Below are 56,593 nucleotides of genomic sequence, written 5' to 3'. Positions count from 1 at the left end.
TCTCGCCGCGGTTGTAGCCGGTCGAGCGGAACAGCGAGCCCAGGATCGGGATATCACCGGCGCCGGGCATCTTGGTGATCGTGTTCGAGGTGTTGTTGCTGAGCAGGCCCGCGATCATGAAGCTCTGGCCCGAGCCCAGTTCGACCGTGGTTTCGGTGCGCCGCGTGGTCAGCGAAGGGACCTCGAAGCCGTTGAGCGTGACCGAACCCTGGCTCGAGAGGTCCGAGACCTCGGGGCGCACGCGCAGCGAGATGCGCCCGTTGGCGAGCACGGTGGGCGTGTAGCTGAGGCTGACGCCGTAGTTCTTGTACTCGATCGAGGTGGCGCCCAGGCCCTGGCTGATCGGGATCGGGAATTCGCCGCCCGCGAGGAACTCGGCGGTCTCGCCCGAAAGCGCGGTCAGGTTGGGCTGCGCGAGGCTGGTGACGAGACCCACGGTCTCACCTGCGTCGAGCGCGCCCAGAATGTCGAGCCCGAACAGGCGTCCGGCCATGCCCAGCGTGGTGCCGGTGCCCAGCTGGTTGACGGCGGTGCCCGGAATCTGCGTGAGTTCGCCCGTGATCGGGTCGATCACGCTGTCGGTCGGGATGTTGCCGACCCCGAGGGTGCGGCCCGGCGCGAAGACGCCCTGGTTGTCGATCGGCGCGTTCTGGCCGATGCCGAACTTGAAGCCGCCGGTTGAATCCATCGTCGTCAGGCGCGAGCCGATGGTCTTGACCAGCGAGCGGCTGACTTCGGCGATGCGCACCTGCAGGTTGACCTGCAAGGGCGTGGCCGTGCGCAGGCGGCTGATGACGTTGGCCTCCTTGCCGACGTAGGCCTGGACCAGGCGTTCGGCCTCGGCGGCGTCCTCGGGCGACTTGATCGTGCCGGTGAGGAGGAAGGTGTTGGTGCCCATCGAGGAGACCGTGATCTTCGCCTCGGGCATGGCCAGGCGCAGCATCGAATCGACGCTGTCGAAATTCGAGCCGACGCGCACGTTGGCCGACCAGATGACCTGGCCTGCGCGGTTGCTGGCGTAGACCGTGGTCGTCCCGCCGCCCTTGCCGAAGACGTAGAGCTGGTTGGTCGACTTGACCTGGACGTCGGCGATCGCCTCGTTGGCGACGAAGACGTCGGCCATCGTGCCCGGAACGGTGACGAGCTGGCCGTTGCCGATCGAGAGGGCGATGTCCTGCGCGGGCGTCGAGATCGACTGGGCCGCGGCCGGGGCGAGCGGTGCGAGCGCGCCGAGGGTGGCCAGCGGGGCGACCAGGCAGGTGGCGCGGAGCAGGGAGGGGAAGAGGCGGCGCTTCATGGCTGTGCCCTTTGCGGTTGCCGGGTGGCCGGCGTCGGCGGGACGCGCGGACTTGCGGAATGTGCGTGCGGTCATGGTGCTTACTTCCCGGCCGGTTCGGCGGTGGTGACCTTGCCGCGGGTGACGCGCACCACGGGGCCGGAATAGCCCTGGGGCGCGGCGGCGGGCGAACCGCCGGCCATCTGCGGCGCGGACATCATCGGGCCCGAGCCCGAGCCCGAGCCGGACGGCGCGGGACGGCTCGTGCGCTGGAAGCGCGAGACGTCGCCGCCGGTGACGTAAGTGGTGTTGCCCTCGATCGGGCGGGTCATGGCCTGGCGCATGAGGGTTTCCTCCTGCTCCTTGGTGGCGCCCTCGGGCACCTCGACTTCGCCGCTCGCAAGGATGCGTTCGAATTCGCCCTGGTTGTCCGCGATCGAGCGCAGCGAGAGGCTGAGCGCGCCGATTTCCTCGGCCACCGAGATCTTCTCGGCGATGCGCGGGGTGACCTCGAGCGTGACCGTGCGGAAGGCGCGGACCACGGTCTTGCCGTCCTCGACCTCGTTGTTGGTGGTCTGGTCGGTGGCGAGCACGCGCAGGTTGCGCAGGATCGTCTCGGTGGTGTTGAGCGGTTCGCCTTCACCCTTGACCTGCTGGGTGAGCATCATGTCGACCCGGTCGCCCGGGAACACGAAGCCGCCCACGCCCGTCTTGGCCGAAACCGAGATGGTGACCGCGCGCATGCCCGGGCCGAGCGCGGCGGCGAGGAAGCCGCGGTCGCCCGGCGCGACGAGCGCACCCTGGGTGACCGGCTGCCCGGCGGTGATCGGGTAACGCACGACGGTGCCCAGGAGCTTGGCCATGTCCGCCTCGCCGTCGAGGAAGTAGACGTCCTTCACGAGTTCGGCGGGCCAGTCCTGGAAGGACATCGCATCGGCGGTGAGGATGGTCCCCACCGGAAGTGCCCGCTGGGCGACGAGGACCTTGGGCCCTGCGGGCTTGACCGCCACGGCCTCTGCCTGGGGAGCCGAGGCTCCGGCAAACATCGAGCGCGCTGCAAATGCGGTGCCGGCTGCGACGAAAAGCGCAACGACCAGCAGCAGCAGCTTCTTTCTATCCATGGCTGTTCAAGCCCCCTGAAAATCCGATCTTGGTGAGTTACCTTGTCGGGACAATTGGTTAAAATCGGGTCAATCGAGATTAGTTTACGGTGGATGACACCGCCGCACTGGCCAGGGCCTGCTGGGCGAGCACCCAGATGCCCGCAAGCGCGATGGCGACCCCGTAAGGCACGCGCATCCGCGCTTTCTGGCGCTGTACGAGGTGCACGAAGCCGAGCGCGAATCCGCCGAGCAGCGCCAGCACCACAAGCGCGATGATCCAGCCTGCGGGAAGCACGTCGCGAATCGATTGCAGCGCGGCGCTCGAAAGGAGCGGGCGTCCGGTGGCCAGCGCGATCAGAACCGCCAGCGCGCCGCCCACCCACAGCGCCGAAGCGCCCAGCGCCAGCGCGCTTCGCACGGATTCGCCGGGCCGCCGGTCGAGGTTCCAGGCCGCCATCGCAACCGAACCGGCTCCCCCCAGCAGGGCCATCAGCACGACCAGCTGCAGGAAGGGGGCGGGCGCGAACCAGAGCGCAAGCGCGGTTAAAAGTTTGACATCGCCGCCACCCATCTGGCGCACGACGAAGAGGGCGCAGGTCACCACGAAGGTGACGAGCGCGAGCGCGAGCTGAAAGCCCACGTCCCACCAGCCGAGGCCGGTCGCCAGCCACCACAGCGGGGCCGCCAGCGCGATGGCCAGATTAAGTGTGTTATCTATCTCGCGGCGTTTGATGTCGGTGACCGCGGCGACCAGCAGGGCAGTTGCCAAGGCCGCCATCAAAGCGTACGAAAATATGCCGCCTGGCATCGAAGTCCCCCCTGTGGAGGGTCCCGTCTAGCGGTCATCACTTACCAAAACGTAATTACCTGCCCGAGGTCCCCATTAGCCACTCGATTGACGCGACGGACGCAGCCGCACGGGTTCGGCGCGAAGTCCCGGCCGATGCGCGCGAATCGCGTTGGACGGCCGCGGATGGCTGGGAAATCCGCGTTCTCGAGGTTCCCGCGCGCGGCGCGTCCTGGCGCCGTCGCGGCGCGATCCTGTTCATGCCCGGACGGGGCGACTGCTACGAGAAGTGGCTCGAATCGCTCAATGATTGGGCCGATTCGGGCTGGTCGGTAGTCTCGGCGGACTGGCGCGGACAGGGCCTCAGCGGACGCCTGGGCGGCGATGCGACGACCGGCCATATCGACGACTTCGCGACCTGGCTTGCCGACTACGCCGGGATCTGGGACGCGTTCGTCGCGCCGCAGCCCGGCCCCCATGTCGCCGTCGGCCATTCGATGGGCGGCAACCTGGTCCTGCGCGCGGTCGCGGAAAAGCGCATTGCACCCGCCGCCGTGGTCCTTTCCGCGCCGATGCTGGGGCTCCATCCGACCTGGGCGCCCAATGCCCTGCTGGCCCCTGTCGCCAAGGCGATATGTGCGGTGCGCGGGCGAACGGCGCGGGCCTGGAGCGGGAGCGAGCGGCCCGAACTGGTCAAGCGCGCGCGCCAGCACCTCCTCACCCACGACGCGGCGCGCTACGCCGACGAGCAGTGGTGGTACCAGCAACGCCCCGGCCTCGTCATGGGCCCGGCGAGCTGGGGCTGGATTGGCGCGGCCATCGCCTCGATCCGCGCGCTGGAGCGGCGCGGCGTGCTCGAAAAGGTGCGCGTGCCTGTGCAGATCCTCGCCACGCGCCGCGACGGCCTGGTCTCCTGGCCCGCCATCCGCAGCGCAGCCGGGCGCCTGCCGGCGGGCGAGCTTGTCGCCTACGACGAGGGCTGCGCGCACGAGATCCTGCGCGAGGCCGATCCGGTGCGCGCACATGCACTTGCCGAAATCGAGGCTTTCCTGGACCGGGTCGCACCGGCTAGGGGCTGAGCCCTATGTCCCAGAAGTTTGATATTGCCGTCATCGGCGCGGGGATGGCCGGCGCCTCGCTGGCCGCCGCGCTCGCCGCCCGTGGGGGCGCCAGTGTCTGCCTCGTGGAGGGCGAGGATGCGCCCGGCTACCATGCCACCGGCCGCTCGGCCGCGTTCTGGGTGGAGAGCTATGGCGGGCCGGGCGTACAGCCGCTGACCGCCGCATCGGGCCCGGCGCTTCATGACCTGGGTGTTCTCACTGCGCGCCATGGCCTCACCATCGGCCGCGCCGATCAGGCGGGCGAGGTCGCCGCCTTCGCGCAGACCTTCCGCGCGATGGACGTCGAGGTGGAGGAGCTGGACCGCGCCGAGATCGCGCGCCGCATCCCGGGCCTCAGGCCCGCGTGGACGCACGGCGCGCTCGAGCCCACGACCTGCGACATCGACGTGGCGCGCCTGCACCAGCATTATCTGGCCGCCGCGCGCCAGGCGGGCACGCCGATCCGGTGCCGGGCGTCCTTGCGCGCCGCGCGCCGGGAGCAGGGAGGCTGGCGTCTGGATCTGGCCGACGGCGCTACGCTGGAGGCGGGCATCCTTGTCAACGCGGCGGGCGCCTGGGCGGACAGCGTGGCGCAGATGGCCGGGGCGCGAGCGCTCGGCATTACCCCGCTTCGCCGCACCATTGCCCAGCTCGTGCTGGACGCGCCCGTGCCCGAGGACCTGCCGCTTGTCCTCGACATTGCCGGCGGCTTCTACTTCAAGCCCGAGAACGGGCGCCTGTGGCTGAGCCCGCATGACGAGACGCCCAGCGCCCCGTGCGATGCCGCGCCCGAAGAGCTGGACATCGCGCTGGCCATCGACCGCTTCGAGAAGGTGGTGGACTGGCGCATCGCGCGCGTCGAGCACCGCTGGGCGGGCTTGCGCTCCTTCGCGCCCGACCGTCTGCCGGTCTACGGCTTCGATACGGAGGTGGAGGGCTTCTTCTGGTGCGCAGGGCAGGGCGGCTTTGGCATCCAGACCGCCCCTGCAGGCGCGGATCTCGCCGCGCGGCTGCTGCTGGGCGAGGCTGCGGGCGCGGTCGATCCGGCGCCCTACAGCCCCTTGCGTTTTAGCTGAGAGGTCAGGCTGCGGCGGCGGACGCCGTGGCCTTGGCCTTTTCGGCCGCCGCGCTGTGCAGGCGCTTGGCGATGAAGTGCCAGGACAGCAGCGCGGGCTCGAGCATGGCCATGCCCACAGCAATGCCGAGCAGGCGCTCCATCGCGACCCCGGCCTCGATCTGGCTGTAGCTGTCGGGGACGAGCGCGGTGAGGAGTGCAATCGAGAATTGCAGGCCCACGTACTGCGTCGCCTTGCCGCCCGTTTCCAGGTGACGGCCCAGGAACAGGCCGAAGCAGGTGCCCGCGATGATCACCGCGACATTGCCATGCGCAAGGACCAGGAGGCCGATGGCGAGGAGCCCGGCCGCGACGCAGCCGATGGCGCGGTGCAGGAGGCGGCGGCTGACGGGGACGAGCCCGCTCTGGCCAAGCCCGGCGACCGGCACGATCATCACCGCCATGATGGTGATCGCGGCCTGGGTCAGTTCGGGCACCTTCACGAAGTGGTAGAGGAGGGGCAGGGCGGCGAGCGCGATGCCGGTCTGCGCGGCGTGGCGCGCGGCGGTCGCGTTCCAGCGCATGCGCTCCGGGCGCGCCTTGCGGTTGGCGAGCCAGTCCTTGCCCGAGATGAGCGCGGCGCCCAGGCTGACCACGACGCAGGCCAGCGTGCCCGCGCCCACTTCGATGACGCGGGTGAAGGCGAGCTCGAAGGTGGCAAGGTCAGGATTGGCGAGCTTGTCGAGCAGGACGATCTCGAAGGTCAGGCCGAACAGGAACCAGGCGTAGGCGCGGCGACCCGTCAGCATGCCGTAAAGGCCCATGCCGCCGACGAGGCCAGCGCTCAGCACGGCGACCACCAGCGAGTGCAGGGCCAGCGGCGCCAGCATCAGCGCGAGCGCGCCGCCCGCCAGCGTGCCGACCATGCGCATCGCGCCGCGCAGCAGCGTTTCCAGGGTGTCGCTCTTCAGAAGCACCAGCGCGGACACCGCCGCCCAGTTGACCATGCGCGCATCGGCAAGCTGCGCGAGCACGATGGCCAGCATGACCGAGAGCACGCAGGCAATCTCGTCGGCCATGCGGGGGCCCGGACGGGTCAGTTCGCGCAGTTCGTTCTGCACATGCGATGTGATCAGCTTCACCATGCCGCTGATTATGGGCCGATCGGGGCGCCCTTAGAAGGTGGGTGCAGTTGCATAGAGCGCACGAGTGACTTGCAATTTCGCAAATGCAGCGAAAACCTTCGCACTTGCGGCATATCGGAGGCGGAGCGCGGGCCTCGCGTCTTCGAGAGAGGCCAAAGAAATTTCGTGTCGTGCGGGCAACAGGGCCCGAAAGCGGGGCGGGATACGCAAGGCCCCCGCGAATCCGGGGATCGCGGGGGCCGACTCTGTGCTTCGTTGCGTTTTGCGCAATCAAATTTCAGCGCGTGCAATCGCTCGCCGTGGCGACGTGGGAGGCCGCCTGTCCCGGGGGCGCTCAGGCCACCGATTTGGCCGCGTCGCTGGCGAGCTGGTCGACGCGTTCGTTTTCCGCATGTCCATTGTGCCCGCGCACCCACTGCCAGGTGATCTTGTGCGGCTTGGTCGCGGCGAGCATCTCGCGCCAGAGTTCGGCGTTGGCGACGGGCTGGCGCGAGGCGTTGACCCAGCCCTTCTTCTGCCAGCCATGGACCCACTTGGTGATCCCGTCGATGACGTACTTGCTGTCGGTGCACAGGACGATCTCGCAGGGCTGGTTGAGCACTTCGAGCGCCTTGATGACCGCGGTCATCTCCATGCGGTTGTTGGTCGTCTGGGCTTCCGAGCCCGACATTTCCTTCTCGTGCTCGCCCATGCGCAGGAGCGCGCCCCAGCCACCGGGGCCGGGATTGCCCTTGCAGGCGCCGTCGGTGAAGATCTCGATTTTCTTCATCGCCTCAGGCTTCCTTCGCGAAGAGGTCGCGGTTTTCCGCGCTCGCGTAGAAGTCGAGCCGCCGCGCGAAGGCGAGCGGGTCCTTGGGAGTGACGAGCGCGTCCTCGGGGGTGTTCATCCAGTCGTAGGCGCGCGTCGACAGGAAGCGCATCGCAGCGGCGCGGGCCAGCAGCGGGAGCGCGGCGCGTTCCTCGTCCGAGAGCGGACGCACACTTTCGTAACCTTCCAGGAGCGCGCGCGAGATCTCGGGATCGAAGCGCGTGCCGTCGTCGCTGAAGCACCAGGCCGCGTGGGTCACGGCGACGTCGTAGGCCAGGATGTCGGTGCAGGCGAAGTAGAAGTCGATGAGGCCGGTCACCTCCTCGCCCAGCATCAGCACGTTGTCCGGGAAGAGGTCGGCGTGGACCACGCCCTCGGGCAGGCCGAGCGGCCAGCCCAGGGTCAGGCTGGTCAGCTCGCGCTTGACGATGCGGGCCAGCTCGGGATGGATGAGGTTGAGGCCTTCCTCGCCGCAGTCGGTCAGAAGCTGGTTCCACCGGGCAAGGCCCATGGTGTTGGTGCGCCGCTGCGGGAAGCTGGCGGCGGCGAGGTGCACCTTGGCGAGCGCCGCGCCCACCGAACGGGCCTGGCCCGGGGTGGGTTCGCTCACCGAGACGCCGGGCAGGAACTCGATCAGGGCGAGCGCCTTGCCTTCGTGGAAACGGTGGCTGGCGCCCTCGCGGTCATGGATCGTGCGCGGCACCGGGCAATCGTTGGCGGCGAGGTGGTCGAGCAGGTCGAGGAAGAAGGGCAGGTCCTCGACGTCGGTGCGCTCCTCGTACATCGTAAGGATGTAGCGGCGCGGCTCGTCCTCGCCGCGCTGGGCCTCCAGCAGCCAGTTGCTGTTCGAAACGCCCTCGGCGATGCCCTTGGCGGAAAGCAGGGTGCCCACGTCGAAGGCATCGACGATCGCGGCCATGTCTTCCGCGCCGATTCGTGTGTAAACGGCCATGTCTTTATGCTCTTTGGCTTTTCAGGCGGATCAGGTGGTCAGCTGCTTGGGCAGCTTGAAGCTGATCGTCTCGGTGGCGGTGACGAATTCCTGCTGGCTGACATCGCGCAGTTCCTTGAGGCGCGCGATCACTTCGTTGACCAGCGATTCGGGCGCCGAGGCCCCGGCGGTCAGGCCCACCGTATCGACACCCTCCAGCCAGGCGGGGTCGATGTCGCTGGCGCGCTGGATGAGCTGCGCGCAGGCGCCCGACCGCTGGGCGACTTCGGCCAGGCGCAGCGAGTTCGAACTGTTGGGTGCGCCGATCACGAACATCAGCTGGCAGTCGGGTGCCACGCGCTTGACCGCGGCCTGCCGGTTCGAGGTCGCATAGCAGATGTCCTCGGCCTTGGGGGCTGCCACCTTCGGATAGCGCGCCTGGATCGCGGCGATGATCGCGGCGGTGTCATCCACCGAGAGGGTGGTCTGCGAGAGGTAGGCCAGCTCCGCGTCGGCCGGAAAGTCCAGCGCGGCGACGTCCTCGACCGTCTCGACGAGCGTCATGCCGCCCTCGGGGACCTGGCCGAAGGTGCCGATCACCTCGGGGTGGCCGGCGTGGCCGATGAACAGGATGTGGCGCCCGTCCGCGATCTGGCGCTCGGCCTGGCGGTGGACCTTGGAGACCAGCGGGCAGGTCGCATCAAGCCAGTCGAGGCCGCGCTCGGTGGCCGCTGCGGGCACCGACTTGGGCACGCCGTGCGCGGAGAAGATCACCGGAACCCCGTCGGGCACCTCGTCGAGTTCCTCCACGAAGATCGCGCCCTTGGCCTTCAGGCCATCGACCACGAAGCGGTTGTGGACGATCTCGTGGCGCACGTAGACGGGCGGGCCGTATTTCTCGATCGCCCGCTCGACGATCTCGATGGCACGGTCGACACCGGCGCAGAAGCCGCGCGGGGCGGCAATGAAGAGACGGAGCGGGGCCTTGGTCGACGCAGCTTCGCAAGAGGCGGGCGCGGACTCGGCCGGGGATGGAAAGGGCGCGTTCATACTGCGCCCTCTAGCGCTTTGCCGCTTGCATCGCTAGGGCAAGCGCACGCCACTCAAGGGATGTCATGATGAATGCACGCCGCCTGACCGCCACAGTCCTGTTCTCCGCCGCGGCCGCGACGGCCCTCAGCGGCTGCAAGTCGGAAGGTGAGATCGTTCTGAACTCGGGGGTCGGGATCACCGCCGTGCGCAGCGCCTGCCCGGCCGTCGGGATCCCCGATTACACGGGCGACATCACGCTTTTCGGGCCCGGAGGCGCCAAGACCGCCGACAACATCGACGTCACCGCGACGATGACGCAGGTGCGCGCGCAGTGCGGCGAGGGCACCGACAAGGTGACCAGCCAGGTCAACTTCGTCGTGCGCGCCCAGCGCAGCGACACGAACGGCGCACGCCGCGTGACGCTGCCGTACTTCGTCACCGTCCTGCAGGGTGGCAACTCGGTGGTGAGCAAGCGAATCGGCCAGGTCACGCTGGACTTTGCCGACGGCGAAGCGCGCGCCGAGGCCACCGCCAACGGTTCGGCCTTCATCGACCGCGGCGCGGCCACGCTGCCCGCCGAAGTCCGCCAGCGGATCACCGCCAAGCGCCGCCCGGGCGACCAGGACGCCGCGCTCGACCCGCTCGCCGATCCGACCGTGCGTGCGGCCGTGACCCGCGCGACCTTCGAGGTGCTCGTCGGCTTCCAGCTCAACGACGATCAGATCGCCTACAACGCCACGCGCTGAGCGCAGTCGGTTTTCGAAAAAGGGCGCGGCGACGAAGGTCGGCGGCGCCCTTTTTTGTGGAAGAAGAAGATAGTTATTCAAGGGGTTATTACCCCTTGACCCCGGAACCGTCCAAGGCAGTTCGTGCCTTGATCGGAGCGTATGAAGCGTGAGGGTGGCGGAGTAAATGGAGGGGCAAAGCCCCTCAATCCGCATTCCCCTATCACCCTCAAGCCACGCGGCCCGGCACGCCTGCGCTCGACAGTTTGGGGAGCCCGAGGGCGATGGCCCTCGGAAATCTCTTCTTCTTTACGCCAATTTCCCACTCACCGCCGCGATGCGCGCCCGCGCCGCCTGCGCGATGGTCTTGCGGCTGGTGCGTTCCTCGCGCGTCAGGGCGGGCAGGATGTGGACGGTCACCGGGATCGGGCGTGTGCGCGCGAGGATGCGCAGCGCGTTGCCCAGGCCCGGTTCGTCTCCCACCCAGGCGACCTTTTCGGGCTGCGGGCCGTAGTCGAGCCAGACCGGGTGGATCGCGACGTGGGCCAGGTCGCTTTCGAGCGGGGAGAGCAGTGAGGACTTGAACGGGAGCAGGCCGCGCCCGTCGCTCGTCGTGCCTTCGGGGAAGAGGGTGAGGCTGCCGGTTTCGGCAAGGGCGGTGCGCACCTGGTCGGCCTGCTGCGCGACCGAGCGGCGGTCGTGGCGGGCGATGAAGACGGTGTCGTTCATCTCGCACAGGCGCCGCAGGGGGGCAAAGACGGAGAGGCCGTCGTGGGCGACGAAGGCGCAGCCCGTAGTTCCGGCAAGAGCGGGAATATCCAGCCATGACATATGGTTGGAGAGGAAGATCGCGGTCTTGCCCCGGCCCGGCAAGGTGCCCTTCACGCGCAGGCGCAGGCCCGCGATGGCGCCCAGCGTGCGCAGGAAGAGGGGCGGCGCGGGATTGTGCCGCGTGAACAGCGCGAAGACATAATAGGCGGCCACCGCAAGGATCAGGCTGACGAGAAGCGCGCCGATACGCAGGGCGATCAGCGGCCAGCCCAGCAAGGGCGGACGGGGCCAGGGGGCGCCCGGCTCGGTGTCGTGTGCGGGGGAGGTCACGGGCTCAACGGCCCGGGCCGCGCGGCTGGCCGGGGTGACCGGCACGCGCGGGAAAAGGGGGCAAGGGCTGGGGTATCAGCCCTCGTCACGGTCGAGCTTGACGCCGAACAGTTCCATGCGGTGATCGACGAGGCGGAAGCCCAGCTTCTCGGCGATCTGCTTCTGGAGAGCTTCCAGTTCGGGGTCGACGAATTCGACCACGGCGCCGGTCTCGACGTCGATCATGTGATCGTGGTGGGCTTCGGGAGCGGCCTCGTAGCGGGCGCGTCCGTCACCAAAGTCGTGGCGGTCGAGAATGCCGGCTTCCTCGAACAGGCGCACGGTGCGGTAGACCGTGGCGATCGAGATGCCCGGATCGATCGCGGTGGCGCGTTCGTGCAGCTTCTCGACGTCGGGGTGGTCGGTGCTCTCGGACAGAACCTTGGCGATCACGCGCCGCTGTTCGGTAATCCGCAGGCCACGCTCGGCGCAAAGGGCTTCAATGTCGATGGGCTGGCTCACGTCTGACCTGTCTTATGCAAAAGGAAACACCGGCCACAGAGGGCCGGTGTCGTCCCGATACCAAAAGAATCGGGAAAGGGGAAAGGGGGACGGCGAACGTTTGCACTGTTCTCGCCCGGTAAGGTCGGGCCGGGCGAGGTGGGGGGAGCAAGGTTCAGGCGTACCCTCTTTTCCGGTGCGGGCGCCTATCAGGCAGCCACCGCCTTGGGCTTGCGGCCACGGCGGGCGTTGGGCTTGCGGCCCAGGCCGATCTTCTTCGCGAGTTCGCGACGCTTTTCGGCGTAGTTGGGGGCGACCATCGGGTAGTCGGCGGGCAGGTTCCAGCGCGCGCGGTACTCTTCCGGGGTCATGTTGTAGTGCGTCATCAGGTGGCGCTTGAGCATCTTGAGCTTCTTGCCGTCTTCAAGGCAGACGATGTAGTCGGGCTTGATCGAGGCGCGAACCGAAACGGCGGGCTCGGGCTTTTCTTCTTCCACGGCCGTGGTGCCGCCGAGACCGGCAAGTGCGCCGTAAACATTGTTGATCAGCGAGGGGAGATCATCGACCGTAACGCTGTTGTTGCTGACGTGCGCGGCAACAATGTCGGAAGTGAGGGTGATGAGCGTTTCGCTCATGTCGGGCTGAACAGTTTCCATTATATTTTCCTCTATAGCGACCTTGAGGCATTCATTCGTTGGCCGACACATCTGTGACTTGCCGAGAGATGCAATGGCTCAAACGAGCCAATGTTTCAAGTAGTATCGTAAGTTGTTTTGGACTTCGCGCTGCCAAAATGGATGGAAACCTTGAATCTGCCCAATTTAAACTCAGAGATCGCGCGCAAATGTAATCGCGTTGACGCGCTCTCCCGACAATAAGCGGTAGTAGTCGGGGCGTTCGCCGATCTGGTAGAATCCGAATGCGCTGTAAAGGGATTCGGCAGGGTTTCCCTTTCGCATTTCCAGCAACAGCCGTTGCGCACCGCGGTGTTTAGCGGAATTACTAAGTAATTCGAGAAGAGTCTTGCCGAGACCTTTCCCGCGTTCCTGCGGAATTACGGCCAGGAGGAGAAGTTCTTCTTCGTCGAAGCCGTGGCGCGAGAGCGTGAAACCGACCGCGGGGGTCTCTGCCTCGGGGGGATTCCCACAGGCATCGACAAGGCTGTAGTACGTATGTCCAAAAAGTAACGCGTCTTCGACTTGGCGCCGGGTCCAGGCTTCCCCGTATAGAGGGTCGAAGGCCGCGGTCATGACTTCCATCAACTTGTCGAGGTCTTCGGTCATGGGATCCTGCTGGCGGGGACTACTTGTGTTCAAGAGTGCGCAGACTAGCCGGGCAACGTGCCGCCGGGCAAGCGCGCATCGGGCGCGCGGCCATACAGCGGGCTGATGTCGGGCGTGAGGTGGGCCGTGGGAAGCGCGGCGAAAGCGCGGGCATCGGGGAGCAGGGGCTGGGCCGTGCCGTGGCCGCGCGCGGCGACGAGCGCTTCGGCCTCGTTGCCAGTGACGCGCTGGGCGGTGAGGGCCTGCGCGGCGGCGTCCGGTTTGAGCGAGGCGAGCGGCGCCGTGCTGGCGCCCGCCGCATCGAAGCTCTCGACGAACCATTCGCCGTGTCCGCCGGTCATGGCGACATCCACCTGGCCTTCACCGAAGGCCTCGCGCGCCATCGCCGCGACCAGCGCAAGGGTGGGATAGCCCACGATCTCGGCCCCCCAGGCGAGCGCCAGGGCGCGCGCGGCGGCAAGGCCCACGCGCACGCCGGTAAAGCTGCCCGGGCCCAGCGCCACCGCGATGCGGTCGGCCTTGCCGCGTTCGGGCAGCTGCGCGATCATCGGCACCAGCGCCTCGGCGTGGCCGCGCCCGAGCACGCGAAACGTCCCGCCGATCAGCGTATTGCCCTCCAGAAGGGCCACCGAACAGGCCGCCGTGGCGCTGTCGATGACGAGGGTTCGGGCCGGAGGGACGGCGGGGGACGGTGAGGGCGAGGGCGACACGCGGGCGGGCTGACTTTGCTGTTGTCGGGGAGAGGTCGTGAAAAGGGGCGGCCGATCAGGCCGCGCGCACCTCGCTGACTTCGGGCACGTAGTGCTTGAGCAGGCTTTCGATGCCGTGCTTGAGCGTCGCGCTCGAGGAAGGGCAGCCCGAGCAGGCGCCCTGCATCGAGAGGTAGACCACGCCTTCGCGGAAGCCCCGGTAGACGATGTCGCCGCCGTCGTTGGCCACCGCCGGGCGCACGCGGGTCTCGATCAGGTCCTTGATCTGCGCGATGATGTCCGCATCGGCCGGATCGTCGCCCAGGTCCGCGTCCTCGCTCTCGGGCGGGACGGCGATGCCGTTGCCGCTCTGGCGGAACAGCGGGGCCTCGGAAACGAAGTGGTCGAGCAGGATCGAGACGACCTGCGGCTTGAGGCCGGGCCACTCGACGCCGGGCGCCGCGGTGACCGAAATGAAGCCGTGGCCGAAGAAGACGCCGGTGACGTCGCCCAGGTCAAACAGCGCTTCGGCGAGCGGCGAGGCGGCCGCGTCCTCGGGCGAGGTAAACTCGCGCGTGCCGTCGGCCATGACTTCCCGACCAGGCAGGAACTTGAGCGTGGCGGGGTTGGGAGTCGTTTCGGTTTCAATAAACATGATGCCCGCGATTTAGGCTTTTGGGGCTTTTAATCAAGTCATGGGGCGGGTGCGGGACGTTTTGTCCGGGGCTGACAGCGGCGCAGATTGCGGCCGATCTCAACCAAGTTGCCGGTTATAAAGGTTAAAGGTGATATTTGTGCATGAGCGAAGCAGGTGTGCGCGGCGCTCTATTCACTGGCCCTTAATCCGCCCGCATCCTATAGCCTTGGCAATGACCACTATTTCGCGCGCCGCCAGTTCGCTCGCCTGTCTTGCCTTCCTTCTGCAGGTCCCGGTCCCGTCCGCCGCTGCGCAGGACGCATCGCCCCCGTCCACGGACGCCCCCGCGCCGGCCGAGGCCGCTCCTCCCGCGCCGGTGCTGCAGACGAACGAGGAGGACCCCTGGCTCTACCGCGGCAGCAACATCCCGCACGACAAGGCCTGGCACTTCGGCGAGATGGACAACGGCCTGCGCTATGCGGTGCGCAAGAACGGCGTGCCGCCGGGGCAGGTCTCGATCCGCGTGCGGGTGGATGCCGGCTCGCTCTATGAGACCGACGCCGAGCGCGGCTATGCGCACCTTCTCGAACACATGCTGTTCCGCCAGTCGAAGTACATCCCTTCGGGCCAGGCCATCGCCGCCTTCCAGCGGCTGGGCGCGACCTTCGGGACCGACACCAACGCGGTGACCTCGGCGACGCAGACCGTGTTCAAGCTCGACCTGCCCAACGCGACGCCCACCTCGCTCGACGAGACCTTCAAGCTGATGTCGGGCATGGTCACCGCGCCCACGCTTTCGGCCGACAACCTCAAGCAGGACCGCCCGATCGTGCTGGCCGAGATGCGCGAGCGCGGCGGCGCGGCCCTGCGCGTCCAGAACGCGATGCAGGAGACGCTCTACCAGGGCCAGCCGCTCGCCGAACGCCAGCCCATCGGCACGCTCGAGACGCTCAACGCCGCGACGCAGGAGAGCGTGCGCGCCTTCTACAAGCGCTGGTACCGGCCCGATAACGTGACCGTGATCGTCGCGGGCGATGCCGACCCGGCGATGCTGGAAAGCTACGTGCGCAAATGGTTCGGCGACTGGCAGGCCAAGGGTGCGAAGGCCACGCCTCCCAGCTTTGGCGAACCCGCCGCGCCCAAGGGCTTTGCGGGCAACAACCGCGAACTCGCGCCCGTGGGCGAGACCCGCGTGCTGGTCGAGCCCGACCTGCCGCCCTCGCTGCTTGTCGCAACGCTGCGGCCCTGGAACCAGGTCGTCGACAACATCCCCTACAACCAGGGGCTGATGACCGACGCGATTGCCCAGGCGATCATCAACCGGCGCCTCGAGACCCGCGCGCGCGCCGGGGGCAGCTTCCTTTCGGCCTCGGTCAACACCGACAAGATCTCGCGCAGCGCCGACGTCACCTTCATGTCGGTCACGCCGCTGGGCGATGACTGGAAGGAGGCGCTGGAGGACGTGCGCGGCGTGATTGCCGATGCCATGACCCGCGCGCCCACGCAGGCCGAGATCGACCGCGAGGTGGCCGAGCTTGACGTCGCCTTCCAGGTCCCGGTCGAGCAGGAGCGTATCCTGCCCGGCTCCCAGCTGGCCGATGATCTGGTCAACGCGCTCGACATCCGCGAGACGGTCGCCTCGCCCAAGGACGTGCTGCGCATCTTCCGCGAATCGCGCGCATTGTTCACCCCGCAGGCCGTGCTCGACCACACCCGTGGCCTCTTCGCGGGCACCGTGACGCGCGCGCTCTTCACCACGCAGGAGGAGGGCAAGGTCACCGCCACGGCGCTGCGCGACGCGCTGATCGCGCCGGTCGAGCCCGACGCCACCGCGCGCCGGGTCACCAACGCCGAGCCGGTCTCGTTCGACACGCTGCCCGCCATCGGCACGCCGGCGGCCCCTATCGCCGACCAGCCCACTGGCCTTCTCGACATCGAGGAGCTGACCTTTGCCAATGGCGTGAAGGCGCTGCTCTGGCCGGTCGCCGAGGAGCCGGGCCGCGTGGTCGCCAAGGTGCGCTTCGGGGGCGGCACGCGCTCGATCGCGCCGGAAGACGCGCCCTACCTGACGCTGGGCGAATACGCGCTGGTGGGATCGGGGCTGGCAACGCTGGGGCTCGACGATCTCGACGTGATCTCGACGGGCCGCAAGATGGGCTTCGAGTTCACGGTCGATGACGCCGCCTTCCAGCTCAAGGCCGAGACGCGCCCGCAGGATCTGGAAGACCAGCTCTATCTCTTCGCGGCCAAGCTCGACCTGCCGCGCTGGGACGAGAACCCGCTGCGCCGCGCCAAGGCTGCGGCCAAGATCCAGTACGACACCTTCGCCACCTCGCCGCAGGGCATCCTCAGCCGTGATCTGGACTACTACCAGCACGGCAAGGACGCGCGCTTTGCCACGCCCACGCCCGCCGAGATCGACAAGGCGACCCCCGAGGGCTTCAAGCGCGTGTGGTCCAAGGCGCTCGCCGAAGGGCCGGTGGAAGTGCAGATCTACGGGGACTTCGACAAGGCGGCCGCGATTGCCGCGCTGGAGAAGACCTTTGGCGCTCTCAAGCCGCGCGAGGACGCGCGCAGCACCGCGAGTGCGCCCGATATCGCGGCCGCGCAGCCCAGCACGAAGCCGGTTGTCCTGCACCACCATGGCGATCCCGACCAGGCCGCCGCCGTGCTCTCCTGGCCGACCGGCGGGGGCACCCTGGAAATCCGCGAATCGCGCCAGCTGGAAATCCTCACCCAGCTCTTCACCAACCGCCTGATCGATGCGGTGCGCGAGAAGCTGGGCGTGGCCTATTCGCCCTATGTCTATTCGACCTGGCCGGTCGATCTCCAGGCGGGCGGGGCGATCACGGCGGTGGCGCAGGTCGATCCCAAGTCGGTCGACGTGTTCTACCAGACCGCCGAGGAGATCGCGCAGGACCTCATCGCCAACCCGCCGACCGCCGACGAACTGGCCCGCGTCACCGAACCGCTGCGCCAGCAGGTGACGCGCGCGGCGTCGAGCACCTCGTTCTTCATGAACCAGCTGGAAGGCGCGAGCCGCGATCCTTCGCGCTTCGGCTCGGTGCGCTCGGTGCTGATCGACTTTACCCGGACCACCCCGGCCGAGATGCAGGCGCTTGCCGCCAAGTATCTGGGCGAAGGCAATTCCTGGCGGCTTGAGGTGATCCCCGAAGAGGGCAGCGGGAGCAAGGTCGCGGCAAAGTAACGCGCGATGTCCACGCGGCAGGGCTTTCTCAAAAACCCCTGCCGCGCAACCGATTAGCGGTTTTGGGCAAAGCTTCTTTGCAAAAATTGCGGGCAGAGGCTATGGGGCCCGCCTTGCCGAGGCTTCGTGCAAGGTATCCGGGCGCCCGTGGCGACCCGGCAGGAGCGGCCCGGGAGAGGGCCGCATTTCAGGAGTGAACGACGTGGCAAGCAATTGGACCCCGGATGGCTGGAAGGCGCAGGAAGCGCGCCACCTTCCGGTATATGGCGATGAGACCAAGCTGAACGAGGTCGAGGCGACCCTGGCAAAGTTTCCGCCGCTGGTCTTTGCAGGCGAAGCGCGCGAACTGAAGAAGGACCTCGCCGAAGTGGCCGAGGGCCGCGGTTTCCTGCTTCAGGGCGGAGACTGCGCGGAGAGCTTCGCCGAGTTCCACCCCGACAACATCCGCGACACCTTCCGCGTCCTGCTGCAGATGGCCGTCGTGCTCACCTTCGCCAGCAAGCAGCCAGTGGTGAAGGTCGGGCGCATGGCCGGGCAGTTCGCCAAGCCGCGCTCCTCGCCGACCGAGATGGTCGATGGCGTCGAGATGCCCAGCTACTTCGGCGACATCATCAACGGCATCGAGGGCAATGCGCAGGCGCGCCGCAACGATCCCGAACGCATGGTCCAGGCCTATGGCCAGTCGGCCGCGACGCTGAACCTGCTGCGCGCCTTTGCGACCGGCGGCTATGCCAACCTCAGCCAGGTCCACAAGTGGACGATGGAGCACATCGACCGCAGCCCCTGGGGTGAGAAGTTCGCGCAGATGGCCGACCGCATCGGCGAGGCGCTCGACTTCATGTCGGCCTGCGGCGTCGATCCCACGACCGTCCCGCAGCTGCAGGGCACCCAGTTCTACACCAGCCACGAAGCGCTGCTGCTCCCCTACGAGCAGGCCCTGACCCGCCGCGATTCGCTGACCGGCGGCTGGTACGACTGCTCCGCGCACATGCTGTGGATCGGGGACCGCACCCGCTTTGAAGGCTCGGCCCACGTCGAGTTCCTGCGCGGTGTCGAAAACCCCATCGGCATGAAGTGTGGTCCGAGCCTGGAGCCCGACGCGCTCCTCAAGATGCTCGACACGCTCAACCCCAACCGCGAGCCGGGCCGCATGACCCTCATCAGCCGTTTCGGCCATGAGAAGGTCGAGGCAGGGCTCCCCAAGCTGGTGCGCGCGGTGAAGGCCGAAGGGCACCCGGTGGTGTGGTCGTGCGATCCCATGCACGGCAACGTCATCAAGACCGATTCGGGCCTCAAGACCCGCCCCTACGACCGCATCCTCTCCGAAGTGCGCGGCTTCTTCGCGGTGCACCGCGCCGAAGGCACGCACGCGGGCGGCATCCATGTCGAGATGACCGGCCAGGACGTGACCGAGTGCACGGGCGGCGCCATCGCCATCACCGACGAGCGGCTGGGCGATCGCTACCACACGCACTGCGATCCCCGCCTCAACGGCGCGCAGTCGATCGAACTGGCCTTCGAGATGGCGGACCTGCTCAACCTCGAAGCCAACGCGCAGCACCAGGCCGCCGCCTGATCCGCACGCCAGTCCGCTGAAGACACCAAAGGGCAGGGACCGCCGATGTGCGGTTCCTGCCCTTCGTGTGTGCGGGATCGGGGCAGGGAAGGACGCGTTTCAGGGCCCGTGATCCTGACACTTGAGGGCAAAAGAGTATCCTCCGAGGGTCCTCGCCCTCGGGCTCCCCGAACTGTCAGGCTCACCTCCCGCGCGCACCATGGCGTGCGAAAGGCGAGGTCGCCGATTCCGGGGTCCAAGGGGCGATGGCCCCTTGAATCCTCTTCTCCCTACTGCCCCACGCGCAGCGTGGCCCTGTCGAGCGCGGCGAGGCGTTCGGGGTTGCCGCGTGCGGCCATGCGCATGTCCATCAGCGCGTCGCGGTCGGCGTGGGCGCGGGCGAGCGACGTCACGCGGCAGTCGCGCATTTGCGCCATCTCCTGCAATTCGCGCAGGTCCGGCGCGCCGCACACGCTCTTCACCGCGCGCACGAGGCGCAGGTCGAGCGCGTCGCGCCCGCTGGCGCTGTCGAGGTCAAGGTCGCTGTAACGCACGGCAACCGTCGGTAGGTCCTCCCAGACGTGCTTTTGCACGACCACTTCGTTGGACGCCGAGGCGGCGCTTCCCAGCAGCACGCAGCCGAGCGTGCAGGCGGCAATGGTAAGCCTGTTCATGGTACTTCTCCTCTACGGTGCGCAGCCCATGGGGAGCCGCGCGGGACGCAGGTAGAGGCATGTGCGGACAAGGGTGTTCGCACCGGGCAATCGGCCCGTTTCGCGTTCGAATTTCAGGCGTGGGGGACGGGCTGCGTCACTGGGCAGCAAGCTCTCACGAAAGGCGTTGCGTTTCGGTGCGTGCCTGGTCGTCAATCAGGCACCGAGTCGGTGATCGGGATGTCTGGCGGGTCGCCAGGGCATCGGGAAGTTCATCGAGTTTATCGCAACTTATGATTGCGGCGACCTCTCCCTGCGGTAATTTTGGATTATACGCCCCTCTTGCTGTGAAACAAAGTGTTTCATTGGGCGCTGGTGCAGACTGCCCTCAGGACGCGACGAAACGCGGCCAAGGCCCTGCTTTTACGTAGATTTACGGGGGCTGGGCGAACAGGGCGCCGCCGCTGAAGCCACGTATGTGAACAAACCGGAGAAGCAGAAGAATACGTCCGAGGGCCATTGCCCCCGGGCTCCCCAAACTGTCGAGCTCTCGTCCCGCGCGCCACGTGGCGCTAGGAAGGTGAGGCCGCCCGTTTTGGGGTCAAGGGGCGATGGCCCCTTGGAAATAGGCTTTCTGCAAGGTGGCGGTCGCTGCCCGGTCAGCCCCCGCAGCGGCTGTAGTAGCCCTGGCGGCAGGCGCGCACGTCGCGTTCCCAGGCGGCGCGCTCGGCCTCGTAGTCCTGCCGCGCGCGGGCATAACGGCTGCGGTCGTCCTCGTAGGCCTGCATGTCTTCATTGTAGGCGCGGGCACTGTAGTCCGCATAGTCGCGGCGGTCGGCCTCGGCCGCAGCCCAGTCGTCCCAGTCTTGCGCATAGCGGGCATCGCGGCGCGCGACGTAGGCGGCCTGTTCGCGGTTGAGGCGGCGGATCTCGGCGGCATCGGCCTCGCGCGCGGCGCGCGAGCGCATCCCGGGATCGCGCGGATCGTCAGCGAGCGTCGGCGCGCTGGTGACGGCAATGACCAGTGCGGCGAGCGCGGCGGCGCGTGTGAAACCCCTCATCGAATATCCCTCAAGTCCCGGTATGTCCCTTGGGCCTTGCTAGGCGCGAGGGGCACACGATTGCAAAGGCCTTGCGACGAAGCGAGCCGCCATCCAGCGCAGCTCCGGCACGGGTGGCCGAGGCGCGCGCCTCCACAGTAAATTGTCCTGAAATCTCAAGATCCCGGCCTGCCGTTACGGCTTTTGTCATCTTAAATTCTTTGACTCGACTTCGCTTCGGCCCGCATTTTCAGGGTCTGTCGAGCCGTCGGGAGACATCGTCATGAACATTGTCGAGCTGCAATCGGCCGTGGGCGCCAAGCCCGACGGGATCTGGGGCCCCAAGTCGCGCGCGGCGCTGCTGACCGCCTTCACCAATACCCAGGCGCCCGCCATCACCGATGCGGAAGAGGCCGAGCTGGCCGAGCGCCTCCACGTCAGCGTGAAACAGCTGCGCGCGGTGGCGCAGGTGGAATCCTCGGGCGGCGGGTTTGACCGGCAGGGGCGCCCCAAGATCCTCTACGAGCGGCACAAGTTCCACAAGTACACCGGCGGGCGCTGGTCGGTCACGGCCTTCAGCAACCCGCGCTACGGCGGCTACAGCGAAAGCAGCTGGGACAAGCTGGCGGGCGCGATCGTGACCGGCGATGTCGATGCCGCGTTCATGGCCTGCTCCTGGGGCAAGTTCCAGGTGCTGGGGCAGTGGTGGGACGAGTTCGGCTTTGCGAGCCCCTTCGCCTTTGCCTTCAGCACGGTCGCCTCCGAGCTCAAGCACTACGAACTGCTGGCCCATTATGTCGAATACAATGAGTTGAACGACGAAATGGCCGCGCTCTCCACCGATCCCGACGACTGCCGCGCCTTCGCGCGCGCCTACAACGGGGGCGCCTACGCGCGGCTGGGCTACCACACCAAGCTGGCCGCCGCGATGGGGTGAGGGCGCGCAAGGTGAGGTCGATGGTATGGGGAGCCCGAGGGCGATGGCCCTCGGAATCTTCTCTTTGCCTGCTTCGGCGATCTACAAAGGCTTACTGTCGGGCCGTTTGACGCAGATGCATCGCATCGGGTATTTCCGATGGGTTGCCGCCGCAGCCTCGCTGCGATGCGGCCTGTCCCAGCGATGGAGCCTTTGCCCTTCATGTCCGAATACCGTTACCTGCGCGCTCTTCCCGATCCTGACAGCCTGCCCGCGCTGCGCCCCGAATACGCGCACCTGCGCCCCGCGCAGGGGCTGGGCGAACTGGACCCGCCGCCGCGCATCCTGCTCCTCTACGGGTCGCTGCGCGAACGCTCCTACTCGCGCCTTGCGGTCGAGGAGGCGGCGCGCCTCCTGCAGTACTTCGGCTGCGAGACGCGCATCTTCGACCCCCGCGACCTGCCGCTCCCCGACCAGGTGCCGGGGGACGATCACCCGGCCGTCCACGAACTGCGCGAGCATGCGCTGTGGTCCGAAGCGCAGGTCTGGTGCAGCCCGGAGCGCCACGGCCAGATCACCGGCATCATGAAGACGCAGATCGATCACCTGCCGCTGGCGTTCAAGGGCCTGCGCCCCACGCAAGGGCGCGCGCTGGCCGTCATGCAGGTCAGCGCAGGCTCGCAATCGTTCAACTCGATCAACACCTTGCGCGTTCTGGGCCGCTGGATGCGGATGTTCACCATCCCCAACCAGTCCTCGGTCGCCAAGGCCTACGAGGAGTTCGACGAGGCGGGCCGGATGACCCCGTCGAGCTACTACGACCGCATCGTCGATGTCATGGAAGAGCTGGTCCGCTTCACCGTCCTCCTGCGCCCCCACGCCGAACAACTTGTCGACCGCTACTCGGAGCGCAAGGACAAGGACCAGCGGGTGGAAACGCATGTCGAGAAGGCCGGGTTGGCCTGAGGCGGGAGAGAAAGAAATTCAGTCCGAGGGCCATCGCCCTCGGGCTCCCCATACCGTCAACCTCACGTCCTGCGCGCCACGTAGCGCGAGAAAGGTGAGGTCGCCCGTTATGGGGTCAAGGGGCGATGGCCCCTTGAAAAAGGACTTCCTTCTTCGCGGGAAGCCGTTGGACTGCTGGACAATGTCGTCTTGCCGTCCTGCCGCCCTCTAGGTAACCGTGCTCAGTATTCGGGTTCTCGGGCACGTTCCAGGCCCGATGCCCCATGCGCTGGGGAACCGCAGGGCCCTCAAGGCATTGCGCTTGGGGCCCGCGGACATATCTAGGGGGCCAATCTGCGCGCCGGACGCTTGAACGACGCGAACAAATCTGGAACATAGGCCCCCATGAGTCTGACCCACATCACCGTGCGCGGTGCGCGCGAGCATAACCTCAAGGGCTTCGATATCGCGCTGCCGCGCGACAAGCTGATCGTCATCACCGGGCTTTCGGGGTCGGGCAAGTCGAGCCTCGCCTTCGACACGATCTACGCCGAAGGCCAGCGCCGCTACGTCGAGAGCCTCTCGGCCTACGCGCGCCAGTTCCTTGAAATGATGCAGAAGCCCGATGTGGAGCACATCGACGGCCTCAGCCCTGCCATTTCCATCGAGCAGAAGACGACGAGCCGCAACCCGCGCTCGACCGTCGCCACCGTGACCGAGATCTGGGACTACATGCGCCTGCTCTGGGCGCGCGTGGGTGTGCCCTATTCGCCCGCGACCGGCCTTCCCATCGAGGCGCAGACCGTCTCCAACATGGTCGACCGGGTGATGGAGCTGCCCGAGGGCACGCGGCTCTACCTGCTCGCCCCCGTCGTGCGCGGGCGCAAGGGCGAGTACCGCAAGGAACTGGCCGAGTGGCAGAAGTCGGGCTTCACCCGCGTGCGCATCGACGGCGAGCTTTACCCCATCGAGGACGCGCCCGCGCTCGACAAGAAGTACAAGCACGACATCGAGGTCGTGGTGGACCGCATCGCGGTCAAGGACGGTATCCAGACGCGCCTGGCCGACAGCTTCGAGCAGGCGCTCAAGCTGGCCGAGGGGCTTGCCTATGTCGATCTTGCCGATGGCGTGGTGCCGGGGCGTGAGGACGAGGCCGAGGCCGCGAAGGGCGCCAAGGGCAAGAAGAACCTGAAGGGCGCAGGGCTTCCGGCCAACCGCATCGTCTTTTCGGAAAAGTTCGCCTGTCCGGTCTCGGGCTTCACCATCGAAGAGATCGAGCCGCGCCTGTTCTCCTTCAACGCGCCGCAGGGCGCGTGCCCGGCCTGTGACGGTCTGGGCGAGAAGATGGAATTCGACCCCCAGCTCGTGGTCCCCAACGAGGGGCTGACACTCAAGCAGGGCGCGCTCGTGCCCTGGGCCAAGTCGAACCCGCCGTCCCCTTACTACATGCAGGTGCTGGCCAGCCTGGCCAACCACTTCGGCTTCGATCTCACCACGCCCTGGCAGGACCTGCCGAGCGAGGTGCGCATCGTCATCCTCTATGGCACGGCCGGCTCGCCGGTGCCGCTCACCTTCAAGGACGGGCGCAAGGAATACACCGTCACCAAGCCCTTCGAGGGCGTGATCGGCAACCTCAACCGCCGCCTTGTCCAGACCGACAGCGCGCTGATGCGCGAGGAGCTCCAGCGCTTCCAGACCGCGCAGCCCTGCGAGGTGTGCGACGGCAAGCGTCTCAAGCCCGAAGCGCTGTGCGTGCGTCTGGCGGAAAGCGACATTGCCGATGCCGCGCGGCTTTCGGTGGCGGACGCCTTCGCCTGGTTCGGAAGCCTCGAAGGCAAGCTCACCGACCAGCAGGCGCAGATCGCCAAGGCCATCCTGAAGGAAATCAACGAGCGCCTCGGCTTCCTCAACAACGTCGGGCTCGATTACCTCAACCTCGACCGGACTTCGGGTACGCTCTCGGGCGGTGAGAGCCAGCGCATCCGCCTTGCCAGCCAGATCGGTTCGGGGCTTTCGGGCGTGCTCTACGTGCTGGACGAGCCCTCCATCGGCCTGCACCAGCGCGACAACGATCGCCTGCTCGAAACCCTGAAGCGTCTGCGGGACCTGGGCAACACGGTGATCGTCGTCGAGCACGACGAGGACGCGATCCGCGCGGCGGACTACGTGGTAGACCTGGGCCCCGGCGCGGGCGTCCACGGCGGCGAGATCGTCGCCGAGGGCACCTTGAAGCAGGTGCTCAAGAGCAAGAGCAGCCTGACCGCGCAGTACCTCACCGGCGAACGCAGGATCGAGGTCCCGGCCACGCGCCGCAAGGGCAACGGCAAGTCGGTGACGGTCGAAAACGCGCGTGCGAACAACCTGAAGGGCGTCACCGCCGAGTTTCCGCTGGGCACCTTCTGCTGCGTGACCGGCGTTTCGGGTTCGGGCAAGTCCTCGCTCACCATCGACACGCTGCAGGCGGGCGCGAGCCGTACCTTGAACGGCGCGCGCGTGATCGCAGGGCCCCACGATGCGATCCGTGGGCTCGAAGCCTGCGACAAGGTGATCGAGATCGACCAGTCCCCGATCGGGCGCACCCCGCGCTCCAACCCGGCGACCTACACCGGCGCCTTCACCCAGATCCGCGACTGGTTTGCCGGGCTCCCGGAATCCGAAGCGCGCGGCTACAAGCCCGGGCGCTTCAGCTTCAATGTCAAGGGCGGGCGCTGCGAGGCGTGCCACGGCGATGGCCTCATCAAGATCGAGATGCACTTCCTGCCCGACGTCTACGTCACCTGCGAGGAATGCGACGGCAAGCGCTACAACCGCGAGACGCTGGAGGTGAAGTTCAAGGGCCACTCGATCGCCGACGTGCTCGACATGACGATTGAGGATGCGGTCGAGTTCTTCAAGGCGGTGCCGCCGATCCGCGACAAGATGCAGATGCTGTGCGAGGTGGGGCTTGGCTACATCAAGGTCGGCCAGCAGGCGACGACGCTTTCGGGCGGTGAGGCGCAGCGCGTCAAGCTCGCCAAGGAACTGGCGCGCCGCTCGACCGGGCAGACGCTCTATATCCTCGATGAGCCGACCACGGGCCTCCACTTCGAGGACGTGCGCAAGCTGCTGGAAGTGCTGCATCGACTGGTCGAGCAGGGCAACTCGGTGGTCGTCATCGAGCACAACCTCGATGTCATCAAGACCGCCGACTGGCTGATCGACCTGGGCCCCGAAGGCGGCGTGCGCGGGGGCGAGATCGTCGCCGTGGGCACGCCCGAGGACGTGGTGAAGAACGAACGCTCCTTCACCGGGCACTACCTCAAGCCCCTGCTGGAGGCCTGAGGTCGAACAGAGGGATGATTCCGAGGGCCATTGCCCTCGGGCTCCCCAAACTGTCGAGCTCTCGTCCCGCGCGCCACGTGGCGCCAGGAAGGTGAGGTCGCCCGTTTTGGGGTCAAGGGGCGATGGCCCCTTGAATCTCTCCTTCCTGCTTCCTCAGCGCCGTCCGAACAGCCGCGCGAAGAAGCCGAGCTTCCGCGGCGGCGGAGCCAGTTCGGTTTCGGCGGCGACGACCTTGCGGCGGATGGCCGAGCCGGTGGCGTTGGGGTCGTAGGCGGGCAGGGGCACCTTGCGCTGGAGGCTGACGGCGGCGAGCGAGCCGAAAGTGTCGTCGGTCAGCGCGCCCTTTGCGAGGTGGACCATGGCCGCCTCGGTGCCCATGTCGACCGTGCCCGAGATCACCGCGACGCGACCCGGCAGGCCCTGCACGGCGACTTCGGTGGCGACCGCCTGGTGGAAGCGCAGCGCGCGCAGCCAGGCGGCGAGCACGGCCTCGACATAGGCGCGCGGGGCCGGGGCGCCTTCTGCGTCCTCGCGGATGAAGTAGCGGCGCTTGTGGCGCAGCAGCGCGGTGTTGATCGCGGTGAGGCCGTCGATCTCCAGATAGAGCTCGATGTCTTCCTCGCGCTCGGCCCAGGGGGCCTCGTCGGCGGCGCACAGGGCGCGCAGCTCTGCGGGCGAGGTGGACGAAAAGGCGAAGGCCTCGTCGGTGTAGAGCCCGTGGAGCAGGACGGGCGCGTGGGGGATGTCCTTTTCGAAGGCGACGTCCAGCTCGTTGGCCAGGCCGATGGTGAGCGCGGTGATCGGAGCGCCCTCGTGCATGTCCACGGCATCGACCAGCTCGGCCCAGCCCGAAATCTCCACCGCCGCGCGCGGCGTGGCCAGACACAGCCGCGCCAGATCGGTGTCGAGCGCGGCCAGGTCGGCCGCCAAGACCTCCTCGGCCCGATCCAGATCCCCCGCCGCAATCCATGCCGCAAGCCCCTGCGTGTAGTCCCGCTCCCCCTCAAGGGTCGCGAAAGCCTCCTGCAACCTGTGAACCACCTGTAATCCCTCTTAATCGCCCACAACCTGCGCCTTGGCGCATCTCCGCGGTATCTATGGGCTAGAGGTCTTTACTTAGTTAACGAACTTCCGGACTTCGCAATTTTACGAAGTCAGAAGGGGAAAGGATGCGAGGGCCATCGCCCTCGCGCTCCCCGAACTGTCGAGGGCAGGTGTGCCGTGGAGGTTGGCGGGGGACTGTTGGATTCTCCTGACTTCGCAAATGGGCTTGATGATTAGACTTGGCTAGATTTATGTTTCTTCGTTCTCGATGGCTGCATTAAATATACGTGCAGTGTGCCAAATACTGGCAACAGTAGATGGGACGAGTAATATTCCATATACAAAAGAAAAAAAGGCGACGCACTGTGTGGCTACCTTCAAGCAGTATGGCATTTCTAACATCAGGAAAATTTGAGCGATCAGGCTGAATGATAGTACTATGGATAGATGGAAGAAGCTTGCGACCATCTTCATTAAGTACGAGTCTTTTTTGCCATTTTGTCGGATCGCATCGAGAAAACGCCCGCTCGAAAAAGATAGCATTATTGCCATCCCGCCCAAGGAGAAGCCAAGAAGGGAAGGGACGCCAGAAGTCACGCAATTTCGCCATTGGTCGGCTTTACCATCGACACTCATCCAAATCGACGAGCACATAGATGTGGTTGCAATCGCGGCCCAAAAATAGGCAGACTTAAATAGCGCATGCAGCCCGCCATAGACGCTCCAGTATCCCTGATAAGAGTTCTTATGTGGCACGGAAACGTTTCACCTCATCTCTGATTGCAATCAAATGGCTGGTTGCTTTGTCGATTATTTTTTGTATTACAAGTGGATATTCTTTTGTCGATCGGTGGACCTTTTGTTCATTCTCATTGAGACCTGAACTTTGAACATTGCCATTTTCGGCTGCGACAGAAGCTCTGGTCAGATTTCGACTGTTGAGCTTAATTCCATCCGTTCCAGGTTGTCGATTGAATTGATAGACTGCAGATTTTAATTTCTGATCGTCGAGTTCTCGTAGAATTTGTTCAGCATCGTCGCCGCGGTGATCGCCGGGGTTTGGTCTCTTGAGTAAAATTGAAATTTTATCAATTCGATGCAGATCTAATACATTTTTCAACGCGTCTTCTGTGGGTTGAACCGTTACTTCATAGGTGGTTTCGCCAGTGTTCAAGCGCTCAAGCGCTTTTTGGAATATTTTTCCGGCCAAGTGTATCGAGAGCGTTTTTCCTAGTTCATTTTTGAGCTCAATGGCAATTTTATGTGTGTTTTCGTCTAGTGCGTAGCTAAATGTCCTGTTGTTAAATCCCTGTTTTTCGAAGACTTTTTTTAGGTTGTCTCCGACGATTTCTTCTTGAAAGGTTGTCTTGTCAATTGACGGTTCTTCAGGGTTGACGTCTGTCCAAACACATATTTGTCCTTCATAGATTTGAGTGTCGCTTTGGCTCTTCGACGGAGGCTTGATGATCGCCCAGTCTCGTCCACGGTATTGTACGGGCTCGAGAGATGCTTGCTGTAACGCGTTGTGATAGATGCCTTGTGGATGTGGCGAAGCTACGACATTGAGAAAACCGATAGGGATCGTACTTGTATCAGGCATTCTGAACCTCAAAAATCACTCGTGATTGGGAGCTCATGCTTCCTAGGTGGAAGCTCTTAAGTTTTTCATGATTTGCGTCACGGCTCCAGCCAGATGATGCCGGGTGGTGATTCTACTTTCCTACCCGTTCAGTCCTGCGATACATGATCTGGTTCACCCCGGCGCGTTGAGGTTTCTCCGCGCCGGATTGGCTTTTCGAGAGCATCGGAAGGGTGGACCATGACCGACAGTGTGCAGGCTTTTTCGGGATCGTCGTGTGCGGGGCAGGGGGCGTCGTCGTCCACGCGGTTTGGGCGGGGGTGGATACCGTGTGACCGGGATATCGGCTTGCCGGGGGAGGGTGCTCGGCCTGCGTCTTCCGCTGCGCGGATGGTTGGGGAGCGCGAGGGCGATGGCCCTCGCATCTCTACTTCTTCTTCTTCTTCTTCTTCAACTCCCGAAACTCCGCCGAACGGACGCTGGGACGCGGGCCGCAAGGTCCGGTTCCTGCACGCGCTCGCCGAGCGGGGGGATGTGCGCGGGGCTTGTGCACTGGTGGGGATGAGTCGCCAGTCGGCCTATGTGCTGCGGCGGCGGGACCGGGTGTTTGCGGCGGGGTGGGCCGGGGCTCTGGTGCTGGCGCGTCAGCATGCCGAGGAGGTGCTGGCCTCGCGCGCGCTGGAGGGCGTGGAGGAGAGCGTGTGGTTCCGGGGCGAGCTGGTGGGGGTGCGGCGTCGGTTCGACTCGCGCCTGTTGCTGGCGCACCTGGGGCGGCTCGACCGGCAGGCGGGGGAGGTCCTGGGGGCGGATTCTGTCTCCGATCTGGCGGAGCGGTTCGACGAGGTGTTGGCGCTGGTCTCGGGGCTCATGCCCGAGGCGGACATGGTGGAGGACCGGGCGAACTATGACGCGGTCTCGCCGGTGCTGCCGCGGGGGCGCGAGGATTTCGTGGCGCAGGGTTCGGAAGCGATGTGCCGGGTGGTCGAGGACGAATGGTACGCGGCGCGCGCCGAGGATATGGGGGATACCGGGGATGCGCCGGGGGAGGACGCCTGCGGCTTTGACTGGCCGGGGGCGCAGGCGCTGTGCGGGGCGCAGTGGGACGGCTGGTTCGCGGCCTCGTGCGGGCGGGTGGATGCGCTGGTCGGTGCGCCTCCGGGCGGCGCGGGGGAGGCGGGTGGCGGTGCCCTCTGGAGGGTGTCAACCGTGTCACCTTCGGGCCCCTCGCAAGGGGCGGAATCGGGCTTGCAAAAATTTTTTGAAAAAAGTGGCGCGGGCCGGGAACGCAATTCGGGGAGTGCGGTTATCGCTAGTGAAGGCCGGCGCAGTCAGTCCCCCCCACCCCCTCCAGACTGCGCCGGTCCGACCCTTTTTCAGGGTGTCAGGGCAGGCCTCGGGTCGCAGCGAGGTGATGTCGGAGGGGAGAGTGGCTCAGCTTTCCTGAGCGAGGACGGCGAGTTCGACCGTTCCCGAGCCACGGCGCATGATGCCGATTTCGCGTGCGGCGGCTTTCGACAGATCGATGATGCGGTTGCCGTGGTAGGGCCCGCGATCCGTGATGGTGACGACGACGCTTTCGCCGTTGCTCGGATTGGTGACCTGGACCTGCGTGCCGAAGGGCAGGCTGGGGTGCGCGGCGGTCAGTTCCTCGGGATCGAAGATGGCGCCGCTGGCGGTGCGGCGACCGGCGAACTTCACGCCGTAGTAGCTGGCAACGCCCGAGCCGATCGTTTCGAAGGCGTCTTCCATGACTTCCGGCGCGGCCGGGAGCGCCTGCACGACAGGCTGCGCGATCATGGCGGGTGCGGGCTCAACTGCGGCGACGGCCGCAACAGCTTCGATGGGGGCAGCCCCGGCATCGGCGTGGACGGGCCCGGCGAGCGGGAGCGTGACCGAGGCGGCAATACCTGCCAGCAATCCGAAGCGTGAAACTTGCAAAACCTACCCCGCTGGGCCGTTGACGATGGAAGGGCTTTTACCCGCGAAGCGTCAAGGATGGGACTCCATAAAAAGCGGCCCGTCGCGCGATGGCAACGGGCCGCCCTGAATCTTGGCTGGATTGCGACGAACGATTACCGGTCGCGCTGGGCCAGGAGTCGCAGACGGAGCGCGTTGAGCTTGATGAAGCCGGCGGCGTCCTTCTGGTCGTAGGCGCCCGCATCGTCCTCGAAGGTGACGTGGCGTTCGGAGTAGAGCGAGTTCGCCGACTTGCGCCCGACGACCGAAACCGAGCCCTTGTAGAGCTTGAGGCGGACGGTGCCGTCGACCTTTTCCTGGCTGTGGTCGATGGCGGCCTGGAGCATCTCGCGCTCGGGGCAGAACCAGAAGCCGTTGTAGATGAGCTCGGCGTACTTGGGCATGAGCTCGTCCTTGAGGTGGGCGGCGCCGCGGTCGAGCGTGATCTGCTCGATGCCGCGATGGGCCGCGGCGTAGATCGTGCCACCCGGGGTCTCGTACATGCCGCGCGACTTCATGCCGACAAAGCGGTTCTCGACGAGGTCGAGGCGGCCGATGCCGTGCTTGCGGCCAAGCTCGTTGAGCGCGGTCAGCAGCGTGGCGGGCGACATGGCGTCGCCGTTGAGCGCGACGCCGTCACCCTTGGCGAAGTCGATGGTGATGTATTCCGGCGCGTCGGGCGCATCCTCGGGGTTCACCGTGCGCGAGTAGACGTAGTCGGGGGTCTCTTCCCAGGGGTCCTCGAGGACCTTGCCTTCCGAGGACGTGTGCAGGAGGTTCGCGTCGGTCGAGAACGGGCTCTCGCCGCGCTTGTCCTTGGGAACCGGGATCTGGTGCTGCTCGGCCCAGGCGATGAGCGCGGTGCGGCTGTTGAGGTCCCACTCGCGCCAGGGGGCGATGACCTTGATCGCGGGATCGAGCGCGTAGGCCGACAGCTCGAAGCGGACCTGGTCGTTGCCCTTGCCGGTCGCGCCGTGGGCGATGGCGTCGGCACCGGTTTCCTTGGCGATCTCGATGAGGCGCTTGGAAATCAGCGGGCGGGCGATCGAGGTGCCCAGCAGGTAGTCACCCTCGTAGCGGGCGTTGGCGCGGAACATCGGGAAGACGAAGTCGCGCACGAATTCCTCGCGCAGGTCGTCGATGTAGATGTTCTCATCGGGCAGGCCCATCAGCTTGGCCTTGGCGCGTGCGGGCTCGAGCTCCTCGCCCTGGCCAAGGTCGGCCGTGAAGGTCACGACTTCGCAGTTGTAGGTGACCTGAAGCCACTTCAGGATGACGCTGGTGTCGAGACCGCCCGAATAGGCGAGAACGACCTTCTTGATGTCGGACATGGGTGCCGTGTTCTCCGCGAGAAAATGCGCTTCTTCGGGACGCGCGCCTAACAGCACCCGCCGAAGTGTGCAACGGTGAGCTGCGCAATGGTGTTGCGCAGCTCACCGCAGGGACGGCTTTGCCCGCTCAGCGGCGACGCAGCGCGCTTTCGGCGGCGCTCATGTAGTCGCGGGTCAGCGGCAGCGTACGGCGAAGGCGGGTGTACTGGATCTGGTAGTTGCACATCGATCCGCTCTCGAACGCGGCGGTGGCCCCGGCCAGGTAGAAAATCCACATGCGGTAGAAGCGCTCATCCATCAGAGCGATGATGGCCTCCTTGTTCGCAACGCAGCGCTTGTACCACTCACGCAGGGTGAAGGCGTAGTGCAGGCGCAGGTTCTCGACGTCGGAGGCGATGAGGCGGAACTTCTCGCTGGCGGCGACCGTCTCGCTCAGCGCCGGAATGTAGCCGCCGGGGAAGATGTACTTGCGGGTGAAGGCGTCGGTGGTGCCCGGCCCACCCATGCGTCCGATGGTGTGGAGCAGCATCACGCCCTCGTCGGTGAGGAGTTCGGCGGTGGACTTGAAGAACTGCTTGAACTGGGCCTGGCCGACGTGCTCGAACATCCCGACCGAAACGATGCGATCGAACTTGTCGCCGCGCTTGGGCATAGCGCGGTAGTCGACGAGCTCGAAGGTGACCTTGTTGCTGACGCCGGCTTCTTCGGCGCGGACCTTGGCGAGTTCGATCTGCTCTTCGCTGAGCGTGATGCCGTGGACCTTCACGTCGTAGTGCTTGGCAAGATAGATCGCCATGCCGCCCCAGCCGCAGCCGATGTCGAGCACGCGCTGGCCCGGCTCGATCGCCAGCTTGGCTGCGATGTGGGCCAGCTTGGCCGTCTGCGCCTGTTCCAGCGTCATGCCGTCCTCGGGCCAGTAGGCGCACGAATACTGCATGTGCTCGAGATCAAGGAAGAGTTTGTAGAGTTCATTGCCGATGTCGTAGTGATGGGCAATGTTCTTCTTGGCGCTGGTGGCCCGGTTGATGCCGTCGATGAGGGTGACGGCCTTGTCCGTGGCAAGCTTGAGCGCGGTCTTCTCCTTGACCTCGCCGCCGCGATCCCACGGTGCGTTCTGGCGCAGCAGCTGGACGAGCTCCATGATGTCGCCCTCTTCAAGAACGAGCTGGCCATCCATGTAGGCCTCGGCCGCGCCGATGCGCGGGTCGGTCAGGATGCGGCGCTCACCGGCCTTGTCGGTAAAGCGTACACGGACGTTGGGATAGCCTTCGGTCGGCGTACCGAAACGGGTCTTCGAGCCATCGGGACGCGAGACTTCGAGGGTGCCGTGGCGCACGCCACTTTCGAGGAACTTGTCTAGAATGGCCATCGTATCCAGTCGTCACTAGTTTGAAAAAGAAGAATTGTGGGGGGCAAAGCAACAGGCGCGTAGCGCGCCTAGTCCGGGATTGTTTCAGGTTCGTGCCAGAAAGAGGACATCTCGGGGCTGGGGGACAAGATGTTGCCCGGAATCGACATAGACGGTCTCGCCACTGGCAAGCGGGCCTTCTGCCAGGAAGAGTGCGGTACGCACGATGTCGTCGGGCGAGGTCTTTCGGCGCAGCAGGTTCATGCGGTGCGAGATCTCGGTCTCGTCCTCGGTCTGGTCGTGACTTGCAAGGATGGCCCCAGGGGCCAGGCCGTAGACCCGGTCCTGCGGCCGCGACCGCGCCATGGAAAGCATCGGGATCGTCGCCGCAAGCGCGTGCTTGCTCATCGTGTAGGAGAAGAAATCGGGATTGGGATTGCGCAGCTTCTGATCGGTGACCTGGATCAGGCGACGGCCAGACGGTGTGCGGGCATGGGCAAAAAAGGCTTGCGCCATGCGGGTAGGCGTCCCGGCATTGACCTGCATCGCGGCCTCGAACGTGTCGGGCTGGAGGCCCGTTGCATCGTCGTACTCGAAAACGGCCGCGCAGTTCACGAGCAGGCGCCAATCTGCGCGACGTTCGGCGAGTTCGCGGACCATGGCGGGGCCCGCCTCCCAGTCATCGAGGTCGCAGGAGACGGTTTCTGCAGATGGCAACTCGTCGGCGAGCGCTTCGGCTTCCTTACGTGAATTTCCGAAGTGGATGGCGACATGCCACCCTTTCGAACCGAAGGCGCGGGCGAGATGGGCTCCGATACGCTTGGCGCCTCCTGTAATCAGGACAGTCCGGGTGTTGCCGCTCACGCGCCGAGGTCCGCGCACGGAAGGACCCGAGAGGGCACGTTGTCGGGGCTGGCCGGGACGCTAACCGAGGAAGTCCAATAGGGTATGTGGCACAAGGAGAAACGCATCGTGCCCTATAGGAGCATAACATGTCGGACGAGGGAAGGGGGCTGGCGTGTGGAAAGCGGCAAGGCCGGTGCAGGAAAAGGTTGCGGGCGATCCGGCCCCGGGGTGCCCGGGGCCCGGAAAAGCCAACCCTATGCGCGCCGCGGCGGAACTCTTGCAGCTCCGTCGCGACGCGGTAAAAATCTCAGCGGCAAATCAACGCGATCAGCGGCAGCGGATATCGCCCTTGTCGATTTCGCGGCCGAGCGCGCCGCCAAGGACGCCGCCCAGAATGGTGCCCAGCGTGCGGTCGCCGCGACCGGCCAACTCGTGTCCGGCCAGGGCGCCGACACCCGCACCGATGATGAGCCCGGTCGTCCCGTTGTCGCGGCGGCAGTAGTAGCGTCCATCGCGACCGCGCCAGACATGGGAATTGCGGCTGATACGCCGAGGCGAACGGTAGCGTCCGCGCGCATCGTAAAGGCCGCGCCGGTCATCGTGACGGTAGTCGCGGTGGTGCTTGTTGCGGTAGCCATGGGCCGGTGCATGGCGCGGGGGATCGGCGAAAGCGGCCGTTGGGAGCAGGCTTGCTCCGGCAAGCGCGAGGACGAGGCCCATAAGCGGATGTTTCATCTCGAGTATCCTTGATTCGATATGCTTGGCCATGCCTTGCCTGAAGCGGGGCGAACCTCACATGAACCGGATCGAGGATGAACGCTGGATCACCTGCCGCAGGGACACTGTTCAAGATGTCGGTCTGCGGTTGCTATTGCAGACGAGCTTCCGGCCCGTAAGTGGGTAGGGCATGGGGGCTGGAGTTCCATTTGACCACCCAGCTTTGCAGGTGGTCGAAGGGGAGCGGACGGCTGATGCCGTAGCCCTGGCCGAAGGGGCACCCCAGCGTAACCAGAAGTGCGCGCACGGATTCGTCTTCGATCCCTTCGGCAACAAGACTGATGCCAAGGCTGTTGCACAGGACCACGAGGGACGTGATCAGCGATTGGTCGAAGGAGCTCTCGGTGCAGCGCGATATGAAGGAGCGATCGATCTTGATCTCATCGATCGTGAAGTCCCGGAGATAACCGAACGATGTAAACCCGGCGCCGAAGTCGTCGATGGAAAGGCGCACGCCTTCGCGGTGGAGTTTTTCGACGACACGCCGTGCTTGCGCTGGGTGTGCGATAAGCGCGGTTTCCGTCAATTCCAGGATCACGCGCTCCGGGTTGATCTGATGCATGGAAATGCTTCTCAGCACATTCTCGACGAAACTGGGGCGCTCCAGCATGCGCGCGGAGACGTTGATGGAGATACTGGTGTCCGGCCAGGCTTCGTGGACCGTCGCAAACTGGCCAAGCACCGTGTCCAGGCACAGGATCGTGAAAGGTTCGATCAGGGGGGATTGTTCAACGACCCGGATAAGCTGTTCGGGAGAGACATCGCCACTGTCGTGCGGAACCCAGCGGACCAAGGCCTCGAAGCCGGTGACCCGGGCGTGGAGCAGGTCGATCTTGGGCTGCCAGTGCCATTGGATCTCGCGCGCCGCGATGGCTTCGGCCAACTCGTCAAGGAGCCCCTTGTGATCGAGTTCGTCGGGGTCCTGAAGCTCCTGGCTGCGCGCCACGCATGTTTTCTCGACGCCAGCCTTGGCCTTGTACATGGCGCTGTCCGCGGCCGAGAGAAGGGCCGTGGGCGAGAAACTGAGCTGTGGGCACAGGGCCATGCCCAGAGAGGCTCCGACGTAGAGGACACGGTTGTCGTGAAGAACGGGTTGTTCGATCAACTGATTGATCTTCTCGCCCATTGCCGTGGCCGCATCCACCGTGGCGATGGACTCCAGGATGATGGCGAATTCGTCACCGCCAAGGCGGGCGACGGTATCAACTTCGCGCAAATGGGCGCGCAGCCGGCGCGCGACCGTCTGCAGCACCACGTCTCCCGCGGCATGGCCGAGACTGTCGTTGATTTCCTTGAACCGGTCGAGATCCACCATCACGACCGCGAAACTGTCGCCGCTGCGGCGGGCCCGTGCGCAGGCCTGGGTCAGGCGGTCGAAGAAAAGCGTGCGGTTGGGCAGGTCGGTGAGAGGGTCGTGCAGGCTCTTGTGGGTCAGTTCCGCCTCGGCCTGGCGCACGGCCTTGCGATCCTGCCGCCAGGCGATGCCCTCCTTGATCGAGGCGGCGACATTCTCGGCCGAGAGCATGCGCTTGGTGAGAAATTCGGTCATGCCCTGCTTGATCGAATCCGCAGCGATCTCGGCGCTGCCATGGCCGGTGACGGCGATGATGGGGCAGTCCGGATCCAGTTCTTCGCGAATGGCCGGGAGCAGCTCGCGGCCGTCTCCGTCGGAAAGGCCGAAATCCAGGAACACGATGTCGAAACGGCTATCCGGGTTGCGGATCAGTTCCAGCGCCTCGCAGCGCGAAGCGGCCTCTTCGACGTGCACGTTCCAGGCTGTGCGATGCAGCATGCGGGAGAGCTTTTCGCGATCGACATCGTCGTCATCGACGATGAGAACCTCCAGAAGGTCCTCGTCACCGGAGCCGGGGTGATCGTGCGGGGAGCAGTGCATGTCCTTGGTCATAAGGCGTCTCGCGGGAGATTCTGGGTGCCGGTGTACTTGCGAATGAAATCGGCCAGTCGGGCGAACTGGGGGCCCACGGCAGACTTTACCATGTAGCCGGCCACATGTTCGTCGTAGGCACGGCGCATGTCCTGATCGCGGGCCGACGTGCTCAGGACGAACACGACGCTACGTTGCAAGGCTGGATCGTTACGCAAGGCCTGAAGGAACTGGAAGCCGTCCATGTCCGGCATGTTGAGGTCGAGAAGGATGATGTAGGGCGGCGATATGTGTTTGGTGGGATGCTCCCCGCGCAAGATAGCGAGGGCCTCGCGGCCGTCGCCGGCCGTCAGGGTCGGGCAGGTCACGTCGTGCCTCCGGAAGGAGCGGAGCACACCCTCAATCGCCACATCGTCGTCATCTACGATAAGGACAGTGCATTCGACGAGGTCCGAAGGTGTCTGAATGTCCGGTGGCGTTTCAACCATCCTTGAATTCCCGAAGCAGAATGCGTGGCCAGTAGATATCGAAGCGGGCGCCTCCCATCTCACCGTGCGGTGTGACGCTGATCATGCCGCCGTTCGCGTTGATCATGCGCCGGGTGAAGGCAAGGCCGACGCCGTCGCCTTCCACCCGGGTCGATCCTCGGTGGAAGAGTTTGAAAATGCGTTCTTCGTTCCCAGAGGGGATTCCCTGTCCGTCATCTTCAACGGTGAAGACGGTGAAGCGTCCATCCTCGGTGACTTGAACGCGGATGCGTCCGACTGGCGAGCCGTGGTGCTTGACCGCATTGCTGAGCAGGTTGCGCAGGGAGGCGGACAGGGGGGCGCGGGCGGCCTTCAGCGGGCCCGCTTCCACGTCGATGTCCAGTGAGAAGCTTGCCGGAATGTTGCTCGTCGCAAGGACTTCGTCGATCAGGTCACGGGGCTGGAGAGTTTCAAGCTGCGGGTCGCGTACCCCGATACGGGCGTAGTTCAAGAGGTCGTCGATCATCTGTTCGGCACGTTCGATCCGGATTGCGACGCGTTCGAAATTGCGCGTCACGTCGGGGGGAAGTTCCTGGCCCTCGAGGTCTTCGCGAATCCAGCTGACGAGGTCGGCGATACCCCGCAAGGGGGAGCGCAAGTCGTGGCTGGCGACATACGTGAATTCTTCCAGCTGGGCGTTGGTCTGCTGCATGGCGACTTCAGAGCGCTTGCGATGCGTGATGTCGGTGACGATGGCCATGTACAGCGGCTGGCTGGCGTTCTCGTGGCGGGTGAGAGCGATCTCGATCGGGAACTCCTGCCCTGAGCGATGCAGCCCGGTGAGATCTCGTCCAACACCCATCATCCGCGAACTGGGGCTCTGTACATAGCCTTGGAGGTGGTCGCGATGTGCCGCGCGATAGCGTTCGGGGATCAGCATGGCCAGCGACTGGCCGATTAACTCTTCCCGGGAATAGCCGAAATCGGCACCGAGCGTCCGGTTCGCCTTGACGATACGTTGACGGCTGTCGACGACGAGGAGGCCTACAGGGAGGTTCTCGAATATCTGGGCGAAGCGCCGTTCGGCGGTCATGATGCGTTCGAGACTGCGCACGAACACAATGGCATTGGCCTCTGGGAACTCGGGGAAGGGGGACAGCGTCAGTTCCACCGGACGTTCGGAGCCGTCGCCGCTGGGAATCGTCATGCGTCGGGTCCAGCCCGCACGTGTTTCGACCGGGGCCTGAAAGTGGACGTCGACCATGTGCCGCAGGGTTTCCGCGTCGCTTTCCTTGAGCCAGGTATAGATCAGCGAATGGCGCAGCGGCTCGGGATCGGACTCGCCCAGAAGATTCGCGGCACTGACGTTGGCTCCGGAAATCAGGCCCGTGCGCTCAATGATCAGAGCGCCGATGGGGGCATAGAGCAGGGCGCCCGGAAGTTCGTGCCCGCAGGAAATCGTCGTTGTCACGCCTGCCCCCTTGCGAAAGCTCTCTCGTCTCCCCGCGCGGGTCAGGCACGAGGCCAGATACCTGCAGGTGTCGGGAGAGCGCTCAGGCTAAGGGGCAACTGGTTGGGAAGTCACGAAGCCGGAACCTGTGGAACTTGCCTATGCGGGTTCCTCAGATCCGGGGAGGGGCTCAGATGTCGACGAACTTGCCCGCCTCGCGGTCCTTGCGCACTTGCAGGCCGTTGAAGACAGTGCCGCTCATGGTGATCCAGACGCCGGGCGCGGCGGTCTGCGCCGTGGCGAAGGCCATGCCGAGATTGAACGCGGCATCGCTCTCAGCGAACCTGGCCGGGGTGAGGGCACCGCACAGGACAATCGTCTTGTCCTGAATGCCGGCGAGCGCCTGCGCGGTCTCGGTCATGGTGTCGGTGCCATGGGTAAGCACGATCCGCGTCTCGGGAGCTGCACCGATCGTCTGGGCGATCAGGTCGCGATCTTCCTCGGTGAGTTCCAGGCTGTCCTTGCGCAGCAGCTCCACGACACGGAACGGATGCGCGACCCGCGCTGTTTCGAGCAGCTTTCCCATCACGCTTTCGGTGATCTGGTATTCGCTGAGGGCGTCGAAATAGTGTTTGTCGATCGTACCGCCGGTCGTGACGACGAGAATGGGGGAGTGGTTCATGCCTGTAGCTCTAGCAGCCTTGCTGCTGTCAAAAAAGCACCTGGCCCCAGTTGTCCCGTGAGCTTCAGGTGTTGGACTGGTGGGTGCTCAGCCGGTCCCAGTCGATCGAGGCGATGAGATCGTCGACGAAGGCTTCGCATTCCGCGCCATCGGGCTTTACCGGGCGCAGCAGAATGTCGGTGCGAAATCCTGTCATAGCCCAGGTGACCACGGTGGTGAGGCGCTGGGCATCGTCTTCGCAAAACGCAGTGGCGAAGAAGCGATGGACCTCGCGCCGAACCTTTGCGGGGCCCCGGGTGTAGAACATCTCGTTGATTTCGGGGAAGCGTTCGCCCTCGCTCAGCACAAGCCGGAAGAGGCGGATCGAATGCTCCGTGAGAAGACAGTCGAGAAACCGCAGGCACGCCCGGCGCAGCGCCGGGCACGAGAAAGTCTGGCGAGTGAGAACTTCATCGATTTCCTGGGAAAATTGTCCTACCAGGTCGTCGATGACGGCGGCAAACAGCTCCTCCTTCGAGGCGAAATGCGACCACATGGTCGCTTTCGAGCAACTCAGGGCATCGGCAACGGCGCTCATGCTTGTCGCGGCGTATCCCTGCTCGAGGAAGGATTCGCGAGCCGCCTCCACGATCTCAGCCCGCTTGCGCGCCTTGTTGCGCTCCCGTTTCCCAATGTTCTGATCCATAACTAAACTTGGCAGTACACTTTTCCGTTGACTCTTGCAAGCGATGCAACGATAAAAAGTGTACTGATGAGTACGATATTTCCCTCACGAGTCGCAGCAAGTGCCCTCTTGGCTGCCACGATTTCGCTTGCCGGATGTGCGCCGGATCTGGGGCCCAAGCCCGAGATTCGGGCGCTATCCTCGTTCGAGATGGAGCGGTCGATCGCGGCTGCCGGACAGGGCGAGGAATGGCCGCCGTCCCAGTGGTGGCGGGGCTATGATGACCCGCAACTGGATGCGCTGATCGAGGCAGCCCTTACGGATTCGCCGGATCTGGCTTCCGCGATTGCACGCGTGCGCCAGGCGCGCGGTGCGCTCCAGGCATCACGTTCGAGCGTGTTGCCCTCGCTCGGTGCGCAAGGTTCGGGCGAATTCGCCAAGCAGAGCTACAACAATGGGACCCCGGCATCCGCCCTTCCGCAGGGCTGGGAAGACTATGGGACCCTGGCCCTGTCCGCGAACTGGAACCTGGATATCTGGGGCAAGAACCGCGCGCTCCTTGCGGCCGCCACCTCGGCCACGGAGGCGGCCCTCGCCGAAGTGCGACAGGCGGAACTCGTCCTGACCAGCGAAATCGCCTCGTCCTATTTCGACCTTGCACGCCTGCTGGAGCGCGAGAAAGTCCTCGAGGAAGCGCTGAAGGTGCGCGAAAGCTCCGAGGAGCTGACGGCCAAGCGGTTTGAACAAGGACTGGAGAACGAGGTCCCACTGCGCCAGGCGCGGGCCGAGGTGGCCCGCGCGCGGGGGCTGATCGTCGCCAACCGTGAGCAGATCGCCAGGCGGCGCCACGCGCTCGCGGCCCTTCTTGGGGCTGGACCGGATCGGACGCACGATCTTGTCCCGGTCCCCCTCGAACGTATCGCGATGACGCGCGTGCCGGCAGATGCGGGTATCGCTCTTGCCGGCCGCAGACCGGACATCGTCGCGGCGCGCCGTATTGTCGAGGCTTCGCAGAGCGGCACGGAATATGCCCGCAAGTCGTTCCTGCCCGACGTATCCCTTGGAGGCCTGATCGGTCTGACCTCGCTCGGGATCTCCAATCTGTTCAACGACGGTTCGGATTACGGCAGCGCGGGGGCGGCGGTCAGCCTGCCGATCTTCCAGGGTGGCGCCTTGTCCGGTCGCTACCGCGTGGCGCGGGCCGGGTACGATTCGATGGTCGCAAGCTACAACAAGACCGTGATCGAGGCTCTGCAGGAAGTCGCAGACGCGATTGCGAGCCGGGATTCCGCATCCCGTCAGCGTGAGCACGCCCTGGACGTCGAGACAGAGGCTGAGGCCGCGTTCGGTCTCGCCTCGCAGCGCTACGGGGCGGGGCTCACCACCTACATCGAGGTCCTGACCAGCCAGACTTCCGAACTCGATGCGCGCCTCTCCGCGCTTGATGCCCAATTTGCAACGCTGGCCAGCGATGTCGCGCTCAAGCGCGCGCTTGGCGGCGGCTATGCCGAAGAAAACGACGAGAAAGCCAATAGCGATGACTGACACGAATACGGGCGGCGGGGCCGGGAGCGGGGCCGGAGCCGAGGGCGCACCGGAAAAGGGCAGCGTCATCCACAAGAGCAAGCGCAAGACGCTTCTCATGGGGCTGGGCGGGGTCGTGGCCGTCGCGGCGGTGCTGTGGGGCGGCTATGAATTCTTTATCGGCAGCCGCTCGGTCTCCACCGACAACGCCTATGTGGCTGGCGAAAACGCCGATGTCACGCCGCTGACGTCGGGCCGCGTGACCGAGGTCCTGGTTACGGATACGCAGCCTGTCCGCAAGGGGCAGCTCCTGTTCCGCATCGAGGACAAGGACCAGAAGATCGCGCTTGCCGAGGCGGAAGCGAACCTGGAACGCGCCAAGCGCATGTACGGGCAATCTCTTGCCAACAACGAAGCGCTGGCCGCGGCGGCAGATGCCAACCAGGCGCAGATTGATACGGCGCGGGCCAATCTCCAGGCGGCACGCGCCGATCTGACCAAGGCCACTTCGGACTTTACCCGGCGCAATGCCCTGGCGGGCTCGGGGGCTGTGTCGACCGAGGAGCTGACCTCGGCGAAGCAGGCGCTGGATTCGGCGCAGGCGGCCTTCGAGCAGGCGCGGGCGGCCCTGAAACAGGCCCAGGCCAGCGCTGTCAGCGCGCGCCAGCAGGAGCAGGCTGCGGTTGCCCTGACAAAGGGAACCGACGTGGAGACTGCGCCCGAGATCAAGCTGGCCCAGGCCCGCTATGACGCGGCCAAGCTGGACCTTGAACGCACCGTCGTGCGCGCGCCGATTGCGGGCGTCGTGGCCCAGCGTTCGATCCAGGTCGGCCAGAAGATCCAGAACGGATCGCCCGCGATGGTCATCGTCCCGGTCGACAAGCTCTATGTCGATGCCAACTTCAAGGAAGACAAGCTGGGGCAGGTGCGGGCTGGCCAGAGTGCGACGCTGACCTCCGACTTCTATGGCGGCGATGTCGAGTATCACGGCAAGGTCGTCGGTTTCTCGGGTGGGACGGGCGCGGCCTTCTCGTTGATCCCGGCCCAGAACGCGACCGGCAACTGGATCAAGGTCGTGCAGCGTCTTCCTGTGCGCATCGAGCTCGACCAGGACGAATTGAAGGCCCACCCCTTGCGCGTGGGACTTTCGATGGAAGCCGAGATCGACCTGACGAGCGAGCGGTAATGGCACAGGACGCTGCCGCCGCGCCGGCTTTACCGCCCGGGCAGGACGGGACCTTCTCCGGCGCCAAGCTGGCGATCACCGCCTTCGTTCTGGCGATGGCGAACTTCGTGGTCGTGCTGGACATGACGATCGCGAATGTCTCGGTTCCGCATATCGCAGGCGGGCTTGCGGTCTCTACCGAAAGCGGGACCTGGGTGATCACCACCTACGCGGTCGCCGAGGCGATCTGTGTCCCCTTGACGGGCTGGCTGGCCGGGCGCTTCGGCGTGGTCCGGATGTTCCTGATGTCGATCCTTGGCTTTGGCCTGTTCTCGGCGCTTTGTGGTGTCTCGGGCAACCTGACGGTTCTCCTGATCTTCCGCTTGGGGCAGGGGCTGTGCGGCGGACCGTTGATGCCGCTCTCGCAGACGCTGCTGCTCAAGATCTTCCCGCGCGAATCGCACCCCAAGGCAATGGCCATGTGGGCGATGACCGTCGTTGTCGCACCGATCGCGGGGCCTATCCTGGGCGGCTATATCTCGGACAACTGGGACTGGCGCTGGATCTTCCTGATCAACGTGCCGATTGTGGTCGCGGTCTTCCTCTCGCTTGCCTATCTGCTGCGCGATGTAGCTTCGCCCAAGCGCTACCTGCCGATCGACAAGGTCGGGCTTGCCCTTCTCGTGATCTGGGTCGGGGCATTCCAGATGATGCTCGATCTCGGGCATGATCGGGACTGGTTCCACAACACCACGATCTGCATCCTCGCAGTCGTTGCAGTCATCTTCTTCGCGATCTTCGTGATCTGGGAACTGACCGAAGAGCATCCCATCGTCGATCTTGCGGTGTTCCGGCACCGCGGGTTCAGCGCTTCGACGTTTGCCCTGGCGCTGGCTTTCGCCACCTACTTCTCGGCCGTGGTGATCGTGCCGCAGTGGCTGCAGGGTGGGATGGGATACACCGCGACCTGGGCGGGTATCGCGATGGCGCCCGCGGGCGTTCTGGCGGTCTTCGCTTCGCCTATCGTGCCCAAGCTCATGCAGCGCGCGGATCCCCGCCTTCTGGTGTTTCTGGGTGTGTCATGGCTGGCGTTCTGTGCGTATCTGCGCACGTACTGGTCAACCGATTCCACGCTCTGGCAGGTGGCTTTCCCGCAGTTGATCCAGGGCGTAGGCGTCGCCTTCATGATCGTGCCGCTGACGACCATTGGCCTGGCCTCCGTGGATCCGGACGAGACCGCTTCGGCTGCGGGTATCTCCAACTTCGGGCGTACCTTGGCAGGGGCCATCGGGACCTCCGTCGTGACGACCCTATGGGCAAATCTGGAGCGCAGCGATGGCGCAGATCTGGTGGCCAGCATGAACCACACGGACCGTACGATGTCGGCGCTGCAGGCGCAGGGCATGCCGCTTGAAATGGCGCGTTCTGCAATCGAGCGGGTCGTGGCCCTGCAAGCCCAGGCGCAGGCAACGGTGCACGTGGCCATGTATTCGGCCATCGCGCTTCTGATCGCCGCCTTTGCGATCTGGTTCGCTCCCAGGCCCAAACGCGGCATGAAGCCAGCGTCGGGGCACTAGGCGCAAGGTAGCGGGCTGTCTTCAGATTCTCGCAGCATGGCGCGCTTTAGGTCGCGGCTGCGCAGTTCGTGAGGATGTCGGCGGCCAGTTCGGCAAGGCCCAGTTCCGCGCTTGCCGCCCCGGCCTCGACGGCGGCGGCGGGAGCCTGCGGGACGGTGGCTGTGTTGCGGTCCTGTGCCAGAGTGCGGCAGCCCGCCGCCTGGAGCAGTTTGAGCCCCTTGGCGCCGTCCTCGCCCATGCCGGTGAGTACGGCGCCGATCGCGGGCATGTTGCCGCGCGACAGCGAGCCGAAAAGTAGCGTCGCGGAGGGCCGGAAGCCGCCTACCGGATCGCGCTCCACCATGCGTACCTTCGCTGGCGTGCCCGGTTCGACGATCACGTGCCGGGCGGGGTCGTAGGCGATGTGCACCGTGCCGGGCTTGAGTTCGGCACCATCCGTGGCGGCCACGACGGTGCACCGGCAGTCCTTGTCGGCCTTGGCGATGAACATTTCGGCCAACATCGGTTCGGTCTGCAGAATGATGACGGTGGGCGGGCAGGCCTTGGGATACTGCCCGAGCACTTCGGTGAGGGCATCGACGCCGCCCATGGAGGTGCTGAAGGCCGCGATCATGCCGTTGGACTGGTAGCCGCCGTCGTCGCCCGCCTCGCCCTCGCCGCGCGCGGCCTTGGGGCGGGGCTTGTCGCGTACGTTGGAATTGGCCGCGGCGAGGACGATCTTGCCCAGTTTGCCGACCGTCTTGGCGAACTGTTCCGGGGTGGCCTTGAGGGGCTTGGGAAAGCATTCCACCGCGCCGAGTTCAAAGGCCTTGAGCGAGGTCTCGGTCCCGCTCTGGGTCAGGCTGGAGAGCATGACCACGGGCAAGGGGTTGCCCCCGTTCATGATCTCCTCGAGGAATTCGATACCGCTCATGCCGGGCATTTCGACATCAAGCGTCACGACGTTCGGCTGGAGCTCGGCGATCTGTTCGCGCGCTTCGGCTGCATTGGCGGCGGTGCCGATGACGCGGATGTTCTTGGATTGCTCCAGGACATCGCAGAACAGGGCGCGCATCGCCGCGGAATCGTCGACTACCAGGACGCGGGCGTCATGCATGGAGTGAAACCTCTCTTGTGCTTCCGGACTGCCGGATCGGCACGGAGGTAAGTCAATGGCTGCGACGATTTCCCTTAAGCGCCTTACGCAAAATGCCGGGGATTGAGGCAAACCCGCTGTTGGCAGCCGCCCGGCTAACTCCCCGTTCGACGCCCCGGCCACCTCGGCCCTGACAGTTCGGCGATCGCATCCGCGAGGGTTTTATGTCGCAGCTTTCGAACCGTATGCCATTCCGCCACGGGACCTGCCTGAACCACTCCAGTCTGCGCTGCGGGGCGTGAGGGGGACGTTTTGATGGGGACCATCTCTCTGCCGGTGCGGTGTGACCGCGCCGCCGCCGAAGCCCTCTGGCCCGAACTTGTCGGCGCAGTCGGCAATGCGCCCATCGAGATCGATGGCAGCAGCGTCGAGCATGTCGGACAGGCGGTTCTCCAGCTTCTGGTGTCGGCCCGCCGCAGTGGAGGTGGGGCGCGTATCGAAGCCTCGCCAGCCCTGCTCCAGGCGGCCGCACTGACCGGCCTTCAATCGGAACTCTTCGAAGAGGGGGACGCATGAGTCCGGAAGAAATCCAGCAGATCTTCTTCGTCGAGTGCGAGGAATCCCTGGCCGCGGCCGAAGCAGGCCTAGCCGCATGCCGTGCAGGTACGCAGGATGGCGATACTGTCAACGGCGTGTTCCGCGCGGTGCATTCCATCAAGGGGGGCGCAGGCGCGTTCGGGTATGGCGCACTCCAGGCCTATACGCACACGTTCGAGACGTTGCTTTCGGATGTGCGCGAGGGCCTGGTGGAGATCGCCCCGCCGCTGATCGACCTTCTGCTGCGCGCGCTCGACACGCTTGCGGATCATGTCGAGTCTGCGCGCGAGGGCGGGGATGCGCCCGATGACGCCGGACTGATCGTGGAGATGGAAGGCGCCATGGCCGCCAATGCAGGGGGCGCGCCACAGAGCGTGGCTCCGGCACCTTCGCCGGTTGAGGAACCGGTGCAGGTCGACGCGCAAACGACGGGGGAAAGCGACGACGAGGAAGATCTGGAAATTGACCTCGATGCTCTCCTTGATGATCTGACTGCGGATTTTGATGCGCCCGGCTCCGTCGCAGAGACACAGCAAGGCGCATCCTGGCAACTGCACTTGCGGCCCCGGGCGGGGGCCATGCGCAACGGCAACGAGCCGCTCCTGATGCTGCGCGACGTTGCTGAGCTTGGCGGAACGTGCCTCCACTGTGATGTCGGTCAGGTTCCGCAGCTGGACAGCTTCGACGTCGCGCAGGGCTATCTGGGCTGGACCTTCGCCATTCCCGATACCGTCAGCGAGGACCGGGTCCGCGACATCTTCGATTTCATCGGTGACGACTGCGCGATCGCGGTCGGCGCGGACGAGCGTATCCCCGATGTCGAACTGGACGAAGCCGCCACGTCTACAGCGGCACCTTCCCCGGCCGTGGCAGCCCCGAATGGCCCGGCTCAGCCGCAGGATTTAGGGACACCGGCACTAGAGGAGGCGCGGCCTCTCCAGAGTGTCGAGGCTGCCGCACCGGCCGCTGCGGACGCGAATACGCCGCCAGCCGGGGGCAAGCCCGCGGCCGCTGCTGGCGCACAGCCGGCGTCTCAGGGGGCCGGGCAATCCATCCGCATCGATTTGTACAAGCTCGACCGCTTGATTGATCTGGTGGGAGAACTGGTCATTGCCCAGGCCATGCTCGTGCAACGTCTGGACGGCGTTCATGTCAATGCCGGCGAAGAACTCTCGCTGCTCGAGAGCCTGACGCGCGATATTCAGGAATCGGCGATGTCGATCCGTGCTCAGCCCATTGCTTCGGTCTTCAGCCGCGTGCCGCGCATCCTGCGCGATCTTGCCACATCTACCGGCAAGCATGTCCGCCTCGAGGTTCATGGCGAAACGACGGAACTCGACAAGACGGTCATCGAGCGTCTCGGCGAGCCTCTTACCCACCTGATCCGCAACGCGGTCGACCACGGCATCGAGAAGGCGGAAGATCGCATCGCCGCAGGCAAGTCCCCCGAAGGTACGCTGACCCTTTCGGCGGAGCATCGGTCGGGCCGGATTGTCATCTCGATTGCCGATGATGGCGCGGGTATCAATCGCAAGGTCGTTCTGGCCAAGGCGATCGAGAAGGGCATCGTCGGACCCGATGCGCAGCTTTCCGCTGAAGAGATCGACAACCTGATCTTCGCCCCGGGCTTTTCGACGGCGGCGCAGATCTCGAACATTTCCGGGCGAGGGGTCGGCATGGATGTCGTGCGCCAGAACGTGAAGGATCTGGGCGGCCGCATCACCATCGAGAGCACGCCCGGCAAGGGTACGGCCTTCATCCTGACCATGCCGCTCACGCTGGCGATTTCGGACGGCATGATCGTCAATGTCGGAGACCAGACGATGGTCGTACCGCTGGCGCACGTTGTGGAAAGCCTGCGTCCCGGCGAGGGTGATGTGAAGGGGCTGGGCTCGCAACGGCAGATGCTCAACGTGCGCGGCCAGTTCATCCCGGTCATCACGCTGGGCAGCGAACTGGGCGCGGCCTGCAACGCGACGACCCCCGAGGAAGGTGTGCTCATCGTCGTCGATACCGAGAGTGCGGGCCAGGCGGCCTTGCTGGTCGATGATATTCAGGACCAGAGGCAATTCGTCATCAAGAGTCTGGCAACCAACTTCCGTCCGGTCGAAGGCGTTGCCGGGGCCACGATTCTGGGGGACGGCCGGGTCGCTCTCATCGTCGATGTCGATGGACTGGTAGCCTGCGCGCTGCCCTCACACGAGAGGCAGGCCGCGTGAACGCGACGCTGGAAATGTCCGATGCGATACCGGGGATCAGCCCTGATATCTATGGTCCGGCCGACTTCGCGGAAGTCGCGAAGATCGTGCACGAGGCGGCGGGTATCGTCCTGCCCTCGGGCAAGTCGATGCTGGTCTATTCGCGGCTGGCACCACTGGTCCGGGCAAGCGGTCTCGTCACGTTCGGGAAATATATTCAGCGCCTGCGCTCGGACCGGAGCGAACTGAACCGGGCCGTGGCCGCTCTGACCACCAACCACACCTTCTTCTACCGCGAGGCGCACCATTTCGAGCACCTGCAAGCCCAACTGCGCCCACACCTCGTGCGCACGCTGAAGGACGGGGGAAAGGTTCGGGTCTGGTCTGCTGGCTGTTCGAGCGGCGAGGAAACCTGGTCGATCACCATGTCGCTCCTGGGGCGCGACCGCCACGAAGGCCAGCAATTGGCGCGGGCCGATCTGCGCGTTCTGGCCACCGATCTGGCCCCCCATGCGGTGGAAGCCGGCAAGGCCGCGACGTATGCGGCCAAGGACCTGAAGCCCGTGCCCGAGGCGCTGCGCAGTGCCTGGGTGGTGGAACGCGGAGACGAGGCGGTCATTCACGATACCGCGCGATCCATCGTGCGCTTCCGGTTGCTCAATCTCCTGGGGGACTGGCCGATCCGAGGGCGGTTCGATTGCATCTTCTGTCGCAATGTCATGATCTATTTCGACAACCCGACCAAGGAACGACTGGTCCAGCGGTTCTGTGAAGCGCTGCACCCGGGAGGCTACCTCTACATCGGACATTCCGAGCGAGTCACCGGCCCTGCCATGAACATGCTGAACCTTGTCGGTCCCACGATCTACCAGAGGAGCGTCGCATGACGGTGCGTGTGCTCATTGTCGACGATTCGGCCACCATGCGCGCGATCCTCCTGTCGCGCCTCAGCGAGCAGCCCGACATTACCGTGGTCGACACCGCGTCCAACGCGGCCGAAGCGCGTGAACTGATCAAGAAACACGATCCCGACGTCGTGACGCTATCGAGATGCCGGGTATGAACGGCCTTGCCTTCCTCGAGAAGATCATGACGCTGCGCCCGACGCCGGTCATCATCGTGTCCGGGGCGACGCAGGAAGGCAATGACGTAACCGCGCGTGCGCTCGCGCTGGGGGCGGTCAATTGCTATTCGAAGTACGATCCCTCGGGAAAGCTCGCGCTCAACGACAGCGGAGAACTGGGGCGGCTCATTCACGACGCGGCTCAGGTGCGCTTCCCCAAGCCCGCCCGGGTCTCGCCCGTGGTTGCCGAAGAAAGCCGCCGCGTGATCCGGCGCGATGCGAAGCTGATCGCCATCGGCTCCTCGACCGGCGGCGTCGAGGCCTTGCAGGTCCTCCTTCGCGAGTTTCCGGTCGACTGTCCGCCCACGGTGATCGTCCAGCACGTCAACCCGCGCTTTGCACCTGCGATCGCGCGCACACTGGACAAGATCTGCCCGGCGCCGGTGCAGGTGGCGGTCAACGACATGCCGCTGGTCGCGGGTAACGTCTATCTTGCGGCCGAGCCGGATCATCACCTGCTGGTGCGGGGGAGCGGCACCTTTCATGCCAAGCTGCGCCGGGGGGAGCCTGTCTCCGGCCATTGCCCCAGCGTTGACGTGCTGTTCGGTTCGGTCGCGCAGACCGTTGGCGCCGAGGCCGTGGGCATTCTGCTCACCGGCATGGGGCGGGACGGCGCGCAGGGCCTCCTGGCGATGGCGGAAACCGGGGCGCATACGATCGCACAGGATGAAAGCACCTGCACGGTCTTTGGAATGCCGCGCGCGGCCATCGCCCTCGGGGGCGCGCGTGTGGTCGCCCCTATCAACCGGATCGCGCGCCATGCGCTGAATAGGGCAGCCTGATGTCGGGTCTTGATTTCATGAACAACGGGAATGTGAAGCTGACCGTGCTTCAAGGGCAGTTCAAGGTGAGCTCGGGCGCGCGGGTGGAACTGAGCACCGTGCTCGGCTCGTGCGTCGCGACGTGCCTCTACGATCCGGCGGTGGAGCTTGGCGGCATGAATCACTTCCTCCTGCCCGAGCCGCCTGCAAGCCACGACCGCGGCCAGGTCGACGTCCACTACGGGGTCTACCTCATGGAGATGCTCATCAACGAGATGCTCAACTACGGCGCGCGCAAGGACCGGCTGCGGGCGCACCTCTATGGCGGCGCGAACATCCGCTCGGGGATGCAGCAGATCGGGACCGCCAACGCCGAGTTCGCCCGGGGATTCCTGCTGCGCGAGCGCATCGAGCTCGTCCGCGAGGACCTGGGAGGCAGCAATGCGCGGAGGGTGGATTTCCGGCCGCAGTCCGGGATGGTCCGTTGCCGGTCGGTTTCCAGCTCCGATGCTCCCGTGGAAGTTCGTACCCAACCCATCGCGCGCCCGGCTCCGCGGGGCGATGTCGAACTGTTTTGACCAAGCGAGGCACGCAATGTCCAAGAATACCCGTATCCTGACTGTCGATGACAGTGCCTCCATGCGGGCGCTGCTCAACCATGCGCTTTCCACCAACGGCTTCGAGGTGTCGCAGGCGGACGATGGCGTCTCGGCGCTCGAGTGGTTGGCGGTGAATGAGGTGGATGTCGTGATCACCGACATCAACATGCCGCGTCTCGATGGCTTCGGACTCATCGAGCAGGTGCGTGGCGGCACGCGCCATCGCGACCGTCCGATCCTGGTTCTGACCACCGAGAGCTCCGACGAGAAGAAGGCGCGGGCCCGCGCGGCGGGGGCAACCGGGTGGATCGTGAAGCCCTTCGACACCGAAAAGCTGGTCGCGGCCGTGCGCCGGGTGGCTCACTAACCCAAAGCAACACCAAGGAGGTGCTCCCATGTACCGCGAACTGATCACATTCGAAGTTGCGGGGCAGATTTTCGCCCTCGATATCATGGCTATACGGGAAATCCGCGCGTGGACACCGGTGACCCCGATGCCCCGTGTGCCGCACTATGTCTCTGGCGTGGTCAACTTGCGCGGGACGGTGCTACCCGTTGTTGACCTCGCGGCCCGACTGGGGTGGCCGGCGACCGAGGCCACGCCGCGTCACGCGATCATCGTGTGTCAGGTCAAGGGCCAGTCGCAAGGTCTGATCGTGGATTCGGTGAGCGATATCGTCGGCCTCAACACCGAAGACCTGCAACCCGCACCCACGGCGGGCTATGACGAAGTGCTGCCCTTCCTCGAAGGCCTTGTCGCGATCGAGGAGCAGATGGTCATGGTGCTGGACCTCAACGCGCTGAGCGCTTCCGGAGAGGTCGCCTTCGCGGCGTGAGCGGAGCGTATGCAATGGATGAACCCAAGTTCAACGCGATGGCCGATGTCCTGCTCGAACTGGGCACCGAGGTCGAAGCCCTGGGCGAAGTCCTGTGCCGCGACGAAAACTTCGCTGCGCGTCACTTGCGCGAGCTCCAGGCGATCGACCTGATCGCCCAGAAACAGCGTGCGCTGGCAGCCATACTCGCGGCTGGTTTCAGTGAGAGTGAGATGCGTCGTATCAGCCTTGAGGCTCTGCGTTCGCGTTTCTGTGGCTTCATGGATGACAGCGTGACCTGCTGCGAAGTGCCGATCGAAGGCGGGCCTTCGCAGGATGCGCTGGGATTGTGGGACTGATGAGCAACGGGTAAGTCCGGAGCATGAGTTACACAACGCCGCTCGATCCCGGTTCGCCCGATCCACGCCGCCACGCCCCCGCCACGCTGCGCAACCGCGCGCCGATCCTGGAGCTCCTGCGCGAGGAATTGCCCGGGAATGGGCTCGTGCTGGAAGTGGCGAGCGGGAGTGGTGAGCATGCCGTGCATTTCGCGGCAGGGCTCCCGGGGTTCGTGTGGCAGCCTTCCGACCCCGATCCCGATGCCTGCGCGTCCATCGCGGGCTGGAGCGCGCAGCAAGGCCTCTCGAACCTGCGTGCACCCGTGAGCCTGGATGCGTCGCAGCCTGCCGACTGGCCGGTGGACCGTGCGGATGCCATGGTCTGCATCAACATGGTGCACATCAGTCCTTGGAGCGCGACGCAAGGGCTCTTTACCGGCGCGGCAGAGAGGCTGAATGCAGGCGCGCCATTGATCCTCTATGGTCCCTACCGGGAGGCCGATGTCGCAACCGCACCGTCCAACCTCGAGTTCGATCAATCGCTCAAGGCGCGCAATCCGGCCTGGGGGCTGCGGCAGCTCTCCGATGTGGACGCGTTGGCCACGCACTGCGGGTTTTCGCGCACTCGGCGTGTCGAGATGCCCGCCAACAACCTGCTTCTCATATATCGGCGGGGCGAGGTGAGCTAGATTTCGGCAAACTCCCGTTTCGTAAGCCGGGGCAGGACGGCGAACTGGCTGGCCGCGCGTGCGATGAACAGCACCGTGAAGGCGAGCCACAGGCCGTGATTGCCCAAGGGGGACAGCAGCCATAGCAGCGCGACATAGAGGGCCAGGGCCAGGGCCATCGTACCCATCATTGCGCGCGTCCAGCCTGCCCCGACGAAAACCCCGTCGAGCACGAAAGAGGCCATGCCTACGGCGGGGAGCACCATGATCCAGACGATGTACTCCTGGCTGGCGGCGCGGACCTGCGGCGATGCGGTGAACGCGTCGGCGAGGCTGGGCGCGGCGGCCAGGTAGATGAGCGAGAGGGCGCACCCCATGACCGCGCCCCAGCCCAGAGCGAGGCGCACGGTGTGCCGAAAGCGCTGGGCTTCGCACGCGCCGTAGGCCTCGCCGCACAGCACCTGCGCCGCGTTCTCGAAGCCGTCGAGCAGAAGGGTGGCCAGCATGAAAAGCTGGAACAGGATACCGTTCGCCGCGAGAGTGACGGGGCCAGCCTGGGCGCCTGTGCGCGCAAAGAGCATCATGGCGCCGGTCAAGAGCAGCGTGCGGAGGAACAGATCGCGGTTGAGCGCGAAGAGGCGGGCCAGTGCGCTGCGCTGCCAGGTCTCCGCGCGAAACACCTGGCGCGCCGCGATACGCGATGCGGGACGATGGAGGGCAATCCCGATCAGGAGGACAAGGCGAAGACCCTCGGACAGCAGACTTGCCAGCGCCACGCCTTCGACGCCCCAGCCTGCTCCCAGGACGAGCACCAGATCGAGGGCGACATGCACGATGTTGGTCGTGATCTCGACGGCAAGGACATGGCGGACCATTCGCTGGCCGACAAGCCAGCCGATAAGGACGCAATTGAGAAGCCACAGCGGCGCGGCCCAATAGCGCAGAGCTACGTAGGCGTGGGCTTCCTCGCGCAAGGTGCCATGAGCCCCGAGGAAATCGAGACCTGCAGGGATCGCCAGCGGCATCGCGCCGATCAGCAGCACTCCGATGCCCAGTGCCACGGCGAGGGCGCGCACGAGAGTGGTCGCTTGCGCGTCGAAATCGCTGCGGCCCGACCCTTGAGCCGTCAGGGCAATCGTGCCGGTGCGCAGGAAGTTGAAGACGTTGAGCAGGCCCATCGTGAACTTCGCGCCGAGTTCGACAGCCCCTTGCGCTGCAGGATCTCCAAGCCGTCCAATCGCCCACATGTCGGCCAGTCCGAACAGGGCCGTCGCCACATTGGTGAGCATCGCGGGAAACGCGATCGACCAGAGCTGGGCAGACAGCGAGGGCGGGGTAGCAGAGTGGCGCACGGGGAGTAGGGCATTCCAGACGTGTGGGTTGCAGCGCGCTCCGCGCTACCCGAACGCGCCTTGCGGAGCAATCCTGGCTTCGGAATGACAGACAAGGGGGCGATGGGGGAGGGGGAGGCGGTGCCTCAACCCCAGGATGGTCCCCTTAAAAATCGGCGCGCCGGAGGTGTCCCCCGGCGCGCTCTCTCCCAACCTCTTCAAAACTCGTATCGGTCTAAAAGACTGTTCGAGAGGAATGTGCAACAGAAATGTCCGCCTGAAAAGCAATAATTGCAAATATGCTTGCGTCAGGCGCCCAAAATGTCCCGTATTGGACCTAAGGGATTGTGCCGATGCGAAGTGAGTGGGCGGTTTATCGCAAAATCATGCTGCACTTGCGAAAGTGCCGGCTAATACCAAGGCGCGCTGAGGCTGACTCACGTCCTCGCTTTCCAAGCTGGTGATTTTCTGATTCATCATGGCAGGCACATGGAGGCTTGCGATGGCGGCAGCGATTGGGGTTCGATCTGACTACACATCGGCGGATTTGCGAGGGTTTGCACGACGAAGTGGCGATGCCGATCAGGTCCGACGCCTGTTGGCTGTTGCGCTGATCCTGGACGGCGGCAGTCGCAGCGAAGCGGCGAAGATTGCCGGCGTGACGCTGCAGATCGTGCGCGACTGGGTTCTGCGGTTCAACGACGGAGGTCCCGACGGTCTGGCAACGCGCAAAGCTCCGGGGCGGGCTTCGATCCTGAACGACGAGCAGCGCGCCCGGCTCGCCGAGATCGTCGAGGCGGGGCCGATCCCCGCGGCGCATGGCGTCGTGCGTTGGCGGCTTGCTGACCTGGCGCTGTGGGTCTGGGACGAGTTCGAGCTGTCGGTCACACGCCACACTCTCGGGCGCGAGCTTCGTGCGATGGGTTATCGCAAGCTCTCGGCCCGGCCGCGCCATCGTGGCCAGAAGCGCGATGACATCGTCGATTTTAAAAAAACTTCGGCGCCCGTCTGGCGCAAATCAAGCGGCGGCTCCCGAGAGGAACGCCGATAGAGCTATGGTGGCAGGACGAGGCCCGCATCGGCCAGCAGACCAAGCTTACCCGGCGCTGGGCGAAGCGCGGAACCCGGCCATCGGCGCCGAAGGACCAGCGTCGCTCCTCGGCATGGCTGTTCGGCGCGATCTGTCCCGCCGAAGGCAAGGCCGCCGGCATCGTCATGCCCCGTTGCAACAGCGAGGCAATGAGCATGCATCTCGAGGAAATTGCCTTCCACGTCGCGCCAGGCGCGCATGCAGTCCTCCTGCTCGATCAGGCCGGATGGCACGGATCGGCCGAACTGGTCGTGCCTCCCAACATCACCCTGATGCCGCTGCCGCCGAGATGCCCCGAACTCAACCCAGTCGAAAACGTCTGGCAGTTCATGCGCGACAACTGGCTGTCGAACCGCATCTTCAAATCCTACGACGACATCGTCGACCACTGCTGCTTCGCATGGAACAAGCTCGTCGATCAGCCCTGGCGCATCATGTCCATCGGAATGCGCCAATGGGCACATGGGTACTGATCAATGCACCTTGGTATAATTGCTGCACCTGCGTCAAGCGGAAAAACCTCCGTAAAAAGCGAATCAGTATAGATCATAGTGGTTCGGGATCAGGCACTTGTCTAAGTAGGCGGGCGATGTCGGCCGCTTGTGCAAGCCCGGTACCTGCGCGCAGCACGGCGGCGGTTCCCGCGGCAAGCCCCATGCGGAATGCGGCGAGATCATCATCGCCCCGCGCGAGAGCATAGACCATTGCCGCGACAAAGCTGTCGCCTGCCCCCACCGCGCTTGCCGCTTCGATCGGCAATGCCGGGAGGAACCAGGCACCGTCGGCCCGCGCCAGAATTGCCCCCTCATGCCCCAGAGTTACGGCAACCAGTCTGGCCTTGCCTTCTGCGACAATGCGACGGGCGGCGTCGGCTATGGCGGAATGCCCGCTGAGGGAAGTCCCTAGGTAACTTTCCAGTTCGCCCGAACTGGGTTTGACCAGCAGCAGGTCGCCCTCGGCAATGCCATGGGAGAGGGCAGGGGCAGAGCTGTCGAGTACCACCTCGATCCCTTTGCGACGCAGGCGTCTCGTGGCCTGCGCGTAGAAGTCATCGGGGACGCCGGGAGGCAGCGAGCCGCTGAGGACCACGATGTCGGCATCCGTTTCGTCCAGTTGGTCGAGGCATTCATTCCATTCGCCGGGCGCGATGCGCGGCCCTTGCGGGGTGAAGCGGTATTCCTTGCCGCTCTGGCGTTCCAGCACGGCCGAAGCGACCCGGGTGGGGCCGGTAATGGCTATGCGCGTACGGACCAGTTGATGAAGATCGACTAGGCCATCGAGCGCAGGGCCGGTGGCTCCGCCCGATAGGTAGAACGAGCGCGCGTTTCCGCCGAGCCGCACGAACACGCGGGCGACGTTGAGCCCCCCGCCGCCAGGGGCGTACCACTCGTTGTCGGTGCGCATCTTGTGGGTGTGCCGCATTTCGGCGACGTCGTAGGAAACATCGATGGTCGGGTTCATCGTCAAGGTGGCGATCGACTTCATCGGCAAAGGTCTCCTCACAAGGCCGCGGGCAGATCTGCACCGTGCGCGAGGTTGGGATGCCTGTCCATGTTCTCGATCAAGCGCGCCAGCAGGCTGGCAGGCGCGTCACCCTGAGACATCGTGTGTCAGGTGTTGACGGCGGTCTTTTGCGTGAGATCGGAGTGGGGGTGGCTCGGTGGCCCGCCAGGACGGCCGAAATAGTACCCCTGTGCCTCGTCGCAGCCCTCGTTCTCCAGAATTCGCAGCTGCGCCTCGGTCTCCACGCCTTCGGCCAGAACCGGAATGGCGAGGCTCTTGCCCAACGCAAGAACGGCGCGGATGATCGCGCGGGCCTGTGCGCTCGTGTCCGAGAGCAGGAGAAAGGACTTGTCGATCTTGATCTTGTCGAAGGGAAAGGAGTGGAGCGTGTCGAGTGAGGAATAGCCCGTG

At 65.3% G+C, this 56,593-nt stretch carries 54 protein-coding genes (2 of these 54 running past the window's edge); 22 read left to right on the top strand and 32 right to left on the bottom strand.

The features are described 5' to 3' along the window. The 3 genes from HT578_RS06250 to HT578_RS06240 all read right to left on the bottom strand — a co-directional run. Nucleotides 1-1,297, bottom strand: the 5' portion of a protein-coding gene (locus HT578_RS06250; protein WP_213504126.1) for a type II and III secretion system protein family protein. The gene continues 293 nt to the left of window position 1, outside the view; only the first 1,297 of its 1,590 coding nucleotides appear in the window; its start codon is at nt 1,295-1,297; its stop codon lies off the left edge, out of view. Nucleotides 1,298-1,377: 80 nt separating this feature from the next. Beyond that, complete coding sequence (gene cpaB, locus HT578_RS06245; RefSeq protein ID WP_039392521.1) at nt 1,378-2,397, bottom strand: Flp pilus assembly protein CpaB; 1,020 nt, start codon at nt 2,395-2,397, stop codon at nt 1,378-1,380. Nucleotides 2,398-2,476: 79 nt separating this feature from the next. Next, a complete protein-coding gene (locus HT578_RS06240; RefSeq protein ID WP_239026523.1) occupies nt 2,477-3,157 on the bottom strand; it encodes an A24 family peptidase in 681 nt (226 codons plus the stop codon). A gap of 89 nt (nt 3,158-3,246) precedes the next feature. Here HT578_RS06240 and HT578_RS06235 point away from each other — a divergent pair, with 89 nt between their 5' ends. Continuing rightward, on the top strand, nt 3,247-4,245 hold the full coding sequence (locus HT578_RS06235) for an alpha/beta fold hydrolase (RefSeq protein ID WP_338422183.1): 999 nt from the start codon (nt 3,247-3,249) through the stop codon (nt 4,243-4,245). A 5-nt stretch (nt 4,246-4,250) separates the two neighbouring features. Next, the gene (locus HT578_RS06230) at nt 4,251-5,342 is read left to right on the top strand and encodes an NAD(P)/FAD-dependent oxidoreductase (protein WP_213502760.1); all 1,092 of its coding nucleotides are present in this window, start codon (nt 4,251-4,253) and stop codon (nt 5,340-5,342) included. Between the two features lie 4 nt (nt 5,343-5,346). Here the strand turns inward: HT578_RS06230 and HT578_RS06225 are convergent, their stop codons facing one another. The 4 genes from HT578_RS06225 to ispH form a co-directional block, all read right to left on the bottom strand. Further along, nucleotides 5,347-6,465, bottom strand: coding sequence for an FUSC family protein (locus tag HT578_RS06225; RefSeq protein WP_239026522.1), 1,119 nt, complete (start codon nt 6,463-6,465; stop codon nt 5,347-5,349). Between the two features lie 334 nt (nt 6,466-6,799). After that, complete coding sequence (rnhA, locus tag HT578_RS06220; RefSeq protein ID WP_039392524.1) at nt 6,800-7,234, bottom strand: ribonuclease HI; 435 nt, start codon at nt 7,232-7,234, stop codon at nt 6,800-6,802. 4 nt (nt 7,235-7,238) lie between these two features. Then, a complete protein-coding gene (thrB, locus tag HT578_RS06215) occupies nt 7,239-8,225 on the bottom strand; it encodes a homoserine kinase (RefSeq protein ID WP_213502758.1) in 987 nt (328 codons plus the stop codon). A 30-nt stretch (nt 8,226-8,255) separates the two neighbouring features. Further along, nucleotides 8,256-9,254, bottom strand: coding sequence for a 4-hydroxy-3-methylbut-2-enyl diphosphate reductase (gene ispH / locus HT578_RS06210; protein WP_039392526.1), 999 nt, complete (start codon nt 9,252-9,254; stop codon nt 8,256-8,258). Between the two features lie 68 nt (nt 9,255-9,322). On the opposite strand from ispH, the gene HT578_RS06205 reads away from it, so the two are divergent. Beyond that, the gene (locus HT578_RS06205) at nt 9,323-9,982 is read left to right on the top strand and encodes a hypothetical protein (protein ID WP_213504116.1); all 660 of its coding nucleotides are present in this window, start codon (nt 9,323-9,325) and stop codon (nt 9,980-9,982) included. A gap of 288 nt (nt 9,983-10,270) precedes the next feature. Here the strand turns inward: HT578_RS06205 and HT578_RS06200 are convergent, their stop codons facing one another. The 6 genes from HT578_RS06200 to HT578_RS06175 form a co-directional block, all read right to left on the bottom strand. Continuing rightward, nucleotides 10,271-11,062 carry a lysophospholipid acyltransferase family protein gene (locus HT578_RS06200; RefSeq protein WP_239026521.1) on the bottom strand — a complete coding sequence of 264 codons (792 nt, stop codon included), beginning with the start codon at nt 11,060-11,062 and terminating at the stop codon, nt 10,271-10,273. Nucleotides 11,063-11,137: 75 nt separating this feature from the next. Beyond that, a complete protein-coding gene (locus HT578_RS06195) occupies nt 11,138-11,563 on the bottom strand; it encodes a Fur family transcriptional regulator (protein ID WP_148625438.1) in 426 nt (141 codons plus the stop codon). 188 nt (nt 11,564-11,751) lie between these two features. Continuing rightward, the gene (locus tag HT578_RS06190) at nt 11,752-12,198 is read right to left on the bottom strand and encodes a Ros/MucR family transcriptional regulator (protein WP_039392527.1); all 447 of its coding nucleotides are present in this window, start codon (nt 12,196-12,198) and stop codon (nt 11,752-11,754) included. A 171-nt stretch (nt 12,199-12,369) separates the two neighbouring features. Further along, complete coding sequence (locus tag HT578_RS06185) at nt 12,370-12,825, bottom strand: GNAT family N-acetyltransferase (protein WP_213502756.1); 456 nt, start codon at nt 12,823-12,825, stop codon at nt 12,370-12,372. Nucleotides 12,826-12,869: 44 nt separating this feature from the next. After that, nucleotides 12,870-13,535, bottom strand: coding sequence for a tRNA (adenosine(37)-N6)-threonylcarbamoyltransferase complex dimerization subunit type 1 TsaB (tsaB, locus tag HT578_RS06180; RefSeq protein WP_213502754.1), 666 nt, complete (start codon nt 13,533-13,535; stop codon nt 12,870-12,872). Nucleotides 13,536-13,590: 55 nt separating this feature from the next. Continuing rightward, a complete protein-coding gene (locus HT578_RS06175) occupies nt 13,591-14,169 on the bottom strand; it encodes a NifU family protein (RefSeq protein ID WP_213502752.1) in 579 nt (192 codons plus the stop codon). 214 nt (nt 14,170-14,383) lie between these two features. Between HT578_RS06175 and HT578_RS06170 the strand changes: the two genes are divergently transcribed. Then, nucleotides 14,384-17,359: a M16 family metallopeptidase gene (locus HT578_RS06170; protein ID WP_213502750.1), complete on the top strand. Its 2,976-nt coding sequence runs from the start codon at nt 14,384-14,386 to the stop codon at nt 17,357-17,359. 202 nt (nt 17,360-17,561) lie between these two features. Next, nucleotides 17,562-18,935: a class II 3-deoxy-7-phosphoheptulonate synthase gene (locus HT578_RS06165; protein ID WP_039394846.1), complete on the top strand. Its 1,374-nt coding sequence runs from the start codon at nt 17,562-17,564 to the stop codon at nt 18,933-18,935. A 269-nt stretch (nt 18,936-19,204) separates the two neighbouring features. Here HT578_RS06165 and HT578_RS06160 read toward each other — a convergent pair whose 3' ends face one another. Together HT578_RS06160 and HT578_RS06155 are read right to left on the bottom strand one after the other, a co-directional pair. Next, nucleotides 19,205-19,588, bottom strand: a complete 384-nt coding sequence (locus tag HT578_RS06160; protein ID WP_052322393.1) for a UrcA family protein — start codon at nt 19,586-19,588, stop codon at nt 19,205-19,207. A gap of 638 nt (nt 19,589-20,226) precedes the next feature. Beyond that, nucleotides 20,227-20,628 (bottom strand): hypothetical protein, encoded by a 402-nt coding sequence (locus tag HT578_RS06155; protein ID WP_213502748.1) that lies wholly within the window; start codon nt 20,626-20,628, stop codon nt 20,227-20,229. A gap of 262 nt (nt 20,629-20,890) precedes the next feature. On the opposite strand from HT578_RS06155, the gene HT578_RS06150 reads away from it, so the two are divergent. The 3 genes from HT578_RS06150 (at nt 20,891) to uvrA (ending at nt 25,789) form a co-directional block, all read left to right on the top strand. Then, nucleotides 20,891-21,544 carry an N-acetylmuramidase domain-containing protein gene (locus HT578_RS06150; RefSeq protein WP_039392535.1) on the top strand — a complete coding sequence of 218 codons (654 nt, stop codon included), beginning with the start codon at nt 20,891-20,893 and terminating at the stop codon, nt 21,542-21,544. Nucleotides 21,545-21,745: 201 nt separating this feature from the next. Next, a complete protein-coding gene (gene arsH, locus HT578_RS06145; protein ID WP_213502746.1) occupies nt 21,746-22,489 on the top strand; it encodes an arsenical resistance protein ArsH in 744 nt (247 codons plus the stop codon). A gap of 384 nt (nt 22,490-22,873) precedes the next feature. Continuing rightward, nucleotides 22,874-25,789 (top strand): excinuclease ABC subunit UvrA, encoded by a 2,916-nt coding sequence (gene uvrA, locus HT578_RS06140; RefSeq protein ID WP_213502743.1) that lies wholly within the window; start codon nt 22,874-22,876, stop codon nt 25,787-25,789. A gap of 153 nt (nt 25,790-25,942) precedes the next feature. Here the strand turns inward: uvrA and HT578_RS06135 are convergent, their stop codons facing one another. The 13 genes from HT578_RS06135 to HT578_RS06075 form a co-directional block, all read right to left on the bottom strand. Beyond that, nucleotides 25,943-26,830 (bottom strand): hypothetical protein, encoded by an 888-nt coding sequence (locus HT578_RS06135; RefSeq protein WP_213502733.1) that lies wholly within the window; start codon nt 26,828-26,830, stop codon nt 25,943-25,945. 252 nt (nt 26,831-27,082) lie between these two features. After that, nucleotides 27,083-27,589: a hypothetical protein gene (locus HT578_RS06130; protein WP_213502731.1), complete on the bottom strand. Its 507-nt coding sequence runs from the start codon at nt 27,587-27,589 to the stop codon at nt 27,083-27,085. Next, on the bottom strand, nt 27,579-28,433 hold the full coding sequence (locus tag HT578_RS06125) for a DUF4747 family protein (RefSeq protein ID WP_213502729.1): 855 nt from the start codon (nt 28,431-28,433) through the stop codon (nt 27,579-27,581). Before HT578_RS06125 ends, HT578_RS06130 begins: the two co-directional genes overlap by 11 nt. A gap of 1,410 nt (nt 28,434-29,843) precedes the next feature. Further along, complete coding sequence (locus HT578_RS06120) at nt 29,844-30,350, bottom strand: septal ring lytic transglycosylase RlpA family protein (protein ID WP_052322394.1); 507 nt, start codon at nt 30,348-30,350, stop codon at nt 29,844-29,846. A gap of 134 nt (nt 30,351-30,484) precedes the next feature. Continuing rightward, entirely contained in the window at nt 30,485-31,699 is a 1,215-nt protein-coding gene (locus HT578_RS06115) for an argininosuccinate synthase (RefSeq protein WP_039392546.1), read from the bottom strand. A 127-nt stretch (nt 31,700-31,826) separates the two neighbouring features. Continuing rightward, complete coding sequence (locus HT578_RS06110; protein ID WP_213502727.1) at nt 31,827-33,068, bottom strand: SAM-dependent methyltransferase; 1,242 nt, start codon at nt 33,066-33,068, stop codon at nt 31,827-31,829. 84 nt (nt 33,069-33,152) lie between these two features. After that, entirely contained in the window at nt 33,153-33,911 is a 759-nt protein-coding gene (locus tag HT578_RS06105) for an SDR family oxidoreductase (RefSeq protein WP_239026520.1), read from the bottom strand. Nucleotides 33,912-34,220: 309 nt separating this feature from the next. Continuing rightward, nucleotides 34,221-34,628: a glycine zipper 2TM domain-containing protein gene (locus HT578_RS06100; RefSeq protein WP_039392550.1), complete on the bottom strand. Its 408-nt coding sequence runs from the start codon at nt 34,626-34,628 to the stop codon at nt 34,221-34,223. Between the two features lie 133 nt (nt 34,629-34,761). After that, the gene (locus HT578_RS06095) at nt 34,762-36,576 is read right to left on the bottom strand and encodes a putative bifunctional diguanylate cyclase/phosphodiesterase (protein WP_239026519.1); all 1,815 of its coding nucleotides are present in this window, start codon (nt 36,574-36,576) and stop codon (nt 34,762-34,764) included. Then, a complete protein-coding gene (locus tag HT578_RS06090; protein ID WP_213502725.1) occupies nt 36,573-37,043 on the bottom strand; it encodes a response regulator in 471 nt (156 codons plus the stop codon). Before HT578_RS06090 ends, HT578_RS06095 begins: the two co-directional genes overlap by 4 nt. Then, entirely contained in the window at nt 37,036-38,493 is a 1,458-nt protein-coding gene (locus HT578_RS06085; protein ID WP_239026518.1) for a sensor histidine kinase, read from the bottom strand. The genes HT578_RS06090 and HT578_RS06085 overlap by 8 nt, the downstream gene beginning before the upstream one ends. A 169-nt stretch (nt 38,494-38,662) precedes the next feature. Next, nucleotides 38,663-39,154 (bottom strand): asparaginase domain-containing protein, encoded by a 492-nt coding sequence (locus HT578_RS06080; RefSeq protein ID WP_213502723.1) that lies wholly within the window; start codon nt 39,152-39,154, stop codon nt 38,663-38,665. A 64-nt stretch (nt 39,155-39,218) separates the two neighbouring features. Beyond that, nucleotides 39,219-39,839: a TetR/AcrR family transcriptional regulator gene (locus HT578_RS06075; RefSeq protein WP_213502715.1), complete on the bottom strand. Its 621-nt coding sequence runs from the start codon at nt 39,837-39,839 to the stop codon at nt 39,219-39,221. A 108-nt stretch (nt 39,840-39,947) separates the two neighbouring features. Here HT578_RS06075 and HT578_RS06070 point away from each other — a divergent pair, with 108 nt between their 5' ends. The 3 genes from HT578_RS06070 to HT578_RS06060 are packed head-to-tail and all read left to right on the top strand — an operon-like array spanning nt 39,948 to nt 44,084. Next, nucleotides 39,948-41,363 (top strand): efflux transporter outer membrane subunit, encoded by a 1,416-nt coding sequence (locus HT578_RS06070; protein WP_239026516.1) that lies wholly within the window; start codon nt 39,948-39,950, stop codon nt 41,361-41,363. Then, nucleotides 41,356-42,528: an HlyD family efflux transporter periplasmic adaptor subunit gene (locus HT578_RS06065; protein WP_039392555.1), complete on the top strand. Its 1,173-nt coding sequence runs from the start codon at nt 41,356-41,358 to the stop codon at nt 42,526-42,528. Before HT578_RS06070 ends, HT578_RS06065 begins: the two co-directional genes overlap by 8 nt. Next, nucleotides 42,528-44,084, top strand: coding sequence for a DHA2 family efflux MFS transporter permease subunit (locus tag HT578_RS06060; protein WP_213502711.1), 1,557 nt, complete (start codon nt 42,528-42,530; stop codon nt 44,082-44,084). Before HT578_RS06065 ends, HT578_RS06060 begins: the two co-directional genes overlap by 1 nt. A gap of 46 nt (nt 44,085-44,130) precedes the next feature. Here the strand turns inward: HT578_RS06060 and HT578_RS06055 are convergent, their stop codons facing one another. Continuing rightward, the gene (locus HT578_RS06055) at nt 44,131-45,180 is read right to left on the bottom strand and encodes a chemotaxis protein CheB (RefSeq protein ID WP_039392557.1); all 1,050 of its coding nucleotides are present in this window, start codon (nt 45,178-45,180) and stop codon (nt 44,131-44,133) included. A 294-nt stretch (nt 45,181-45,474) separates the two neighbouring features. Between HT578_RS06055 and HT578_RS06050 the strand changes: the two genes are divergently transcribed. The 10 genes from HT578_RS06050 to HT578_RS06010 are packed head-to-tail and all read left to right on the top strand — an operon-like array spanning nt 45,475 to nt 52,279. Next, nucleotides 45,475-45,735 carry an STAS domain-containing protein gene (locus HT578_RS06050; RefSeq protein WP_213502708.1) on the top strand — a complete coding sequence of 87 codons (261 nt, stop codon included), beginning with the start codon at nt 45,475-45,477 and terminating at the stop codon, nt 45,733-45,735. After that, on the top strand, nt 45,732-47,975 hold the full coding sequence (locus tag HT578_RS06045; protein ID WP_213502706.1) for a chemotaxis protein CheA: 2,244 nt from the start codon (nt 45,732-45,734) through the stop codon (nt 47,973-47,975). Before HT578_RS06050 ends, HT578_RS06045 begins: the two co-directional genes overlap by 4 nt. Beyond that, nucleotides 47,972-48,841: a CheR family methyltransferase gene (locus HT578_RS06040; RefSeq protein WP_213502704.1), complete on the top strand. Its 870-nt coding sequence runs from the start codon at nt 47,972-47,974 to the stop codon at nt 48,839-48,841. The genes HT578_RS06045 and HT578_RS06040 overlap by 4 nt, the downstream gene beginning before the upstream one ends. Next, complete coding sequence (locus tag HT578_RS22160) at nt 48,838-49,017, top strand: response regulator (RefSeq protein ID WP_239026515.1); 180 nt, start codon at nt 48,838-48,840, stop codon at nt 49,015-49,017. The genes HT578_RS06040 and HT578_RS22160 overlap by 4 nt, the downstream gene beginning before the upstream one ends. After that, nucleotides 49,014-49,859 carry a chemotaxis protein CheB gene (locus HT578_RS06035; protein WP_239026514.1) on the top strand — a complete coding sequence of 282 codons (846 nt, stop codon included), beginning with the start codon at nt 49,014-49,016 and terminating at the stop codon, nt 49,857-49,859. Before HT578_RS22160 ends, HT578_RS06035 begins: the two co-directional genes overlap by 4 nt. Continuing rightward, on the top strand, nt 49,859-50,416 hold the full coding sequence (locus HT578_RS06030) for a chemotaxis protein CheD (RefSeq protein ID WP_039392561.1): 558 nt from the start codon (nt 49,859-49,861) through the stop codon (nt 50,414-50,416). Before HT578_RS06035 ends, HT578_RS06030 begins: the two co-directional genes overlap by 1 nt. Before the next feature lie 16 nt (nt 50,417-50,432). Continuing rightward, nucleotides 50,433-50,804, top strand: a complete 372-nt coding sequence (locus HT578_RS06025; protein ID WP_084592158.1) for a response regulator — start codon at nt 50,433-50,435, stop codon at nt 50,802-50,804. 28 nt (nt 50,805-50,832) lie between these two features. Continuing rightward, nucleotides 50,833-51,273 (top strand): chemotaxis protein CheW, encoded by a 441-nt coding sequence (locus HT578_RS06020; protein WP_039392562.1) that lies wholly within the window; start codon nt 50,833-50,835, stop codon nt 51,271-51,273. 14 nt (nt 51,274-51,287) lie between these two features. Continuing rightward, the gene (locus tag HT578_RS06015; RefSeq protein WP_039392563.1) at nt 51,288-51,611 is read left to right on the top strand and encodes a hypothetical protein; all 324 of its coding nucleotides are present in this window, start codon (nt 51,288-51,290) and stop codon (nt 51,609-51,611) included. Between the two features lie 23 nt (nt 51,612-51,634). Beyond that, nucleotides 51,635-52,279, top strand: coding sequence for a DUF938 domain-containing protein (locus HT578_RS06010; RefSeq protein WP_213502702.1), 645 nt, complete (start codon nt 51,635-51,637; stop codon nt 52,277-52,279). Here the strand turns inward: HT578_RS06010 and HT578_RS06005 are convergent. Next, nucleotides 52,276-53,610, bottom strand: coding sequence for an MATE family efflux transporter (locus tag HT578_RS06005; protein ID WP_239026513.1), 1,335 nt, complete (start codon nt 53,608-53,610; stop codon nt 52,276-52,278). The genes HT578_RS06010 and HT578_RS06005 overlap by 4 nt on opposite strands. Nucleotides 53,611-54,091: 481 nt before the next feature. Between HT578_RS06005 and HT578_RS06000 the strand changes: the two genes are divergently transcribed. Further along, a protein-coding gene (locus HT578_RS06000) for an IS630 family transposase (RefSeq protein WP_144401094.1) occupies nt 54,092-55,152 on the top strand; the annotation gives its coding sequence in 2 pieces (ribosomal slippage) (nt 54,092-54,584 and nt 54,584-55,152; 1,062 coding nt in all). 73 nt (nt 55,153-55,225) lie between these two features. On the opposite strand, the gene HT578_RS05995 is transcribed toward HT578_RS06000, so the two are convergent. Together HT578_RS05995 and HT578_RS05990 are read right to left on the bottom strand one after the other, a co-directional pair. Beyond that, on the bottom strand, nt 55,226-56,164 hold the full coding sequence (locus HT578_RS05995) for a 1-phosphofructokinase family hexose kinase (RefSeq protein WP_213502700.1): 939 nt from the start codon (nt 56,162-56,164) through the stop codon (nt 55,226-55,228). 125 nt (nt 56,165-56,289) lie between these two features. Then, on the bottom strand, nt 56,290-56,593 hold the end of the coding sequence (locus HT578_RS05990) for a bifunctional diguanylate cyclase/phosphodiesterase (RefSeq protein ID WP_239026512.1). Its footprint extends 2,513 nt past the window's final position; 304 of the gene's 2,817 nt are visible here — the last part of the coding sequence; its start codon lies off the right edge, out of view; it ends in the stop codon at nt 56,290-56,292.

The sequence above is a fragment of the Novosphingobium decolorationis genome (assembly GCF_018417475.1).
GTDB lineage: Bacteria > Pseudomonadota > Alphaproteobacteria > Sphingomonadales > Sphingomonadaceae > Novosphingobium > Novosphingobium decolorationis.
Note: the sequence above shows the minus strand (reverse complement) of the source record. Positions and strands in the feature narration are given on the sequence as shown.

Bases quoted from the DNA above. Each gene is read 5' to 3' on its own strand.
- cpaB (WP_039392521.1), bottom strand. From the start codon at position 2,397: ATGGATAGAAAGAAGCTGCTGCTGCTGGTCGTTGCGCTTTTCGTCGCA.
- HT578_RS06240 (WP_239026523.1), bottom strand. From the start codon at position 3,157: ATGGCGGCCTTGGCAACTGCCCTGCTGGTCGCCGCGGTCACCGACATC.
- HT578_RS06230 (WP_213502760.1), top strand. From the start codon at position 4,251: ATGTCCCAGAAGTTTGATATTGCCGTCATCGGCGCGGGGATGGCCGGC.
- HT578_RS06225 (WP_239026522.1), bottom strand. From the start codon at position 6,465: ATGGTGAAGCTGATCACATCGCATGTGCAGAACGAACTGCGCGAACTG.
- rnhA (WP_039392524.1), bottom strand. From the start codon at position 7,234: ATGAAGAAAATCGAGATCTTCACCGACGGCGCCTGCAAGGGCAATCCC.
- thrB (WP_213502758.1), bottom strand. From the start codon at position 8,225: ATGGCCGTTTACACACGAATCGGCGCGGAAGACATGGCCGCGATCGTC.
- ispH (WP_039392526.1), bottom strand. From the start codon at position 9,254: ATGAACGCGCCCTTTCCATCCCCGGCCGAGTCCGCGCCCGCCTCTTGC.
- HT578_RS06205 (WP_213504116.1), top strand. From the start codon at position 9,323: ATGAATGCACGCCGCCTGACCGCCACAGTCCTGTTCTCCGCCGCGGCC.
- HT578_RS06190 (WP_039392527.1), bottom strand. From the start codon at position 12,198: ATGGAAACTGTTCAGCCCGACATGAGCGAAACGCTCATCACCCTCACT.
- HT578_RS06185 (WP_213502756.1), bottom strand. From the start codon at position 12,825: ATGACCGAAGACCTCGACAAGTTGATGGAAGTCATGACCGCGGCCTTC.
- HT578_RS06175 (WP_213502752.1), bottom strand. From the start codon at position 14,169: ATGTTTATTGAAACCGAAACGACTCCCAACCCCGCCACGCTCAAGTTC.
- HT578_RS06170 (WP_213502750.1), top strand. From the start codon at position 14,384: ATGACCACTATTTCGCGCGCCGCCAGTTCGCTCGCCTGTCTTGCCTTC.
- HT578_RS06160 (WP_052322393.1), bottom strand. From the start codon at position 19,588: ATGAACAGGCTTACCATTGCCGCCTGCACGCTCGGCTGCGTGCTGCTG.
- HT578_RS06155 (WP_213502748.1), bottom strand. From the start codon at position 20,628: ATGAGGGGTTTCACACGCGCCGCCGCGCTCGCCGCACTGGTCATTGCC.
- HT578_RS06150 (WP_039392535.1), top strand. From the start codon at position 20,891: ATGAACATTGTCGAGCTGCAATCGGCCGTGGGCGCCAAGCCCGACGGG.
- arsH (WP_213502746.1), top strand. From the start codon at position 21,746: ATGTCCGAATACCGTTACCTGCGCGCTCTTCCCGATCCTGACAGCCTG.
- uvrA (WP_213502743.1), top strand. From the start codon at position 22,874: ATGAGTCTGACCCACATCACCGTGCGCGGTGCGCGCGAGCATAACCTC.
- HT578_RS06125 (WP_213502729.1), bottom strand. From the start codon at position 28,433: ATGCCTGATACAAGTACGATCCCTATCGGTTTTCTCAATGTCGTAGCT.
- HT578_RS06115 (WP_039392546.1), bottom strand. From the start codon at position 31,699: ATGTCCGACATCAAGAAGGTCGTTCTCGCCTATTCGGGCGGTCTCGAC.
- HT578_RS06110 (WP_213502727.1), bottom strand. From the start codon at position 33,068: ATGGCCATTCTAGACAAGTTCCTCGAAAGTGGCGTGCGCCACGGCACC.
- HT578_RS06100 (WP_039392550.1), bottom strand. From the start codon at position 34,628: ATGAAACATCCGCTTATGGGCCTCGTCCTCGCGCTTGCCGGAGCAAGC.
- HT578_RS06095 (WP_239026519.1), bottom strand. From the start codon at position 36,576: ATGACCAAGGACATGCACTGCTCCCCGCACGATCACCCCGGCTCCGGT.
- HT578_RS06090 (WP_213502725.1), bottom strand. From the start codon at position 37,043: ATGGTTGAAACGCCACCGGACATTCAGACACCTTCGGACCTCGTCGAA.
- HT578_RS06080 (WP_213502723.1), bottom strand. From the start codon at position 39,154: ATGAACCACTCCCCCATTCTCGTCGTCACGACCGGCGGTACGATCGAC.
- HT578_RS06075 (WP_213502715.1), bottom strand. From the start codon at position 39,839: ATGGATCAGAACATTGGGAAACGGGAGCGCAACAAGGCGCGCAAGCGG.
- HT578_RS06065 (WP_039392555.1), top strand. From the start codon at position 41,356: ATGACTGACACGAATACGGGCGGCGGGGCCGGGAGCGGGGCCGGAGCC.
- HT578_RS06060 (WP_213502711.1), top strand. From the start codon at position 42,528: ATGGCACAGGACGCTGCCGCCGCGCCGGCTTTACCGCCCGGGCAGGAC.
- HT578_RS06055 (WP_039392557.1), bottom strand. From the start codon at position 45,180: ATGCATGACGCCCGCGTCCTGGTAGTCGACGATTCCGCGGCGATGCGC.
- HT578_RS06050 (WP_213502708.1), top strand. From the start codon at position 45,475: ATGGGGACCATCTCTCTGCCGGTGCGGTGTGACCGCGCCGCCGCCGAA.
- HT578_RS06045 (WP_213502706.1), top strand. From the start codon at position 45,732: ATGAGTCCGGAAGAAATCCAGCAGATCTTCTTCGTCGAGTGCGAGGAA.
- HT578_RS22160 (WP_239026515.1), top strand. From the start codon at position 48,838: ATGACGGTGCGTGTGCTCATTGTCGACGATTCGGCCACCATGCGCGCG.
- HT578_RS06035 (WP_239026514.1), top strand. From the start codon at position 49,014: ATGAACGGCCTTGCCTTCCTCGAGAAGATCATGACGCTGCGCCCGACG.
- HT578_RS06030 (WP_039392561.1), top strand. From the start codon at position 49,859: ATGTCGGGTCTTGATTTCATGAACAACGGGAATGTGAAGCTGACCGTG.
- HT578_RS06025 (WP_084592158.1), top strand. From the start codon at position 50,433: ATGTCCAAGAATACCCGTATCCTGACTGTCGATGACAGTGCCTCCATG.
- HT578_RS06020 (WP_039392562.1), top strand. From the start codon at position 50,833: ATGTACCGCGAACTGATCACATTCGAAGTTGCGGGGCAGATTTTCGCC.
- HT578_RS06015 (WP_039392563.1), top strand. From the start codon at position 51,288: ATGGATGAACCCAAGTTCAACGCGATGGCCGATGTCCTGCTCGAACTG.
- HT578_RS06010 (WP_213502702.1), top strand. From the start codon at position 51,635: ATGAGTTACACAACGCCGCTCGATCCCGGTTCGCCCGATCCACGCCGC.
- HT578_RS05995 (WP_213502700.1), bottom strand. From the start codon at position 56,164: ATGAAGTCGATCGCCACCTTGACGATGAACCCGACCATCGATGTTTCC.